This window comes from Exiguobacterium sp. RM11, from assembly GCF_059821525.1.
Map to the genome: position 1 here is coordinate 2,512,501 of NZ_CM187558.1, position 56,430 is coordinate 2,568,930.

60 protein-coding genes, 3 tRNA genes, 1 riboswitch and 1 other annotated feature are annotated in these 56,430 nt (G+C 47.8%); of the genes, 24 read left to right on the forward strand and 39 right to left on the reverse strand.

The window, feature by feature from the left end:
• Positions 1–2 precede the first annotated feature (2 nt).
• From AC5LIL_RS13105 to acpS, 11 genes are all read right to left on the reverse strand, one after another.
• Positions 3–77 (reverse strand) — tRNA-Glu (locus tag AC5LIL_RS13105).
• 29 nt (positions 78–106) lie between these two features.
• Positions 107–198: transfer RNA gene (locus AC5LIL_RS13110), tRNA-Ser, on the reverse strand.
• A gap of 9 nt (positions 199–207) precedes the next feature.
• Positions 208–282: transfer RNA gene (locus tag AC5LIL_RS13115), tRNA-Asn, on the reverse strand.
• A gap of 207 nt (positions 283–489) precedes the next feature.
• The gene (locus AC5LIL_RS13120; RefSeq protein WP_499824338.1) at positions 490–2,616 is read right to left on the reverse strand and encodes a Tex family protein; all 2,127 of its coding nucleotides are present in this window, start codon (positions 2,614–2,616) and stop codon (positions 490–492) included.
• 69 nt (positions 2,617–2,685) lie between these two features.
• On the reverse strand, positions 2,686–3,486 hold the full coding sequence (sigB, locus tag AC5LIL_RS13125) for an RNA polymerase sigma factor SigB (protein ID WP_015880560.1): 801 nt from the start codon (positions 3,484–3,486) through the stop codon (positions 2,686–2,688).
• Complete coding sequence (rsbW, locus tag AC5LIL_RS13130; RefSeq protein ID WP_224862830.1) at positions 3,452–3,931, reverse strand: anti-sigma B factor RsbW; 480 nt, start codon at positions 3,929–3,931, stop codon at positions 3,452–3,454. Before rsbW ends, sigB begins: the two co-directional genes overlap by 35 nt.
• Entirely contained in the window at positions 3,928–4,254 is a 327-nt protein-coding gene (locus AC5LIL_RS13135; RefSeq protein WP_214696023.1) for an STAS domain-containing protein, read from the reverse strand. The genes rsbW and AC5LIL_RS13135 overlap by 4 nt, the downstream gene beginning before the upstream one ends.
• 141 nt (positions 4,255–4,395) lie before the next feature.
• The gene (locus tag AC5LIL_RS13140; RefSeq protein ID WP_026824472.1) at positions 4,396–4,746 is read right to left on the reverse strand and encodes a type II toxin-antitoxin system PemK/MazF family toxin; all 351 of its coding nucleotides are present in this window, start codon (positions 4,744–4,746) and stop codon (positions 4,396–4,398) included.
• A gap of 5 nt (positions 4,747–4,751) precedes the next feature.
• Complete coding sequence (locus tag AC5LIL_RS13145) at positions 4,752–5,030, reverse strand: hypothetical protein (protein ID WP_026824473.1); 279 nt, start codon at positions 5,028–5,030, stop codon at positions 4,752–4,754.
• Between the two features lie 129 nt (positions 5,031–5,159).
• Entirely contained in the window at positions 5,160–6,236 is a 1,077-nt protein-coding gene (gene alr, locus AC5LIL_RS13150; RefSeq protein ID WP_499824339.1) for an alanine racemase, read from the reverse strand.
• Positions 6,223–6,591: a holo-ACP synthase gene (gene acpS / locus AC5LIL_RS13155; protein ID WP_224862834.1), complete on the reverse strand. Its 369-nt coding sequence runs from the start codon at positions 6,589–6,591 to the stop codon at positions 6,223–6,225. The genes alr and acpS overlap by 14 nt, the downstream gene beginning before the upstream one ends.
• Positions 6,592–6,654: 63 nt before the next feature.
• Here acpS and AC5LIL_RS13160 point away from each other — a divergent pair, with 63 nt between their 5' ends.
• Positions 6,655–7,380, forward strand: a complete 726-nt coding sequence (locus AC5LIL_RS13160; protein ID WP_499824340.1) for a rhomboid family intramembrane serine protease — start codon at positions 6,655–6,657, stop codon at positions 7,378–7,380.
• A gap of 50 nt (positions 7,381–7,430) precedes the next feature.
• On the opposite strand, the gene AC5LIL_RS13165 is transcribed toward AC5LIL_RS13160, so the two are convergent.
• From AC5LIL_RS13165 to AC5LIL_RS13175, 3 genes are read right to left on the reverse strand one after another with little or no spacing between them, the layout of a single operon-like run.
• Positions 7,431–7,748, reverse strand: a complete 318-nt coding sequence (locus tag AC5LIL_RS13165) for a hypothetical protein (RefSeq protein ID WP_499824341.1) — start codon at positions 7,746–7,748, stop codon at positions 7,431–7,433.
• Between the two features lie 33 nt (positions 7,749–7,781).
• A complete protein-coding gene (locus AC5LIL_RS13170; RefSeq protein WP_271305969.1) occupies positions 7,782–8,264 on the reverse strand; it encodes a hypothetical protein in 483 nt (160 codons plus the stop codon).
• On the reverse strand, positions 8,257–8,532 hold the full coding sequence (locus AC5LIL_RS13175; protein ID WP_015880543.1) for a 4a-hydroxytetrahydrobiopterin dehydratase: 276 nt from the start codon (positions 8,530–8,532) through the stop codon (positions 8,257–8,259). Before AC5LIL_RS13175 ends, AC5LIL_RS13170 begins: the two co-directional genes overlap by 8 nt.
• Positions 8,533–8,672: 140 nt before the next feature.
• On the opposite strand from AC5LIL_RS13175, the gene AC5LIL_RS13180 reads away from it, so the two are divergent.
• Both AC5LIL_RS13180 and AC5LIL_RS13185 read left to right on the forward strand, forming a co-directional pair.
• On the forward strand, positions 8,673–9,206 hold the full coding sequence (locus AC5LIL_RS13180; protein WP_074034315.1) for a cysteine hydrolase family protein: 534 nt from the start codon (positions 8,673–8,675) through the stop codon (positions 9,204–9,206).
• A 22-nt stretch (positions 9,207–9,228) separates the two neighbouring features.
• Positions 9,229–10,674 carry a nicotinate phosphoribosyltransferase gene (locus AC5LIL_RS13185; protein ID WP_499824342.1) on the forward strand — a complete coding sequence of 482 codons (1,446 nt, stop codon included), beginning with the start codon at positions 9,229–9,231 and terminating at the stop codon, positions 10,672–10,674.
• Between the two features lie 37 nt (positions 10,675–10,711).
• On the opposite strand, the gene AC5LIL_RS13190 is transcribed toward AC5LIL_RS13185, so the two are convergent.
• Entirely contained in the window at positions 10,712–11,014 is a 303-nt protein-coding gene (locus AC5LIL_RS13190; protein WP_214785634.1) for a 7TM diverse intracellular signaling domain-containing protein, read from the reverse strand.
• Between the two features lie 113 nt (positions 11,015–11,127).
• Between AC5LIL_RS13190 and AC5LIL_RS13195 the strand changes: the two genes are divergently transcribed.
• Positions 11,128–11,601, forward strand: a complete 474-nt coding sequence (locus AC5LIL_RS13195) for a YwpF-like family protein (RefSeq protein ID WP_499824343.1) — start codon at positions 11,128–11,130, stop codon at positions 11,599–11,601.
• Between the two features lie 75 nt (positions 11,602–11,676).
• On the opposite strand, the gene AC5LIL_RS13200 is transcribed toward AC5LIL_RS13195, so the two are convergent.
• The 3 genes from AC5LIL_RS13200 to AC5LIL_RS13210 form a co-directional block, all read right to left on the reverse strand.
• A complete protein-coding gene (locus AC5LIL_RS13200) occupies positions 11,677–12,153 on the reverse strand; it encodes a DUF456 domain-containing protein (protein ID WP_214696004.1) in 477 nt (158 codons plus the stop codon).
• 10 nt (positions 12,154–12,163) lie between these two features.
• Positions 12,164–12,763: a histidine phosphatase family protein gene (locus AC5LIL_RS13205; RefSeq protein ID WP_499824344.1), complete on the reverse strand. Its 600-nt coding sequence runs from the start codon at positions 12,761–12,763 to the stop codon at positions 12,164–12,166.
• A gap of 63 nt (positions 12,764–12,826) precedes the next feature.
• Positions 12,827–13,762 (reverse strand): alpha/beta hydrolase, encoded by a 936-nt coding sequence (locus AC5LIL_RS13210; protein WP_074034302.1) that lies wholly within the window; start codon positions 13,760–13,762, stop codon positions 12,827–12,829.
• A gap of 173 nt (positions 13,763–13,935) precedes the next feature.
• On the opposite strand from AC5LIL_RS13210, the gene AC5LIL_RS13215 reads away from it, so the two are divergent.
• Complete coding sequence (locus tag AC5LIL_RS13215; protein ID WP_499824345.1) at positions 13,936–14,940, forward strand: metal ABC transporter solute-binding protein, Zn/Mn family; 1,005 nt, start codon at positions 13,936–13,938, stop codon at positions 14,938–14,940.
• Positions 14,941–14,978: 38 nt separating this feature from the next.
• On the opposite strand, the gene AC5LIL_RS13220 is transcribed toward AC5LIL_RS13215, so the two are convergent.
• The 5 genes from AC5LIL_RS13220 to AC5LIL_RS13240 all read right to left on the reverse strand — a co-directional run bounded on the left by AC5LIL_RS13220 (position 14,979) and on the right by AC5LIL_RS13240 (position 20,433).
• Positions 14,979–15,425, reverse strand: a complete 447-nt coding sequence (locus AC5LIL_RS13220) for a hypothetical protein (protein ID WP_499824346.1) — start codon at positions 15,423–15,425, stop codon at positions 14,979–14,981.
• Between the two features lie 53 nt (positions 15,426–15,478).
• Positions 15,479–15,934 (reverse strand): hypothetical protein, encoded by a 456-nt coding sequence (locus tag AC5LIL_RS13225; RefSeq protein ID WP_214747053.1) that lies wholly within the window; start codon positions 15,932–15,934, stop codon positions 15,479–15,481.
• Between the two features lie 84 nt (positions 15,935–16,018).
• On the reverse strand, positions 16,019–17,464 hold the full coding sequence (locus AC5LIL_RS13230) for an alanine/glycine:cation symporter family protein (protein WP_499824347.1): 1,446 nt from the start codon (positions 17,462–17,464) through the stop codon (positions 16,019–16,021).
• A gap of 201 nt (positions 17,465–17,665) precedes the next feature.
• The gene (locus tag AC5LIL_RS13235) at positions 17,666–20,131 is read right to left on the reverse strand and encodes a CoA-disulfide reductase (protein WP_499824349.1); all 2,466 of its coding nucleotides are present in this window, start codon (positions 20,129–20,131) and stop codon (positions 17,666–17,668) included.
• Positions 20,128–20,433 carry a rhodanese-like domain-containing protein gene (locus AC5LIL_RS13240; protein WP_499824350.1) on the reverse strand — a complete coding sequence of 102 codons (306 nt, stop codon included), beginning with the start codon at positions 20,431–20,433 and terminating at the stop codon, positions 20,128–20,130. The genes AC5LIL_RS13235 and AC5LIL_RS13240 overlap by 4 nt, the downstream gene beginning before the upstream one ends.
• 278 nt (positions 20,434–20,711) lie before the next feature.
• Between AC5LIL_RS13240 and AC5LIL_RS13245 the strand changes: the two genes are divergently transcribed.
• The 3 genes from AC5LIL_RS13245 to AC5LIL_RS13255 all read left to right on the forward strand — a co-directional run bounded on the left by AC5LIL_RS13245 (position 20,712) and on the right by AC5LIL_RS13255 (position 22,511).
• Positions 20,712–20,978 carry a metal-sensitive transcriptional regulator gene (locus AC5LIL_RS13245; protein ID WP_214695974.1) on the forward strand — a complete coding sequence of 89 codons (267 nt, stop codon included), beginning with the start codon at positions 20,712–20,714 and terminating at the stop codon, positions 20,976–20,978.
• A 67-nt stretch (positions 20,979–21,045) separates the two neighbouring features.
• Positions 21,046–21,477 (forward strand): type III secretion system chaperone family protein, encoded by a 432-nt coding sequence (locus tag AC5LIL_RS13250; protein ID WP_015880528.1) that lies wholly within the window; start codon positions 21,046–21,048, stop codon positions 21,475–21,477.
• 89 nt (positions 21,478–21,566) lie between these two features.
• Complete coding sequence (locus AC5LIL_RS13255; RefSeq protein ID WP_499824351.1) at positions 21,567–22,511, forward strand: DUF4003 family protein; 945 nt, start codon at positions 21,567–21,569, stop codon at positions 22,509–22,511.
• Between the two features lie 10 nt (positions 22,512–22,521).
• On the opposite strand, the gene AC5LIL_RS13260 is transcribed toward AC5LIL_RS13255, so the two are convergent.
• From AC5LIL_RS13260 to AC5LIL_RS13275, 4 genes are all read right to left on the reverse strand, one after another.
• On the reverse strand, positions 22,522–23,244 hold the full coding sequence (locus AC5LIL_RS13260) for a YwiC-like family protein (protein WP_074034291.1): 723 nt from the start codon (positions 23,242–23,244) through the stop codon (positions 22,522–22,524).
• Positions 23,245–23,551: 307 nt separating this feature from the next.
• Entirely contained in the window at positions 23,552–24,184 is a 633-nt protein-coding gene (locus tag AC5LIL_RS13265; protein WP_214747032.1) for a YitT family protein, read from the reverse strand.
• Positions 24,185–24,432: 248 nt separating this feature from the next.
• The gene (locus tag AC5LIL_RS13270; protein WP_499824352.1) at positions 24,433–26,556 is read right to left on the reverse strand and encodes an MMPL family transporter; all 2,124 of its coding nucleotides are present in this window, start codon (positions 26,554–26,556) and stop codon (positions 24,433–24,435) included.
• Between the two features lie 91 nt (positions 26,557–26,647).
• Positions 26,648–27,448, reverse strand: a complete 801-nt coding sequence (locus AC5LIL_RS13275) for a hypothetical protein (RefSeq protein WP_499824353.1) — start codon at positions 27,446–27,448, stop codon at positions 26,648–26,650.
• A 130-nt stretch (positions 27,449–27,578) separates the two neighbouring features.
• Here AC5LIL_RS13275 and AC5LIL_RS13280 point away from each other — a divergent pair, with 130 nt between their 5' ends.
• Complete coding sequence (locus tag AC5LIL_RS13280) at positions 27,579–27,743, forward strand: YycC family protein (protein ID WP_074034284.1); 165 nt, start codon at positions 27,579–27,581, stop codon at positions 27,741–27,743.
• Positions 27,744–27,757: 14 nt separating this feature from the next.
• On the opposite strand, the gene pulA is transcribed toward AC5LIL_RS13280, so the two are convergent.
• The gene (pulA, locus tag AC5LIL_RS13285; RefSeq protein ID WP_499824354.1) at positions 27,758–29,752 is read right to left on the reverse strand and encodes a type I pullulanase; all 1,995 of its coding nucleotides are present in this window, start codon (positions 29,750–29,752) and stop codon (positions 27,758–27,760) included.
• Positions 29,753–29,820: 68 nt separating this feature from the next.
• On the opposite strand from pulA, the gene AC5LIL_RS13290 reads away from it, so the two are divergent.
• The 3 genes from AC5LIL_RS13290 to AC5LIL_RS13300 are packed head-to-tail and all read left to right on the forward strand — an operon-like array spanning position 29,821 to position 31,449.
• Entirely contained in the window at positions 29,821–30,312 is a 492-nt protein-coding gene (locus tag AC5LIL_RS13290) for a YajQ family cyclic di-GMP-binding protein (protein ID WP_015880519.1), read from the forward strand.
• The gene (locus AC5LIL_RS13295; protein WP_499824355.1) at positions 30,309–30,887 is read left to right on the forward strand and encodes a metallophosphoesterase family protein; all 579 of its coding nucleotides are present in this window, start codon (positions 30,309–30,311) and stop codon (positions 30,885–30,887) included. The genes AC5LIL_RS13290 and AC5LIL_RS13295 overlap by 4 nt, the downstream gene beginning before the upstream one ends.
• A gap of 34 nt (positions 30,888–30,921) precedes the next feature.
• The gene (locus AC5LIL_RS13300; RefSeq protein WP_499824356.1) at positions 30,922–31,449 is read left to right on the forward strand and encodes a hypothetical protein; all 528 of its coding nucleotides are present in this window, start codon (positions 30,922–30,924) and stop codon (positions 31,447–31,449) included.
• Between the two features lie 56 nt (positions 31,450–31,505).
• Here AC5LIL_RS13300 and argS read toward each other — a convergent pair whose 3' ends face one another.
• On the reverse strand, positions 31,506–33,188 hold the full coding sequence (gene argS, locus AC5LIL_RS13305) for an arginine--tRNA ligase (protein ID WP_499824357.1): 1,683 nt from the start codon (positions 33,186–33,188) through the stop codon (positions 31,506–31,508).
• Positions 33,189–33,246: 58 nt separating this feature from the next.
• Positions 33,247–33,458, reverse strand: a binding site (T-box leader).
• A 154-nt stretch (positions 33,459–33,612) separates the two neighbouring features.
• Between argS and AC5LIL_RS13310 the strand changes: the two genes are divergently transcribed.
• Both AC5LIL_RS13310 and AC5LIL_RS13315 read left to right on the forward strand, forming a co-directional pair.
• The gene (locus tag AC5LIL_RS13310) at positions 33,613–35,292 is read left to right on the forward strand and encodes a GGDEF domain-containing protein (protein ID WP_499824358.1); all 1,680 of its coding nucleotides are present in this window, start codon (positions 33,613–33,615) and stop codon (positions 35,290–35,292) included.
• 98 nt (positions 35,293–35,390) lie between these two features.
• A riboswitch (SAM riboswitch) is annotated at positions 35,391–35,485 on the forward strand.
• A gap of 69 nt (positions 35,486–35,554) precedes the next feature.
• Entirely contained in the window at positions 35,555–36,838 is a 1,284-nt protein-coding gene (locus tag AC5LIL_RS13315; protein WP_214785618.1) for a Na+/H+ antiporter NhaC family protein, read from the forward strand.
• Between the two features lie 18 nt (positions 36,839–36,856).
• Here AC5LIL_RS13315 and AC5LIL_RS13320 read toward each other — a convergent pair whose 3' ends face one another.
• On the reverse strand, positions 36,857–37,501 hold the full coding sequence (locus tag AC5LIL_RS13320) for a TVP38/TMEM64 family protein (RefSeq protein WP_214695949.1): 645 nt from the start codon (positions 37,499–37,501) through the stop codon (positions 36,857–36,859).
• A 228-nt stretch (positions 37,502–37,729) separates the two neighbouring features.
• Here AC5LIL_RS13320 and trhO point away from each other — a divergent pair, with 228 nt between their 5' ends.
• The 4 genes from trhO (at position 37,730) to ald (ending at position 41,792) form a co-directional block, all read left to right on the forward strand.
• Positions 37,730–38,671 carry an oxygen-dependent tRNA uridine(34) hydroxylase TrhO gene (trhO, locus tag AC5LIL_RS13325; RefSeq protein ID WP_214695947.1) on the forward strand — a complete coding sequence of 314 codons (942 nt, stop codon included), beginning with the start codon at positions 37,730–37,732 and terminating at the stop codon, positions 38,669–38,671.
• Positions 38,672–38,788: 117 nt separating this feature from the next.
• The gene (locus tag AC5LIL_RS13330; protein ID WP_214695945.1) at positions 38,789–39,214 is read left to right on the forward strand and encodes a divergent PAP2 family protein; all 426 of its coding nucleotides are present in this window, start codon (positions 38,789–38,791) and stop codon (positions 39,212–39,214) included.
• 91 nt (positions 39,215–39,305) lie between these two features.
• The gene (locus AC5LIL_RS13335) at positions 39,306–40,529 is read left to right on the forward strand and encodes a PucR family transcriptional regulator (RefSeq protein WP_214876352.1); all 1,224 of its coding nucleotides are present in this window, start codon (positions 39,306–39,308) and stop codon (positions 40,527–40,529) included.
• Positions 40,530–40,661: 132 nt separating this feature from the next.
• Positions 40,662–41,792: an alanine dehydrogenase gene (gene ald, locus AC5LIL_RS13340; RefSeq protein WP_499824359.1), complete on the forward strand. Its 1,131-nt coding sequence runs from the start codon at positions 40,662–40,664 to the stop codon at positions 41,790–41,792.
• An 87-nt stretch (positions 41,793–41,879) separates the two neighbouring features.
• Here ald and murB read toward each other — a convergent pair whose 3' ends face one another.
• Positions 41,880–42,800: a UDP-N-acetylmuramate dehydrogenase gene (gene murB, locus AC5LIL_RS13345; protein WP_499824360.1), complete on the reverse strand. Its 921-nt coding sequence runs from the start codon at positions 42,798–42,800 to the stop codon at positions 41,880–41,882.
• A gap of 152 nt (positions 42,801–42,952) precedes the next feature.
• Positions 42,953–43,603 carry a diacylglycerol/polyprenol kinase family protein gene (locus AC5LIL_RS13350; RefSeq protein WP_499824361.1) on the reverse strand — a complete coding sequence of 217 codons (651 nt, stop codon included), beginning with the start codon at positions 43,601–43,603 and terminating at the stop codon, positions 42,953–42,955.
• A gap of 151 nt (positions 43,604–43,754) precedes the next feature.
• Between AC5LIL_RS13350 and AC5LIL_RS13355 the strand changes: the two genes are divergently transcribed.
• Entirely contained in the window at positions 43,755–44,378 is a 624-nt protein-coding gene (locus tag AC5LIL_RS13355; protein ID WP_214695937.1) for a DUF1836 domain-containing protein, read from the forward strand.
• A 56-nt stretch (positions 44,379–44,434) separates the two neighbouring features.
• Here AC5LIL_RS13355 and AC5LIL_RS13360 read toward each other — a convergent pair whose 3' ends face one another.
• Together AC5LIL_RS13360 and AC5LIL_RS13365 are read right to left on the reverse strand one after the other, a co-directional pair.
• Complete coding sequence (locus tag AC5LIL_RS13360) at positions 44,435–44,917, reverse strand: LURP-one-related family protein (RefSeq protein WP_432232945.1); 483 nt, start codon at positions 44,915–44,917, stop codon at positions 44,435–44,437.
• 218 nt (positions 44,918–45,135) lie between these two features.
• Positions 45,136–45,630 carry a restriction endonuclease gene (locus AC5LIL_RS13365; protein WP_499824363.1) on the reverse strand — a complete coding sequence of 165 codons (495 nt, stop codon included), beginning with the start codon at positions 45,628–45,630 and terminating at the stop codon, positions 45,136–45,138.
• A 126-nt stretch (positions 45,631–45,756) separates the two neighbouring features.
• Here AC5LIL_RS13365 and AC5LIL_RS13370 point away from each other — a divergent pair, with 126 nt between their 5' ends.
• Positions 45,757–47,931 carry a PAS domain-containing sensor histidine kinase gene (locus tag AC5LIL_RS13370; protein WP_339962554.1) on the forward strand — a complete coding sequence of 725 codons (2,175 nt, stop codon included), beginning with the start codon at positions 45,757–45,759 and terminating at the stop codon, positions 47,929–47,931.
• Positions 47,928–48,998, forward strand: a complete 1,071-nt coding sequence (locus AC5LIL_RS13375; RefSeq protein WP_499824364.1) for an SDR family oxidoreductase — start codon at positions 47,928–47,930, stop codon at positions 48,996–48,998. Before AC5LIL_RS13370 ends, AC5LIL_RS13375 begins: the two co-directional genes overlap by 4 nt.
• Positions 48,999–49,019: 21 nt before the next feature.
• On the opposite strand, the gene AC5LIL_RS13380 is transcribed toward AC5LIL_RS13375, so the two are convergent.
• A complete protein-coding gene (locus tag AC5LIL_RS13380) occupies positions 49,020–50,399 on the reverse strand; it encodes a TrkH family potassium uptake protein (RefSeq protein ID WP_499824365.1) in 1,380 nt (459 codons plus the stop codon).
• Positions 50,400–50,599: 200 nt separating this feature from the next.
• Here AC5LIL_RS13380 and AC5LIL_RS13385 point away from each other — a divergent pair, with 200 nt between their 5' ends.
• From AC5LIL_RS13385 to AC5LIL_RS13395, 3 genes are all read left to right on the forward strand, one after another.
• Positions 50,600–50,791 carry a hypothetical protein gene (locus AC5LIL_RS13385; RefSeq protein ID WP_224862903.1) on the forward strand — a complete coding sequence of 64 codons (192 nt, stop codon included), beginning with the start codon at positions 50,600–50,602 and terminating at the stop codon, positions 50,789–50,791.
• Between the two features lie 86 nt (positions 50,792–50,877).
• Positions 50,878–51,660 carry a flagellar motor stator protein MotA gene (motA, locus tag AC5LIL_RS13390; RefSeq protein ID WP_499824366.1) on the forward strand — a complete coding sequence of 261 codons (783 nt, stop codon included), beginning with the start codon at positions 50,878–50,880 and terminating at the stop codon, positions 51,658–51,660.
• Entirely contained in the window at positions 51,638–52,417 is a 780-nt protein-coding gene (locus AC5LIL_RS13395) for a flagellar motor protein MotB (protein WP_214760777.1), read from the forward strand. Before motA ends, AC5LIL_RS13395 begins: the two co-directional genes overlap by 23 nt.
• A 32-nt stretch (positions 52,418–52,449) precedes the next feature.
• Here AC5LIL_RS13395 and AC5LIL_RS13400 read toward each other — a convergent pair whose 3' ends face one another.
• The 4 genes from AC5LIL_RS13400 to AC5LIL_RS13415 form a co-directional block, all read right to left on the reverse strand.
• A complete protein-coding gene (locus AC5LIL_RS13400) occupies positions 52,450–53,874 on the reverse strand; it encodes a dihydrolipoyl dehydrogenase family protein (RefSeq protein WP_214746981.1) in 1,425 nt (474 codons plus the stop codon).
• Complete coding sequence (locus AC5LIL_RS13405; RefSeq protein ID WP_214695922.1) at positions 53,871–54,236, reverse strand: DUF1499 domain-containing protein; 366 nt, start codon at positions 54,234–54,236, stop codon at positions 53,871–53,873. The genes AC5LIL_RS13400 and AC5LIL_RS13405 overlap by 4 nt, the downstream gene beginning before the upstream one ends.
• 66 nt (positions 54,237–54,302) lie before the next feature.
• Positions 54,303–55,682 (reverse strand): sensor histidine kinase, encoded by a 1,380-nt coding sequence (locus AC5LIL_RS13410; RefSeq protein ID WP_214695920.1) that lies wholly within the window; start codon positions 55,680–55,682, stop codon positions 54,303–54,305.
• On the reverse strand, positions 55,679–56,371 hold the full coding sequence (locus tag AC5LIL_RS13415; protein ID WP_026824524.1) for a response regulator transcription factor: 693 nt from the start codon (positions 56,369–56,371) through the stop codon (positions 55,679–55,681). Before AC5LIL_RS13415 ends, AC5LIL_RS13410 begins: the two co-directional genes overlap by 4 nt.
• Positions 56,372–56,430 lie beyond the last annotated feature (59 nt).

Consider the following 56,430-nt stretch of genomic DNA (forward strand, 5'->3'; position numbering starts at 1 on the left):
TATGGTGACCCGTACGGGATTCGAACCCGTGTTACCGCCGTGAAAGGGCGGTGTCTTAACCGCTTGACCAACGGGCCAGTGTATGTGTCTTCTAAGTAATTTTAAGTGGCGGAGACGGAGGGATTCGAACCCTCGCACCGGTTTCCCAGCCTACTCCCTTAGCAGGGGAGCCCCTTATAGCCTCTTGGGTACGTCTCCAAAATAAAATGGCTCCGCAAGTAGGATTTGAACCTACGACCTACCGGTTAACAGCCGGTTGCTCTACCACTGAGCTATTGCGGAACGTTGCTTGAAATTATCGAAGTAACGATTTATATTGTAACCGCAAACCAGAAACCTGTCAATCACTTTCTTAGAAAAACTTTTATTTCGCATGCCGTCTCTCGGCGACTTCTATAAGATATCACGGTACAAAAAGACCGTCAACACTTTTTCTAAAAAAAATCAGGTAAAATGAAAAACATTTTACCTGATTCGAGTTTCTTCTTATTAATTGTTCGGTTCAAGCATCGTCAAACTAATTCGTCCCCGGTTCACATCGACCTGTTCGATCCATACCGTAACGATATCACCGACCGCCACGACATCTAACGGATGCTTCACGTAGCGATTCGATAATTTCGAAATATGGACGAGCCCATCCTGTTTTACACCAATATCCACGAACGCACCAAAATCAATGACGTTTCGAACGGTGCCTTGGAATTCCATTCCGACTTGAAGGTCTTCAAGACTCATGACGTCCGTGCGCAGTAACGGCTTTTGAATATCTTCCCGTGGGTCACGTCCTGGTTTCGCTAACGATTTCAAGATATCCTCGACAGTTGGAAGTCCCGCATCTAATCGCTCACTTAATACATTCGCATCAACTTGTTGTAACCGTTCACGCAATGCAGCTGTTCCGACCTCAGCTTTCGAGGATCCGATTTCTTTTAAGATTGATAGTGCGAGGGAATAACTTTCCGGGTGAATCTCCGTCTGGTCGAGAACATCCTTCCCATTCATGATTCGCAAGAATCCAGCCGCTTGTTCGAACGCCTTCGCCCCAAGTCTTGGCACTTTCTTAATTTCCTTTCTCGTTTCAAAGCGTCCATTTTCTTCACGATATGCCACAATATTTTTGGCAGTCGTTTTGTTCAATCCCGATACGTAAGTCAATAAAGACTCCGAGGCACGGTTCACATCGATTCCGACCATGTTAACCACGCTCTCCACGACGAATTCTAAAGATGCCTTCAGTTTATTCTGACTCACATCATGCTGATATTGCCCGACACCGACCGACTGTGGGTCGACTTTGACGAGTTCCGCCATCGCATCCTGGATTCGGCGTGCGATCGAGACAGCTGACCGTTCCTCTACTTTTAAGTCCGGAAATTCACTACGTGCCACTTCCGATGCAGAATAGACACTCGCTCCCGCTTCGTTCACAATCGCGTAAGCAATTTCACGCTCTGCTTTCTTTAACCAATCCGCAACGAATTGTTCGGTCTCCCTTGATGCCGTACCGTTTCCGACAACAATAACGGAGATTGGATATTTCTTAGCGAGTCTCGTTAGTACTTTTTCAGCGCCAGCGATATCGTGCTTCGGTGCCGTCGGATAGAAGACACCAACCTCTTCGACTTTTCCGATTTCATTGACGACCGCCCATTTGCATCCTGTCCGATATGCCGGGTCGATCCCCAAGACGACGACCTCGCGAAGAGGCGGTTGCATGTAGAGTTGCTTTAAGTTTTTCGAGAATACATCGATCGCCTGCTCCTCTGCCTTATCGGTTAACTCGCTACGAATCTCTCGTTCAATGGCTGGGAAGACAGATTTTTTATAAGCCTCCGTCACAGCCGCCTCTACAACTTCACGCTTCTCTTTCGGAAGTCGCTCATATGTACGAAGGACTTGATCCATGAAGCGTGCCTCGTCAAAAATGACTTTCACTTGAAGGACATCAGTGCGCTCCCCACGGTTCAAGGCGAGTACGCGGTGTGGTACGATTCCTGCGATTTTCTCTTCGTATTCATAGTACTGCGCAAAAATCTCTTTTTCGTCTTCCGCTTGTTTTTTCTTCTTCGAACGCAACAACCCTTCTTTGCGAACGCGGTCACGAAGCATCTGCCTTAGTTTTGCTTCTTCTCCCCACTCTTCCCCGATGATGGCCTGTACGAGCGGAAGGGCTTCTTCTAGCGCTACATCCTTCGAGAGCTCTTCAACCATATCTGTTGAGTAAGGAGACTTATCTCGGAACCAGTCCGCAAGTGGTTGCAACCCTTTCTCCCGTCCCTGTTCCGCCTTCGTCCGCCGTTTCGGACGATATGGTAAGTAGATATCTTCCACTTGTTGAAGGGTTGTCGCTGCCTCTAACGCCTTCGTTAGTTCAGGTGTGTTCTTTTCCAGCTCTTCTAACTTAGCAAGAACATCCGTTTTCCGCTTCTGAAGACTTTCTTCATATTGAAGGGCGTCCAATATTGCTTTGATTTCGACTTCATCCAGGTTCCCCGTCATTTCTTTCCGGTAACGGGCCATGAACGGAATCGTCGCCCCTTCAGATGCGAGCTGTTGAACCGTCTCTACTTGGTTCACTTTCAAGTTTAACGCCTTAGCCACTTTCGTAATCACTTGAATCACTTCCTTTTATGATCTCTTCCAAAGTGTAGCAAACATTTAAACAAAAAAGCGATGACTCGATTAGTCATCGCTTGAGAATACTTCATTGAGTGGGACTTTGATGGCTTCACGCAGTTTTTCGAGTGCTCGCCGTTGCAAACGGGAGACATGCATCTGCGAGATCCCAAGAAGTTCTCCAGTCTCTTTTTGACTCATGTTCTTATAGTAGGCGCATTCTAAGATGGCGCGTTCACGTTCATTTAGGACGTTGAACGCTTTCTCTAGAATGAGCCGTTGGTCGACTGATTCATATCCACGCTCTTGGCTACCAACCAAGTCGAGTAACGTGACCGTACTACCTTCGTTATCGGCCTCAATTGAACTATCGACCGACAGCGCTTGATAACTCTTGCCCATCTCAAGCGTTTCGAGAATTTCTTCGTCTGATACGCCAAGATGATCGGCAATCTCATCGATTCGTGGTGAGCGTTGTAATTCAGTCGTCAACTCTTCAACCGTCTTCTTAATTTTCGGTCCGAGCTCTTTGATCCGACGCGGAACATGGACACTCCATGTTTTATCGCGGATGAATCGCTTGATTTCACCGATGATGGTCGGGACGGCAAACGATTCGAAGCTACGTCCGAATTCTGGATCAAATCGACGGAGTGCCGCCAATAATCCAATCATCCCAACTTGCACGAGATCATCGTGAATCGCTCGTCCACGCGAAAACTTACGGGCGAGTGCTTCAACGAGGTCCGAATAGCGATTGATGAGTAGCATTTGCACTTCTTCGTTTTGATCGTCTTGTTGGTAGCGTTCAATCCACTCTAGTACCTCGTCATCACTGTGATGGCGTTGTTGAGATTTTGCTGGCACTCTGATCCACCTCGTCCCTGTTGAGGAGTTTTGTCATCGTCACTTTGACACCATTGTCTTTATTGATCGAGACATCGTCCATTAACGCTTCGATAAGGAAGAGACCAAGTCCTCCTTCGTGAAGCGATTCAATTTCTGTCGTCTCTTCGACCGGAGCCGCCTGACGCTTCACATCGTCTGCGAACGTCTTGCCTGAATCTTGAATTGTGATTTCAAGACGATCTGCATATACGCCACAAGCGAGTTTGACTTCTCCATCTTGATGCTCTTCATACGCATGCTGGACTGCGTTGCCGCATGCTTCCGAGACCGCGATTTTAATATCCTCGATCTCGTCGTACGTATATCCCATACGGTTAGCGATTCCTGAAACGACTAATCGAACCACACCGACATATTCTGGTTTGGCCGGGAACGTCATGACCGTCTGTTCAACATTGTTCATTGCGTGCCACCTCTTACGTTCGAATTAATTGAAAGAAGTTTATGGAGACCCGTCAATTCGAACAAACGATTGACTCGCTCCGTGACCCCGACAAGTGACAACTCTTTTTCGTTACGCGTGGCAATTTTCAATGCGCCGACGAACACACCGAGACCTGTCGAATCCATATACTCCACTTCGTCTAAATGAACGACCACATCTTGCTCACTGATGGCCGGATGCAATACTTCTTTCAATTTTGGTGCAGTATATGTATCCACTTCTCCGGATACGTAAAGGTGTAATTGTTCTCCAATGACTTGCTCACGAATCGATAAATCCATCGTCTATTCCCTCCTAAATGTCCGTACAGATAAATTGAGTACGATTTACTTTAATTCCCCACTATCAAAATCTTAAACCACTTTTTTAAAAAATGTTTAAAAAAGACCGATACCTATGTACCAGTCTTGATCTATGTAAGGCTAGAGAGGGATCAATCCCATACTAATCTCTAGCGCTCGGTCAACTTTATGCATCGTCTCATCATCGAGATGAGTGACTTTATCCGTCAGACGACGCTTATCAATCGTTCGAATCTGCTCAAGTAAAATCACAGAGTCTCTCTCGAGTCCATGCTTCTCTTGATATACTTCCACATGAGTCGGCAGTTTTGCTTTTTGAATCTGAGCTGTAATCGCAGCGACAATGACGGTCGGGCTAAAGCGATTGCCGATGTCGTTCTGTACGATGAGAACGGGTCGAACGCCACCTTGCTCTGAGCCGACTACGGGCGACAGATTCGCATAAAATACGTCACCACGCTTTACGATCACTCTGCTCACACCCCACTTACTTGACGTAAGAGAGCGTGTTCGGCTTCGGCTTCAATCGTTAGCATCTCTTCTGCCATATTCAAGTTAAACGCGGCCATCTCTTGATAGCCTTTCGCCAATTCTTCACGCAGTGTTTGTTGTCGATCAGCAATTTCTTTAGACAAGTATGTCACTACATCGTTCAAGGACAGTGTTTCACGGTCTTTCATCGAAATCGGACCCCCTTGTTGCGAGAACCGATCTGGGACGGACGCTAGCGCACCCGCAGTTCGCTGCTTCAACATCTTACACCTCCAGAATCGTTTCATGGACTGGCGGAAAATCTCCCGCGTTCTTTATCAATATAACACGCGGGAATGGGAAAATATAGAGAAATCGAGAAAGAATTCAGATAATTTCACACGATTTGTGATTCACACATAGTGACGCGGTAATCGACTCGTGAACTGGCAAACGATCTCATAGTTAATCGTCCCTAGATATGACGCAAGTTCATCAATGGCGACGTTTCCACCAACAAGTGTCACATCCATACCGACCGGAAACTCTTTTGGAAGTCGGATCATGAAGCGATCCATGCAGACACGTCCCACAATCGGACAACGAACACCATTTACTTCAACTTCAAATCCGCTCGCCTTCCGTAACCAGCCGTCCGCATATCCGACTGGGACGGTACCAATCCATTCATCGGTCGATGTCGTATAGGTCGCTCCGTAACTGATCGTTTGACCTGCCTCGAGACGCTTCACCTGCATCAGCTGGCTCTTCAACGTAAAGGCCGGGCGGAGAAATGAATAGAATGTCTCCATCTCATGTGACGGATATAAACCATAGAGTGCGATCCCGACACGAACCAGATTATAAGGAACGTCTTGTCCTGCCATTCGGATGGCCCCTGCTGAATTGGACGTATGAATATAGCGGAACCGCTCATGTAGCCCATCCATCAAGCGTTCGAAACGTTCTTGTTGTGTATAGTACAAGTCGCTATCAAGTTCATCCGCTGTCGCAAAGTGGGTGTAGATGCCTTCAATGACAAATAAATCGTTCGCTTCTTCAAGCAACGCATCAAGCTGTTCTCGCGTACGAAGACCAAGACGTCCCATCCCTGTGTCGACTTTAATATGAACCGTCAACGGTTTTTCTTCTATATAAGCAGCAGCTTCTTGTAACCATTCGGCAGAAAAAACGGACAACGTGACGTCTCGTTCTGCTGCAATCCCTGCATATCGGGGAAATTGCGCTTCCATGACTAAAATCGGTGCCTCGATCCCTGCATCCCGAAGTTCGATTGCTTCTTCTAATAAAGCGACCCCAAGCATCGTCGCTCCGTTCTGAAGGGCAATATTCGCTACTTCAACAGCCCCATGACCGTAGGCATTCGCTTTGACGACCGCCATGATGTCTTGCGGGATACGTTGTGTTAACTCTTGTATGTTATGGGCGATGGCCGCCCGATCAATCTCGATTCGACTAGGACGAAACATGTTGCCCCTCCTCTTCTAAGATGACTTGTGCGACGGCATATGCACTGCTGTGACTGATGCTGACATGAATTCGTCCCGAAAACGGCGCAGTCATGACAGGTCGACCTGTCTCATCTGGTAAAATTTCAATATGGCGCCACGATAGACCGTGCGCGATTCCGGTGCCGATTGCCTTGGCATAAGCTTCTTTTGCGGCAAACCGACCCGAAACAAACTCGATTTGACGCGGCAGTGGGTATTGTTGAATAAGCTCATACTCTGCATCGGTGAGCAGGCGCTTTAAAAAACGCGGTTGTTTCATCGAGCGAGCCATCCGATCAAGCTCGACGATATCGACTCCGATTCCTACAATCACAGGACACTCGCTCCTTTCCTTTTTTCCCCGTTTCCCTATACAATTGGAGAAAGAGGTGATGTTATGTTTAGTCGTACGGAAAATGTACAAACGTTTGTACGGGCATATCCACTCGTAACGCTGTTCATTGTAATCCAACTCCTTGTGTTTGTCATCGATTCTTTCGCTCCTGGTTTACGAATCGTGTCAACAGGAGGGTCGTTTCATTTGGCACTCGCCGACGGACAATGGTATCGCTTAGTGACGGCCAACTTTATTCATTTAAGTCTCGGCCACTTGCTATTTAATTCGTTTGCGCTGATCATCTTCGGACCAGCGATGGAACGTATGGTCGGGCATGTGAAGTTTGCTCTATTTTATGTATTCGCCGGGGCACTTGCCAACTTGTTCACCTACTTCACCGTCAGTAACTTGTTTTATCTACAAGCTGGTGCGTCAGGTGCCATCTTGGCCATTCTCGGATTCTATGTGTTCATTGGTCGTTTCCGCCGCACGTTGATGCTTAGCCAAGATGCCCGCTTGGTCTATATCTTCGTCGCCATCAGTGCCGTCTTTACACTCATCGGTTCGAACGTTTCGCTTTGGGGTCACGTGTATGGCTTCTTGGCAGGATTTTTACTTGCCATTCCACTCTCACGGTATGCCGTCCCGTATACACGCCCGATGCGCTACGGGAAGTATAAGCAACGTTCGTACGCGCCCCCAATTATTCATTCCGGGGACGGAAAATGGTTCTTCTACATTATTATTGGACTGGCAATCTTTGGCTTATTGGCGCAGTTCTTATAAGTTAAGTAAGAAAACAAAAAACGACCAAGCGGATTCGCTTGGTCGTTTGATTAGATTTGATTTTTATGACGAGCCTCTTGAAGCGCATCGACTAAGTCTTTCACGTCTTCGACGAGGTTTTGAATCGTATCTTGGTTTTCTTCGTAGAGCGATTTCCATTCCATGACTCGGTCTTTCAAGTTACCTTTCGATGACGCTTGAAGACCGACTGCATGTGCCTCAGTCGACGTGCTCGATGACTTCAACTTCGACTTGATGCCTTTCAATTGTCTCACTTGTTGATCACGTGTTTCGCTATGGAGAAGTGATGCCGCTGCGCCGATTACTGCACCCGCAGCCATCCCCAACCAGAAATAATTCTTGTTCATAAAAATCCTCCCCTAACATGACGTTATCTTTTATTATAGATTATCTGACTCGGTGACGACATAGTGTTTTATGACAGGACCTGCACCTCGTTGTTCGACCGCCCGTTTCAGGCGATCTTCAAGCACCGCGTAGTCCGCTGTATCTCGGAAGTGTTTCCCACCAGATGTGAATTGGATGAATACAACCGCATGATTGTCGTCCGGGTCGACACCTAGACGGTACGCCGAAAATCCATCATGTCCAACTCCGAGCGGCGCCTTTTCCGTCAACAATTGATGAAACAGGAGTGAGCGGGCATTTTCATCCGTCGGCACGTTCGCATATAAGATATTTCCTTTTTTGACGAATTCACCGGACGTCTCTTCAATCTCAAACACTTTTCCACTCTTGAACGGAGACTTCTCTCCTTCTGCGAGCAAAATCGTTTCGTGACCATTTGCCGCGATGACACCCGGCTCTTTCCGGAGGCGCTCAGCCACACTACCCGACGCGAAGGTCATATATAGTTTAGACAAGCTCCTCACACCCTTTCGCGAGTGTGATGTCTTTCTCCGTGATGCCCCCTTCGTCATGGGTCGATACGGTCAATGTCACGTTCCGATACTCAATCAAGATATTCGGATGATGATCAAGCGATTCAGCTAAATCCGCGACGAGATGGACGAACTGGATGGCTTCCGGGAACGTCTCAAGCCGATATGTCTTCTGAATCTCTCCGTTCACTTCTTCCCAACCGTTTAACCGTGACAGTTCATCTGTCAATTCACTTTGTGATAATACCATCGTCACAATCCCCTTTCCCTATACGGTCTACTGTCTTAATCTACCCAAACCGGAGAAAAATAATCTTCCGCGCATGATGTATAATGATTTAGAATGAGATGGATAGCCATCATTTTGATTACGAGAGAGGAGCATCTCCCATGCGCGCATTGATTGTTATTGATTATACATTTGATTTTATCGCAGACAGTGGTCGTTTGACTTGTGGGAAACCCGGGCAAGAGATTGAAGAACGGATTGTCGAGTTAATCAAAACGTTCTCGACCGAGGATTATGTCGTCATCGCGAACGATGTCCATGATGCAGGCGACACGTTCCATCCTGAAACGACGTTGTTCCCGCCTCACAATATTCGTGGGACGGAAGGTCGTGAATTGTATGGTGCAGTGAAAGAAGCATCCAAAACAGCCGACCATTGGATCGACAAGACACGGTACAGTGCGTTTGCCGGAACAGACCTTGACCTTCGTCTTCGGGAACGTGGGATTACAGAAGTTCATCTTGTCGGTGTCTGCACAGACATTTGTGTGCTCCATACAGCCGTAGATGCCTACAACCTCGGTTATCAAATCGTCGTCCACGCCGATGCCGTCCAAAGCTTCAACCCGGTCGGTCATGAATGGGCGCTCGAACATTTCGTCACGACTCTCGGTGCGACCGTCGTCGGAAAGTGACGTAAAACAGAAAGGAAAACATATGTTACATCGCAATTTAGCACTTCACACAGACCTTTATCTCCCACGCTGGATGTATATCTACTGGAAGCAAGGTCGCCATAACGAAAAAGTCGTCTTTGACCTCTATTACCGCTCGAACCCGTTCAGCGGTGGCTATGTCGTCTTCGCCGGACTCGAAAACATTGTCCACTACTTGGAGAACGTCTCGTTCACAGAAGAAGACATCGCCTACTTGAAAGAACAACTCGGCTTCGAAGACGAATTCGAAGATGTATTACGAAACTTTAAGTTCACTGGTTCACTATATAGTGTCCGTGAAGGAGAGGTCATCTTCCCACACGAGCAAGTCGTCCGAATCGAATCGACCATCTTTGAAGCAAAACTGTTCCAAACGGCGCTACTCAATATCGCGAACCACGAATCACTCATCGCGACGAAGTATGCCCGAATTCGTCAGGCCGCTCCGAACGAGACACTGCTCGAAGGTGGAGCACGTCGCGCACAAGGCGTTGATGCCGCCTATTACGGGACACGCGCCGCTTATATCGCCGGTTTCGACGTGACGAGCCTTGTTTCTGCCGGACGTGATTTCGACGTGCCGACAGGAGGGACGATGGAACATGCGGACATTCAGTTCCATGATGATGAATTGAGTGCATTCCGTTCGTTCGCAGAGATGTATCCAGACAACACAAGTCTCCTGATTGATACGTATGACACACTCAAATCCGGTCTTCCGAACGCGATCACGGTCGCAAAAGAACTCGAGGCGAAAGGACACCGCCTCAAGTCTGTACGACTCGATTCGGGTGACCTCGCTTATCTGTCAAAACGCGCTCGGAAAGCATTGAATGAAGCCGGTCTCGACTATGTCAAAATCGTCGTATCTGGTGATTTAGATGAATACGTCATTCAAGACTTACGCATGCAAGGTGCAGAAGCCGATACGTTCCTCGTCGGGACGCGTGGAATCACGGCTTACGAACAGCCAGCGCTCGGCATGGTATATAAATTGGTCGCTCGTGAGGGTGAATCCGGAGAATTAAAACCGGTCATCAAAGTGTCTTCTTCTAAAGTGAAGACAACGACCCCTCATAAAAAAGAGTTGTACCGCATTATCGACAAGGAGACGAAAAAGTTCAAAGGGGACTATATCGCCCTTGCCGACGAACCTGTCGAATCGTATAGCGAAATCGACTTGATTGACGTCCGCGACCCCGCCTTCAAAATCAAGACGCGCAACTTTAATGTCAAACGGTTGTTGCAACCGATTTTCCTCGATGGAAAACGTGTATACGACCTTCCAAGCACGACCGAGATTCGCGCTTACCATCATGAACAGATGAACGGGCTCTGGGAGGAGTATAAGCGCCTCCGTTTACCGGAAGTGTACTCGGTGACGTTCAGTAAACTACTATGGGATTTAAAACTCGATATGATTCGCAAAACGCGAGTACCGAAATAAAAAAAACGGTTGTGGGTACATTCCCACAACCGTTTGCTTATACCATCGTCATCTCGCCTGCTTGGCTTTGATCTTCTTTTCTCCGAAAGTAAAGCGCCATCGACAAAGAGAGCAATATCAAGACAAAATAGACGGTTCGTTGCCAAAACGTCGCTTCGGTGTCCCCTCGGAACAGTGCAATGATATAATCGCTCCCACTGACTAAAAATAGTCCGGCAAGCAAAAGAAAGATTCGATAGCCGGCCCGACTCCGCTCCCGTTTCACTTTGAAGAAAAGGACACCATAGTAGACGATCGCGAGAATCGTCACATACCCGATTACGCCAACAACCCAACTCATCTTGATGCCTCCCTCACTCTCTAATTTTCTGTTTCTTCCCCGTTATCTTAACACATTCTATTCGTCAGACTATGTTAAGATGGTCTAAAGAAAACGCGGAAAGGAACGATCCTATGAAAACGTTTCGCCTCGTCCAAGTCCGTCTCGTTCAAGACGAGTACGGCAATGAACTCAATTTACCAATCGATTTGCTCGACGGGTTGATCATCTCGAAAGAACATGATTCAGAATGGTTGCTCGAGATGCTCGTGCCGACCGAATCGGCCGTCACCCTTCACCATTACTTAAACAAACGAATCCTCATCCTCGCTGAAGCCATCATCACATCTCCGACGAATGCGCCTGCCGCACTCGCCTTGACCTTCACGAGTGAACGAGCCTTGAGCGATCACCATACGTTCGTCGCCGAGGGACTCATGTTGAATCCAAAACAAGATGCGACGAAACAAGTGCTCGACTCTCTCATTCAAGAAGGGGTCGCCACGTCGAATTTGAAACCCGCCTTCTTCGAGAAGAAAGTGGAGATGCAACAATCGTTCAGTCGCTCTGCCTTCAATCAATTGGTCAAAACCGGGTCATTCGAGTAATCGAATGGCCTTGTTTTTTCTTTCCCCAAAATGATTCCCCTCTCAAACAAAAAAGACGGAGAAAGGACCCCCGCCTCACACATAGATAAAGAACAAGATGACCATCATCGTCATTCCAATCACTTTTAAAAGCGTGCTGCCGAGAAACGCGAGAACCGTTCCGACACCGATACTCCATGCTTCACGTGTCGTCTTTCCGAGTGTCAACTCCGCTAAAAATGCGAAGACAAATGGGAAGATGAGGACCCCGACGAGCGGGAAGATGAACGGTCCAGCAATCAAGCCAATGGTTGCGCCCCATTTCGCCCGTTCTGACCCCCCACGTTTATCCACTGTTGCTCTGGTGACAACATAGTCTACCACAAACAAGAAGATGAGGAAGACCGATTGCCACACCCAGAATGTCCAGGTCAACGGTTCAAATGAAAAACCAAATCCGTAAATCATGTATCCGATAAATAAGAACAGAACGCTTGGAATGACCGGGTAAATGAGTCCGGCAAAAGCAACCACAAATGATGCGATGATGAATACCCATAGTAAGGTCGTCATGACATTCTCCTCATTTCATGATGGCCGGATCGGTGATATGATCAGCAACATTAATCGCCTTCACCTCAAACTGGCCATGTTGATGGATGATATAGTTCGAGCAGGCGTTTCGCATCGCATGACGGAACGTATACGTGTCATCGATCGCCGAGAGCGCCGCTTTAATCGCATGCGAATGGCAGACGACAATGATCCGTTTCCCGGGATACATCTCTACCAAATGTTCCATTCCTTTTAGGACGCGAGCACGCATCTCATCCTCTGATTCGAGACCCGGAACGCGACGCTCGTCATCGGCCTGCACCGCTTCATAAATGCCCTTCACGGGTTGTCCGGACGCTGCTCCAAACTCGCGTTCAATAAATCGCTCGTCCAATCGAATCGCATCATGCTCAATTCCACAGGCTGTCGCAATTGCCTGTGCTGTATGGACCGCACGCGTTAATGGACTAGAAACGATGAGATCCCATGTTTCTTGACCCAAAAAAGCTGCACTCTCTTCTGCCTGTTGGCGTCCGAGTGCATTCAACGGATTGTCTTCACGACCTTGAATAATTTCTAAACGATTCCAATCGGTCTGACCGTGTCTCACTAAACATAACTCTGTCACTGCTTCCACTCCTTACTCTTTCAATCATCCCCCATCGTACCATCTTCCCTAAAAATCGCAACTTCAGACAAGGCATTCGTCAATGAAACGATTGATCCGTGCCATCAACTGCTCTTCTTTGATCGGGTTGTCCGATTGTAGGAAACTCGCCAGCGAATGTGTCCCATTCGGAAACGAGATGAGCTGAACGTTCGCGCCGACATCACTCGCATGTTCGACGAAGTGAAGCGCTTGACCGAACGGCACAATTGGGTCTTTCTTTCCGTGTAACAGTAAAATAGGTGGGGCATCGGCATATAAATGGGAGACTGGTGAGCATTTCACCATCAATTCACGCCATTCTTCACGGCTTCCCTCGTAAAACTTCAAATGAGCTAGCCATGTTTGGATGAATTTGAACAACAAGAAGTTCGTCGGTGGATATAAGGCGATGACTCCTTTGATTGTCGGAAGGTCATCCCCGAGTTCACCTACAAATTGTTTGTGACGATCGAGCGCAGTCGCGAGCATTAAAGCTGCTCCAGCAGAGTCGCCCCACACGAGTAACTGACTTGTATCGAGGGTGAGCAATGATTCATGCTGCTTTAAATAGCTAAGCGCGTCCGAAACATCGATGATATTGTCAGGGAAATATACGCCGTCTTCAAATAGACGGTAATCGATACTGACGACGGCGATCCCTTTCCCCAAAAAGTGATCGAGTAACGGATGGAACAGCGTGACCATGCTGCGGCTCCCTCTCACAAATGCTCCTCCATGTGCATAGACCGCTACCGGGAACGGTCCCTCCCCTGGTGGGAGATACAAATCAAATTGGAGCGGACGATCATTGACAATCTTATACGTATACGTGTGGCGCCGGCGTGTTGTCGGTCGAATTGGTAATTCGGGCTCTTGCCATCTGACAAGTGACCCATACTGACTCCACACGCTAGCCCCGGCTGCCGTCGCCGCAGCAAGTGCCGCGCCCCCGACAAACCAGGCAGTCTCCTTTCTCATACAATCCACTCCTCGTTCCTTTTTTTAATCATATTCCCGCTTTTTTCAAAAATCTATCCATCAGAAGTCGGACTTGACGTGCTCCAAAGGTCACACTATAATATTACTCGCAGTCATAAAACGTAACAGTTACGATTTAATATTCAGATAATTTGAAAGGTGGACGATGAAAGATGAAGAAGACTTGGCTAGGCGCTGTCGCAGCCGGCACGCTTTTGCTTGGCGCGTGTGGGAATACCGAAGGAGACAATGCATCCGAATCGACAGATGATCAACTGACCGTCTACGCTTCGACTTTTGCCTTAAAATCAATGGCAGAGGAAATCGGTGGTGACCGCGTCAATGTGGAAATGGTGATCCCACCTGGAGCAGACCCGCACACATATGAGCCGACTTCAAAGCAAATGACTCAAATTGCAGAAGCGGATCTCTTTTTGACAATCGGCCATGACCTTGAACCTTACGTCGAGTCCATGGAGAAGAGCTTGGAAGGGCAGAACGTCGCTTTCGTCAAAACGGCAGAGGACGTGACGTTGCTTGATTCAGCAGATACCGTCCATGTTCATGGCGAAGATGGACATTCTGAAGATGAACACGGTCATGAGGAAGACGGACATGCGAACGAAGAAGAAACACATGCCGAAGATGATCATGGTCACGGACAATATGACCCCCACGTTTGGCTTGACCCGATGAACGCCGTTTCAATGGCAGAAGCCGTAGAAGCAGCTTTCAGCGAAGAAGCGCCGGACTATAAAGACGAGTTCTCAGAACGGTTGAGTGTATTTAAAGACGAAGCGAATGCCCTCGATGCAGAGTTAAAAGCAGCCGTCGAGAACGGTTCGAAGTCAGAGTTGCTCGTCACACACGCAGCATACGGCTATTTGGCTGAACGATATGGTTTCGATCAATTGCCAATCGCCGGACTCACACCTTCTGAAGAACCATCACAACAAGCCCTCAAACGAATCATTGAAGAGGCTCGTCTCCACGATTTGAACTATATTGCCTTTGAAGACACAGTCACACCGAAAGTAGCTGAGGTCGTGAAGCAAGAAATCGGCGCAGAAAGCGTGACGATTTACAACTTGGAATCTGTCACAAAAGAACAGATGGATAAGAGCTATTTTGACTTGATGCGTGAAAACGTCAAGGCACTCGAAACAGCTTTGAAATAATCAAAATCCCGAAACGATTGAAGTCGCTTCGGGATTTTTTATACTTCAATCTGGCGATCTAGCGTCTTCATCGTGACGAAAAAAAGGAGCAGTAGTGACACGATCACACTCATCATCCATACGTCCCCATTCATGAAGGAGGACCACTCCCAGTTATCCGTGCTCAGTCCGAACCACACTTGACTGATGACGACTCCGCTTAGGCCCATCACACTAAAACGAAACCATGTCATATTTGGAACGAACCGTTTACTGACGAAGTAACTATTCAACACCAAAAGACTAACATAAGCGATGAACAGCAAACTCCACGCTGTGTCAAACAGGGTCGGTACTGTTACGCCCGCTACAGCATACCCCCACGTCACCAAGAATACGATGAACAAGATGAGTGTGATGCGATAAAGTGATCTGCGTTTCGTTTGATAGGCGAGAAACGGGTTGATGAGAATACCAAGCCAAATGAGTGTGCCGAACACGTCCATGATTGAATCCCCTTTTATCCATTTTTTTACACTATACCATGGTGGATTCATCTTTACTCATAATAAATGAGGACAAGTTCTTCTTGGGATGCGGCCGTCTCACAGAACTGTTGCAACTTTGTCCAATCTTCCCAAATCGTCTCAAACTCATCTTTCGGTACGAGCGCCATATCTTTCACATCATCCCGTCCGAACGCATGCAATGTGTCTTTGACGATGTGAAGCAGCTGTGGGGTCAAAATCCCGACCACGACCGCCTGTGCTTCATTCACAATCAACTCCTCGCCGACGAGCGCCATTTCCATATTGTATGTGTCAGCCCCATCGATATACACCTCGATTTGACTGAGCACGCGTTGAAACGATTCAACATTTGGGAGCGTTAACGTGTCGTCCCGATTACGGTATTGCTCATGCATATGAATCAACCAATCTAAAATCATCTCCGGATCTTGATTAAATGACACCCAAACTTCTGGGGAAACACGTACATAATGCGTCGTCTCCATACATGAACGCCCCCTTTTTATGACATTACCCGTCTTGTATACGTAAAAAAACCGCCTACGTGAATTCGTAGACGGTTCCATTCATTAAGAACGACTTGTTCCTGTTTTTTGTTCTTCTGTTTCGCTTTCCCAGGCTTCTACATACTCACGGCCTGGAAGATTTTCTACCGAGTCGACATAGAAGACCGGATCTTGTCCTGCTCGACGCTGTGACAAGTAGTCGTCAAGAACGGCTCGAGCCACTTTCGCCAAGCGGAAGATTGCGTACAAGTTGACGAGGGCCATGAGACCCATGAACACGTCAGCAATCGACCAGACGAGGCCAGCAGAGCGGACCGCACCAAACAAGACCATTCCAACGACACCAATGCGATAGAGCGTGACATAGATTTTTTTATCCGAGATGAACTGAATGTTCGTCTCGCCGTAGTAATAGTTACCAAGAATCGAGCTGAATGCGAACAAGAAGATCGCAATCGTCAAGAACGATGTCGCGACCGAACCGACCTCTGCTGTCAACGCCGCTTGCGTCAATTCGACACCGGCGAACGATTCTGAACCGGCAACACCTGAAATCAAAATGATCATCGCTGTCGACGTACAAACGAGCAATGTATCCACGAATACGCTGAACGATTGAATCAACCCTTGTTTAACAGGGTGTGAAACTTCCGCTGTCGCAGCGGCGTTCGGCGCAGAACCCATACCTGCTTCGTTCGAGAAGAGACCGCGACGGATCCCTTGGAGTACCATCGCACCGATTGCACCACCGAAGAGCTGCTCGATTCCAAGAACTCCTTCTGAGAAGATGAGGCTGAAGACGTCTGGTAAGAGGGATACGTTTGTCACCATAATCCAAATCGCGAGTAAAATATAGCCACCCGCCATGACTGGAACGATGATGCTCGACAAGAGCGCAATCGATTGAACCCCACCGAATACGACAATCGCTGTGACAATCGCGAGGACAACCCCGACGACTGTCGTGCTGATGCCGAATTGATTACTTACAGAAAGTGAAATCGTGTTCGACTGAACAGAGTTGAACGCGAATCCGAATGAGAACGTGATTAAAATCGCGAACAAGACACCGAGCCAACGTTGACCGAGAGCACGTTCCATATAGTAAGCCGGACCTCCACGCCACGTACGTCCGTCACGGATCTTATACACTTGTGCCAATGTACTTTCGACAAATGCAGAAGCTGCTCCAATCAAAGCAATGAGCCACATCCAAAAGACTGCCCCTGGGCCACCTAGCGCAATCGCTGTCGCCACACCGGCAATGTTTCCTGTTCCGACACGTGCTGCCGTCCCGATCGCGAACGCTTGGAACGAAGACACTTGACCTTTCTCACGAGCTGTTCCTTCTTTGAACAAAAGGCGGAACATCTCAGGAATCATGCGGAACTGAACGAAGCCCATCCGGACCGTGAAATAAAGACCTAATGCGACAAGTACGACGATGAGCACTTGTGACCATAACAAATCGTTCGCCTGCGAAACGAGGTTCTCTACAAATTTTTCCATACTAATCCTCCATCATTCTAAAAATCTCAACAGAAAAAGTCATGTCAACTTTTTTAACATGACTAGAATTATAGGTAAATTATACGAAAATTGCAATATTAATTCGTTTTCTTGCATATAAGGTCTTCTTTCAAATCGCGTCTCACCAACAAAAAAACGAATCAGATTGCCTTCGCAACCTGATTCGTTATACAGTTTCATTTAGATAAAGAGATTTAAGTTGCCACCTTCTGCTGCGCCGAGATACGCCGCAACCCCACCGAGGTCGACCCCATCAATCAACTCTTCTTCTTTGATGCCCATGACGTCCATTGACATCGTGCAAGCTACCATTTTCACCCCTGCCTCTTGAGCTGACTTGATCATTTCTTCGACAGAAGGAACATTTTTGTCGCTCATGACCTTCTTCATCATTTTTTGGCCGACACCACCGAAGTTCATGTTCGAGAGTGGAAGTTCGCCGGCATGTCCTGGCATCATCATGCCGAACATTTTCTCAAGACCTTGTTTCTTCACTTCCGGCGCGTCCGGTTTGCGGATGACATTGAGTCCCCAGAATGTGAAGAACATTGTTACTTCTTTCCCCATCGCTGCAGCACCTTGCGCAATAATGAGAGATGCGAGCGCACGGTCGAGGTCACCGCTGAAGACGACCATTGACGCGCCATCTCCTGTTGGAGCGCCCGCTTGTGGCGCAACTGGACCTTGTCCTTTTTGAAGGATGGCTTCGACGCGTCCGTTGACGAATTGTTTCGAGACGAGTTTGTTACCTGTCTTCTTCGCCCATGCCTCGATATCTGCGAAGAACCCTGGGTCACTTGCGAGGACACGAAGTGTTTCGCCTTCTCCGAGTTCTGCAACTTTTTTATTTACTTCTAAAATTGGTCCCGGGCATTGTAGACCACACGTGTCTAACATGATCGCTTCACCGATTGGTGCGTTCGTCATTTGTGTTGGCTCCTCTTCTACAACGGTAGCCGCTGTTTCATTTGATGTGCTCGCTTCTTCAAGCGCCTCGAAATCACGATTGATTTGTGACCATGTTTTATAGCCACCGCTCAAGTTTTTCACCTTGAAGCCGTTTTGACGCAAGATGCGTGATGCGAGATATCCACGAAGACCGACTTGGCACGTCACATAAATCGTTTCGTTTCGGTCATAGTTGTCTAAATTTTCACGTAATGAGTTGAGCGGGACGTTGATCGATCCTGGAATCTTCCCAAGTTCATGTTCTGATACGTCACGGACGTCAAGTAATGTCGCTCCGTTCTTCACGAGCTCATCGATTTCATCCCAATGCACGACTTCGTTATCACCGAGTACGACGTTAGAAGCGACATACCCAATCATGTTGACTGGATCTTTCGCAGAGCTGAACGGTGGTGCGTAACTGAGTTCGAGATCAGGAAGGTCGAGGACCGTCAAACCGCCTTTCATCGCTGTCGCAATGACGTCGATTCGCTTGTCGACTCCGTTGATACCGACACCTTGTGCACCGTAAATCTCACCTGTCGTTGGGTGGAATAAGAGTTTGAGTGACACCGGTGTCGACCCTGGATAGTATCCGGCATGCGAGCCTGGATGCACGTGAACGGCTTCATACGTCTTACCAGCCGCTTTTAAACGTTTCTCGTTCCAACCAGTCGATGCGACCGTCATATCAAACACTTTCGCGATTCCCGTTCCCATCGTTCCATTATATTTCACGTCACGGCCATTGATGATGTCAGCAACGAGACGACCTTGACGGTTCGCTGGCCATGCGAGTGGGACGACAGTCGGCTCTTGGAAGACATAGTCGAGTACTTCGACCGCATCCCCAATCGCGTAAATCGATGGATCAGATGTCATCATTTTTTCGTTTACACGAATCGCACCGCGCGTACCTGTTTCAAGTCCCGCTTCACGCGCAATCGTCGACTCTGGTGTGACCCCGATCGACATGATGACCATGTCTGTATCGATGACACGACCACTCGTCAAATGAACTTTCTTCCCTTTTTCAGAGAATGAAGAAACGCCATCTGACAATTGAAGTTCGACGCCGTGAAGACGTAAATGTTCATGAATCGGTGCGACCATTTCACGGTCGAGTGGTGTCATGACTTGGTCTGCCATCTCAACGAGTGTCACATCCACCCCACGCTCACGTAAGTTTTCTGCCATTTCGATGCCGATGAAGCCCCCACCGATCACCGTTGCATGTTTTGGGGCCTTCTCATCAACGTAGCCACGGATTTTATCTGTATCTGGAATGTTACGAAGTGTGAAGATGTCTTCTGCCTCGTCGATTCCAGGGATGTTTGGACGAATCGGCTTCGCTCCTGGTGAAAGGATGAGGACATCGTATGACTCATCGTACGTTTCGCCTGTTTGAACATGCTTCACCGTCACTGTTTTTTCGTCACGGTTGATCTTAACGACTTCCGTCAAATTACGGATATCGAGTTGGAAACGTTTGTTCATACCTTCAACCGTTTGGACGAGCAGTTTTTGACGATTTTGAATGACGTCCCCGATGTAATATGGAAGACCACAGTTAGCGAATGAAATGTATTCCCCACGGTCGAACATAACGATATGGTTTTCTTCATTTAAACGACGTAGTCGTGCAGCAGCAGATGCACCACCCGCTACCCCACCGACGATTACGATTTTTTTACTCATTGTCCATTTCCTCCTCTGACGACTTCTCCTGGCCAACTCATCAAGCCATCTTCTATATTGACCACTTTATAGCCTTTTGCCTCCATTTGCCAAGTTGCTTGCGTGCTACGTGCACCAGAGCGGCAAAGAACGACATATTCTTCAGCAGGGTCGAGTGTGTCGATCCATATTGTCATTTCTGATAACGGATAGTTTTTGGCACCTTCGATATGCGCTTCTTGAAACTCGTCGCGTTCACGAACGTCGACAATGTTTACAGGCACTTCAAAGTCCATTTGACGTTTTAAAGCAGATGCTTTCATCATTAATCTACCTCTCTATTTTCGATTCAATCTATACCATTCGGCTTGGTAGCTGGCGATCAATAAAGTTTGTGATTTATTGAACATTTCGCTTCCACGTCATTAATATACCCCCTCAGGTATTCAAATGCAAGAAATAAGTTTGACGAAATGTAGAATTTTTCATCACATCTTTATAAAGTAGTTGATGCTCGACACATACTCCCCCATGTATTAAGATGAGCCTACACAAGAAATAGTTGGGTAACTGAACAATTTTTACTATAGAGGTGAAGGACATGGAACAGTATCAATACGACCCGAAAGTATTGAATCGTATGAAACGGGTAGAAGGACAAATTCGCGCCATCATCCGCATGATGGAGGAAGGGAAAGAGTGTCGTGACGTCGTGACACAACTGAGCGCAGCACGTTCTGCACTCGACCGCGCCTCGACGATTATCGTGGCCAAGAACTTAGAACAGTGCATCATCACAGCGCAAGCAGATGGCGAAGATACGTCAGAAACGGTCGAAGAAGCCATTAAAATGTTGATGAAACGCTAGTTCCCCTTGCTTTCCCCGTCCAAATGGGGGAAAGTTAGAGTAACGACTTACTAAGGGGGATTTCCTTGTGAACTTCGAAGAAAAAGTAGAATCATTTAGAGCGCTCGCCGCTGAACGCAACATGACGTTCAAAGAGAGCGACACTGAAACGCACGTCACGTTTTTGACGCGTGAAACAACAAAATCCGGGGCTCAGCCCGTTATGATTATCGCTTTTAACAAAAAGACGACAGACGCTGAGTTATACGCTGCGACCGTCACGCACGTTCCAGACTACGTAGAAGACTTACCGATTCTAAATGCCTTGAACGAGTTCAACCAGGAATTCAAATACTTCCGTTGCGTACTCGACAGCGATCGTGATGTCACACTCGCATCAACACTCGACCTCGATCTCGGTTTCTCACCAGAGATCATCTTGCAACATTCATTCATGATGTTCCAAGCGGCAGACGAAGTGAACGAGTACATGCAAAAGCTGTACACACAAGTACAATAATGAAAAGCCGCCCGGAACATTTCCTGGCGGCTTTTTTTGAAACATTCTTTCGATTGATTTCGTACAAAGAGAAAAAGGGGGAATTGTTGATGTTGACGCGTTATACGAATTATCTCGACTCTCTCGACCCAATCCGAAAATCAACGAAATGGTTCACCGACGACTTTCGTCGCCTGATGGCCATTAATTATGCCATTCATGAAACCCCGTTCGATGCGGCGAGGTTCGAACACGCCCAAGCGGCTCTAAAACAAAAGACCGGTCTGTTCTCTAAATTCCGTGGCAGTAACAATTTCGTCTGGCTTTCTTTTCTTGATGCAAAGTATGAAGACATCGATTCAGCAATTGACGAGGCTCTCCGTCTCGATACGTTGCTCGATCGAAAACACTTCCGTTTCAGTATGCTGCGTCCTTTCATCGCGAGCCAACTGATTAATGTCGAGGAACCCAAACGTCGACTCGACGAGGCGAGTGCACTCTATCAGACGTTCAAACGAAACCACCCTTGGCTGACGAGCGAGGAGGACCTGTTGTCCGCACTTGTCCTCGTCCAGGCGTTCGACGACCACGAGGCATTGAATACGCGAATTGAAACATATTATGAAGCATTAAAAACCGAGCTTCCCCGTTCAAATGAATTGCAACTCGTCTCGCATCTACTCACATTTAGTGAGTTGTCAGCGGATGAGGTCGTCGCCCGCTTCCTTGATTGGCATGCGTGGTTGAAATCACAAGCCATCGCTGTTAAAGCGGAGCACTTACCTCCGCTCGCCCTTTTATCGATTGTCTCGGCACCGAACGAAAAGGACCGACGCGACGTGATTGAGATTACGAACGCTGAGAAGGAACGCAATCGTTGGTTCCATATACATGCATTGACGGTCGCCTTACAGCTTGTCGCTGCGGAAAACATCAAAAAGGATGCAAGTGATTTATTACTACATGGCACGTTTACCCATTTACTTGCGATGCAACAGGCTGCAACGGCCGCAACGACGGTGGCTATCATTTCGAGTAATGTGTCAAGCGATTAAAAACCTCTCCTTAGCGAAATAAATACCAACTGAGACAACCCAGCACAAATACCGAGTTAGCGATTTCCACAATCCCAATCTTCATGATTGGGATCTTTTTGCCGTAGAACCAAACAGCGCGTACCAGGCTTGGTGCATAAGCCAATGCGAGTAGAGGATAATCTAGTGTAATGAAAACGATGAGTAGTAACATATGATATCCCCACGAAAGGTTTCGATACGTGAGGCTCTGCTTTTCACGGATCATCGTCTTGACGAAAAAGATGCTTCCGAGGAAATAGAGGTATGGTAAAACGAATACCCATATAATCGTTTCATCAAAGACGTGTGTTCCGTGGTAATAACTCGCCATTCCTCCGATACAGAATGACGTGACGGCACTGACGTCGTTCCACACGTTTCGCTCATCTTTGATTTTGGCAAAGTAGGCGTTCACGAGACCGAATGGAATCATCGCAAAAGCGAACCAGATGAGACTCCATTGCATCCATAGGACTGGAATGATGGATAATGTAGCAATCATCAGATAGATCATCACTGTGCGTAAAAGCTCACGCGATTTCTTACGTTGTTTGATGTATTGGAACAAGAAGAATGTTCCCATATAAACAAATAGCCATGCGATGGCAAAAGGCACATGTGTCCACGCCCATCCTCCGACCGTTCCTCCAAGAACGAACGGCAAAATGAGCATCGACCATGCCCCATGTTGTGTTGGAATCATCCACTTCATCACCTATCACTCCTTCATCCACTAGTGTAATGGATGGTGATAGCATGCGCTGTGAGGTTTAGCACAAATAACGAAAAAGAAAAATAGGTAGCATCAGCCACCCATTTTATCACATTGCCTGTTTCTTACGTTTCATATAGTTTTTCGCGTACACAATTCCAATGACAGATAATGTTAAGATTGCAAAACTGTTCATTTCTCAGCTGGCAACGAGATGGCGTCGAATACGCAATCGACTACAGTGGACATCAACTTTCGAAGCAGGATCTATTTGATATCGCCGTTTCGATGAACTAAAAAAACGATCTCACGCGAGATCGTTTTTTGGTGTCCAATTTGGTACGACAGGTGTCGCTTTCGGCTCATCGACGACAAGCATCTTGGTGACGACCCGTCCGGCGATTGACACCGCGACGAGCGTATACAATGCGTTCGATAATGGTAAATAAATGAGTGAAATCCCAAGGACGATCACATCAAAGATAATTAAAATCGTACCGACTGACACGCCTGTCCATTTCGATAATCCGAGGGCGAATAAATCGTCGCCTCCGGTTGCCCCACCTGACTTCAAGACGAGGCCGAGACCATATCCGGTCACAATCCCACTTGCGATAGCAGCGAATAACGTCGCTGGCCATACTTGAATATCAAACGTGAGCAAATCGAGACGGTCCCACATCGCATAACTGAGCGAAAGGGACGAAGCGGCTAACACCGCCTGCCCAACAAAACGCCATCCCTTCCACCACAATGCGATGATAAAAAATGGGATGTCGAGCACGATCATCGAGATCGCCGGGTCGATATCAAATAGATAGCGACCGAGTAGCGATAACCCAACGAATCCACCTTCCGCCAAACCAAACTGTTCATTCAAATAATAATAACCGAACGCCATGATCAGCGTTCCGAGCACTATGGTAGCAACTCGTTTCATTCCGATTGTCCTCCCCGTTCTTGACGGAGAGGAGGATCCTCAGTCGTAGCTGCGGTTCCATCTGTTCCATCTCCGATCTTCCGTTTGTTGATTGATACACGTCATGGTGATCATTCAACGCTAGAAGTCCGGAAGTTGGAACAGAGGCCACGTCCTCTCGGTATCCATAAAGACCTTCCTTTCTCAAATTGCGCGTAATCTTGTACGTAGTTTACCACACATTTTGATTCAGTTCATGAATTTTACCTTTAGTGCATGTTACGTTTCGGTAAATCTTTCTTACCGAACCACCACCAGTTCCAATCCCCAAACAGTTTCATAAGAGATGGAACGAGCAGGATTCGGATGATCGTCGCATCGATAAAGATGGCGAGGGCGATTCCGACACCGAGCTGTTTAATCGGGCTGACACCCGTGAAGGCGAACGCGCCCGTCACGACAATCATGATGATGGCAGCCGAGGTAATGATCTTACTCGTTTTCGCCAGTCCCATCTCTGTCGCATAGTCGTTGTCACCTGTCTCCCGGTAATATTCCTCGATTCGTGAAACGAGAAACACCTCATAGTCCATCGACAATCCGAAGACGAGTGAGAAGATGAAGACCGGTGTCAAAATACTGATCGTCTCCGCGTCATATACATAACCGGATTCGAAGATGATGACGAGTAAGCCGAACGTTGCTCCGAGACCGAGTACATTCATGAGAATGGCTTTGATTGGAATCAAGATGGATCGGAATGCCCACATGAGGATGAAGAATGTCGCCAAAATGACGGTGATTACTGCATATGGGATGCTATCGTAAATCTCATCATAAATCTCTTCGTTGAAGGCAGCCGGTCCACCGACCTCGAATCCTTGGTCTCGCCAATCGCGCACGAACGCCTGCGCTTCCTTGTCACTCGGTGGTACATCGAAACTCACGTTGACGAGGGCGAGATCCGTATTCCCATCAAGTGTGACGAGTCGCTCAAGCGGAGCGAGTTGTTCCGGTGCCGCTTCAACGAGTTGGGTGAACGCTTCAGGCGTCAAACCAGACGTCGTCAAAAAGGTCGAGACGTTATCGACAATCTCTACTTCGTTTAACTCGTCCGTGAGCGTTGTCAGTTCTTCTAAAATCATCGGGTCCGTCAAATCATTCGCTTCGAACAAAATGACCGCATCGGTTGCGTTTTCACCGAACACTTCGTCAAATCGTTCAAGTGCCGCCCGTGATTCATACGAAGTCGGGAGCGCATCTGCGTCCGGAATGTTCAGTTCTAAGTCACGGACGAACCAAAGACTCGGTAACAGTAACAATAACGCGACGAGCGTCATCGTCACAGGGCGCTTCATGACGAAGCGAGCAAGCTTTTGCCAGCGTTTTTCTGACTTCGTTTCGTCAGACTTGATGATTTTCCCTTTATTCAAGGCATCCCCGACTAAATACAGAGATGACGGCAAGAGTGTCAGTGCGGACAAGACCGCCCCCGCGACGGCAATGAGCGCACCAAGTGCGACCGCCTGGAAGACATCGACCTGAATAAAGAGTAGACCGGCCAACCCGACAAAGACACATAATCCAGAGAAGAGGATTGAGCGTCCTGCCGTCGCCACCGTTCGGACGATGGCTTCTTCTCTTGATTGTCCACGCGTCAACTCTTCACGGTAACGGTTGACGAGGAGCAATGAGAAATCAATCCCGAGCGCAATGGCGATCATCGCCACGGCGTTCAAGACGAATATAGATAATTCCATGTTTTGCGCAAAAAAGAATAAAGAGCCTGCCGCTACGATGAACGTGATGAGTCCGACGAGCAACGGCATGAGTGCCGCGAGCGGCGTTCCGAAAACAAGTAACAATACGATGAGAGCAACCGGAATCCCGATCAACTCCGCCCGAATCAAGTCATTTTTCGACGCCTCGTTCAAGTCGTCTGCAAAGACTGGTTCCCCAGTCAACCGCACTTCTGTATCAGTGTCTGTGATCAGGGCGTCACGAACCGCCTCAATCGAAGATTCGGCTGCTTCATAGTCTTCAAATTCAAGCACAAAGTACGAGACGTCGCCTGAACGAGCATCTGGATTCTCTGACGGCGTAATGACACCATCAATCGACCGAATTTCCTCGAACCGTTGCTGTTGTTCGTCCATGACCGTTTCTATTTCTCCGCCTTCAAACAAGACGATCATCGAAGCACCTGCACGGTCGAACCGTTCATTCAACGTATCTTCTACTTGTTGGAAGCGCCCGTCTTGAATCGCGAAGCCGTTTCCTCTCAACTCACCCGGGAGCTGCAGCCCAAAATAGACCGACCCTGCAAGTAAGATCGTCCAAATGAGTAGTACTCCATATCGAAAGCGAACCAACTGCCTACCTAACCATTCCATCCTTGTCACTCCTCCCTGTCTAACCATCTACTTCCCGTTTCCCTCTTCATTCATCATCACTTCACAAAAAATTCCTGAACCTGTTTCGGGTTCAGGATTCTTGTCGTTCAAAAACTTGAAGCCAACTATGGCAAAATCGTGGTGGTGCGGATAAAACAACGAGTCGATCGCCTCGGTCATCTAACAGCATGACCTTCAGCAATTGATTGTCCGCGCACACAGTCGAACAAAACAATTCTTCTTCTCGACGAAACAGGTGGAACGCTTCGGTCGAAGTGATTGCCGTCGTTTCGCCGACTTGATCGAGGATGACCGTCTCACGGTCTCCTTCATACGGAATACGCCAGTGTTCATTCGTTTTCACATTCTCCACTAAAAAGTGATGCGTGTTTTCATCAAATAAGGTCACACATGTTTCAGGTGTGAATCGTTCAAAATCATACGTCCCTTGATACGCCAGCTCGATGATGTTCCCAAAGAGTGGGACTTCTTCGTAGCGACTATATCGAAACGTATGATCGTGGAGGTTCAAAGCCACGACATCCGATTCGGCTGAATATAAGAAGATGTCATCGCCTTGCCAATAGTGCAAATTGCTAAACCAGTCACCGTTAAAGCGTTGTGGAATCGCATGCGTCTCCATCTGTCCTTTTTGTAAATCAATGACTCCGTAAAGTCCTTTTTCTCGGAACCATGCTACGGCACGCGTCGCATTCGGTTCCACATATAGGGCGCACGGTGTCCAAGCCCAGTCAATCTCCCAGCGAATTTGGGACGACTCGTCAAAGAACAAAAATCCGGTTTGCGCCAAGTACAACATCCAACCTTCACCGACACGCTCTAACCATTCGATCGTTTGATGAAATTGAAAGTCTGCTGTTTGTTTGTACATTTGATCACTTCCTAATTTCAGCTTAGCAACGACCTAAGCGAAATTCGATTTTGAATGTGTTCGTTCAACACATTTTCGATTTTCCTGTATACTGTCGGTATAGATGAATGGTTCAGAAAGGAGTATACCGATGCGCCCATTACAATTATCACCAGAGACCGCGGTTGAGCTTGCGAAAAAGTTGAACGTCCCGCTCGAAGAATTGATGCATATGCCGAAGCATATTCTCGTTCAAAAAATGATGCAACTCGAGGCATCTCAAGCAGAGGAAGACACATCAAAGGAGACGGATTAACGTCTCCTTTTTAGTTACTGTTCTTTACGTTTTCGTTTTTTCGATACATACCAGAGACCAAGCACGGCGAGTGCGGCACCTCCGGCAACAGCATATTTGCTGTAATCCGGACGACGTTCCGTCACCACGAGCGTCGATAGTGGTGCGACTGTCAGATGACGGTCCTCGATTTGACGCGGAGCCTTCAGATTGACGGTATGGTCTTCCACGTTTACTTCAAACTTACCGGACGGAAGTTTAATTTCGACCGCCTCTTCTAGCGCGTTGTGATACACGACATGTCGTTCTACATAGCCTTCGACGTGGCGGCTCAACTCGAATGCGATCACGCCTTCTTCTTCATCGAAGAAGCGTAAGTGTTTCCGAATCTGCTCCGTGTTCTCAAGTCGGAAGAGCGGATACTGTTTCCGCAGGCGCAAGAGACCTTTCACATATTCCACACTCGGCGCTTCTTGTTCTGCACGTGTCCAATCGACACGGTTAATGACTTCGCCTGAGTTAAAGCTATTCTCGTCCCCATCTTTTGTGCGGAAGAACTCTTGCCCACTGTGGAGGAACGGAATCCCTTGTCCGAGAAGCACGATTGATGTCGCCAAACGATGGCGGCGACGGCGTGTCGTCTCATCATCTTCTGGATTTGTCACGGACAACTTGTCCCAAAGCGTCAAGTTATCGTGACATTCGACATAGTTGACGACCTGGTTCGGTTCATCGGCAAAACTTTGGCTCGTAATCCCGCCAGCGATTCCCCGTTTCACGTCAGCTGTCATGTCTGTGTTGCCGCTCACCCAGCCTGGTAAGTCCTCGATGAACACGTCTCCACGGACACCATCTCGAATCCCATCATTAAATTGCGCGATTCGTGGCATCTTATGCGCATTGTGTTGATTCGCTTTTTTACGGACCGGGAGTGGTGTGTCTAAATCCCAACCTTCTCCGATGACCAGGATGGATGGGTCGACGCGGTCAAGCGCCTTCCGAATTTGATTCATCGTCTTCACATCATGTAATCCCATCAAGTCGAAACGGAATCCGTCAATCATGAATTCCTTCGCCCAATATGTGACACACTCGACCATGAGCTTACGCATCATCGCACGCTCAGATGCCGTGTCATTCCCACATGCTGAACCGTCTGCGAGTGTTCCGTCCTCATTTAGTCGATAATAATAATCCGGGACGAATTGACCGAGCGGTGTCGTCAACGCATCGTACGTATGGTTGAAGACGACGTCCATGATGACACGGATGCCTCGATCGTGGAGGGCTTGAATCATTGCTTTTAGTTCAATAATTCGTGTCGCCGGATCGTCTGCTGACGAGGCGTACGATCCCTCGACCGCAAAGTAATGTACCGGGTCATATCCCCAGTTATAGTTATCTTCGCTCTCGCGTGATTCGTTCACCGAGCCATAGTCAAAGAATGGCATCAATTGAAGATGTGTGATACCGAGCGAGGTGATGTAGTCAAGACCGGTCGGGTATCCGCTTGTTGTCGTCGTACCCGTCTCGGTCATGCCTAAGAACTTCCCACGATGCGTGGCGCCACTTTCCGGATGACTCGTTAAATCACGGACGTGCGCCTCATAAATGACCGCCTCTTGTGAAGAATTGAATAGCGGACGTTCTTTGATCCAATGGTCCGGGTTCAAGGATGCCGGCTCAAGCAGGCATCCACGCTTCCCGTTCACTCCGACGACTTTTGCATAAGGGTCGAGTGATTCCACTTTTTTCCCATCAATCATTGCTTCAAATACATAAAATTGACCTTCGAACAGGGCGCGGTCGAGTTCAATGACCCAAGTCCCCTTCTCAGCCGGTTCGAGCTCGAGTCGTTCAAACTTACGTGCACGGGCTGTGCGATATAACTTGACCGACATTTGTTCCGCTACCGGAGACCAGACACGTAGTCGAATCTGTTCCCCTTTAAACGTCACCCCAAGGTCTTTCCCGTGATAGGCAACGTGATCTAAGTCTGCATGTGTATGTTGATCCATTGTACGTTCCATCTCTTCACTCCTTCACTGCTTCAAATCTGCTATCATTATAACAAAACCACACAAAGGATGGATGAAACATGGCAAAAGACAATTCTTTCGATATCGTGTCCGAAATGAATCTTGAAGAAGTGAAAAACGCAATCCAAATCGCGGAGAAGGAAATTTTGAACCGTTATGACTTTAAAGGGTCAAAAAGTGAGATGTCGCTCGACAACGGCGACCTCGTCCTTATCTCGGATGACGACTATAAACTTGAGCAGTTGAAAGACGTCTTAATCACGAAGTTGATCAAGCGCGGCGTTCCGACAAAAAACCTCGACTATCAAAAAGTAGAGAACGCACTCGGCGGCACGGTTCGTCAACGTGTGAAATTGAAGAGTGGCATCGACAAAGATGACGCGAAAAAAATCAACAACGCCATCAAAGAATCAAAACTTAAAGTCAAATCGCAAATTCAAGACGATCAAATCCGGGTGACCGGAAAATCGCGTGACGACCTTCAAGCTGTCATGCAGCTCGTTCGTGAGCTCGAGTTGTCTGTCGATGCCCAATTCACGAACTTCCGATGAAACTCGCGATCATCAGTGACCCACACGGTTCGTTTGATGATTTGAAGGCGGTTCTCGATGACGTCCGGCGGGAAACCGAGCATATTCTCTGTCTTGGCGACCTATATGAATGCCACATCGGGAAAAAACGACGTCACGAGCGCTTTCATCATGTGGAAGACGTCGTGACGTATGACCCGAACTATGAAGCATTGTTGACGTTCCCAAGTCTACGCGGTAATCAAGAGGAGCGAATCGACGAGGTACTCGTCATCGACCATCCCGTGAAAACACGGATTTCTTTATTGCCGGAACAGACGACTCTTGGCGAAGCACGCTTTTTACATGGGCATCAAGTCAAATGGAACGAAGACTGGGAACCGATTGTTGAGAAAGGGAAATATCCACTCGTTTTCATTGGACATAGTCACATTCCGGGGATTTACCGGAAAGGAAGATCCTTGCCGTGGGAAATCGGGACACCGTTCCATTTGAAGAAAAAGCGATATGTCATCAATGTCGGTGCCGTCATATTTGATCGGGAATGGTGTCTCTATGACACGGAAACCCGAACGGTGACGCGGATGAAAGTGTGAAGTAGTTTTAGCAATCAAAATTCAGGAGACTCCCATGAAAAAAGTCATGTGTTTGATTACAGTGGGCTTTATGGTTATTTCATTCGGATGGTGGGGGTGGAGAATGACAAACGATCCCACTCCGAGTAAATCGGAAGTTCAAAACCTTGTCCGTCATTTTGCTCTAGAAGAGTTTGGTGATGTAGAAGGGAATTATTTTGAGTCACCCAAAAACTACGCGTATTTCACCGATGATCATCTTTTTGTGGTCGATCGGCTCGAGAATCCGATTCAGTCTTATGTCGTCATCGACCGCGGTAAACCCATTTCACTTCTTGCGCAAGATGAAGTGCAACGAATACTTGACGATTATGCGACGGTAGCCCAAGAAGACATAGAAGTCACAACAACGCATCAGGTAACCGTATTTGTAGCTGGGTCTCCATCTTACACGGAACAGCTGATTAAAGTAATCGTCACATATGATGATGAAAAACATTTGTTGTTCATGTCGCCCGATCAGATGGATCGTTCTCGACTCAATTTCTTCAAAGACGGCTATGAAATGTTCTCTGACTTTTAATTTTAAAGTTGCTAAATCAAAAGGACCTCAGCGAATGAGGTCCTTTTTTGTATAGCTTACATTTCTTCCGGAGCTTCGACACCGAGTAAGCGGAGTCCTTCCGTCAATACGAGCGTCACTGCCTTCACGAGTGCGAGACGCGATTGTTTGCCTGCATCTTCTTCTAAGACGCGGACATGACCGTAATACTTGTTGAACGCTTGCGCGAGGTCAAGTACGTAGCGGCTGATGATGGATGGTTCGCGGCGTTCATGCGCACGTGTGATGACGTGCGGGAACGCGTTGAGCATCGTGACGACACTCCATGAGTAGTCATCATCTGCACCAGTGAACGGTGAGCCATCGTAGTTCCCTTTACGGAGGAGTGAGTTCGCACGAGCATTCGTGTATTGAACGTAAGGTCCTGTCTCCCCTTCAAACTTGAGCATGCTGTCGAGATCGAATTCGATGTTGTTGATGCGTTCGTTCTTCAAGTCGTGGAAGACGACCGCTCCGACACCGACCATGCGTGCGACGTCTTCTGCGTTCGCAAGGTCCGGATTCTTCTGTTCGATGTTCGCTTGTGCTTTTTCGATTGCTTCTTTCAACACTTCCTCAAGAAGAACGATGCGACCTTTGCGTGTCGACATCTTCTTCCCTTCTTGCAAGATCAAGCCGAACGGTACGTGATGCATGCCATCGACGAAGTCGTAGCCGAGCTTACGAAGAACCGAGAAGAGTTGTTTGAAGTGTAGCGCCTGTTCGCCACCGACGACATAGTTCGCTTGCACGAAGTTGTACGTCTCGTAGCGATAAATCGCTGCTGCCAAGTCGCGTGTCGCATACAATGTCGCGCCATCTTTCTTCTTGATTAGGCATGGTGGCAAATTCTCTTCTTCGAGCGAGACGACCATCGCGCCTTCACTTTCGACTAAGAGATTTTTTTCTTCGAGCATCTCGACGACGCGTCCCATCTTATCATTGTAGAATGCCTCACCATTGAAGCTCTCGAATTTCACACCGAGGAGGTCGTATACTTTTTGGAACTCTTTAAGTGACTCGTCACGGAACCATTGCCAAAGCTCTGTCGCTTCCGCATCGCCGTCTTCAAGCTTCTTGAACCAGGCACGACCCTCGTCTTCGAGTTCCGGCTGTGTCTTCGCTTCTTCGTGGAAGTGAACATATAATTTCAAGAGTTCTGCAATTGGATTGGCGCGTACCGCTTCCTCATCGCCCCACTTCTTGTAGGCAACCATCAATTTCCCGAACTGAGTACCCCAGTCTCCAAGGTGGTTGACGCCGACGACGTCATATCCGTTTTTGCGTGCGATTTGGTTGATCGCATTCCCAATCACCGTCGAACGTAAGTGACCCATCGAGAACGGCTTGGCAATGTTTGGTGACGAGAAGTCCGTCACAATCGTTTCATTACGTGTTGCATGTGTCGCGTACTCTGACTTCTCATCGAGTACCATGTTGATGATTTCTTTTGACACGACGTCACGGCTCAAGAAGACGTTGACGTAAGGTCCTGCCGCCTCGACTTTTGTGAACAGTTCATCATTCAAGTCGTTTGCGATATCTGTCGCAATCATGACAGGTGCTTTACGATAAGCTTTCGCCAATTGGAAACATGGGAACGCGAGGTCACCGTGTGCCTCGTGTTTTGGCTTCTCAATCAATGCTTCAATCTGGTCAATCGTGAGCTCGTCTCCGATGACACGTGCTAACGCTTCTGCGTACTTGCGTTCATAACTCATTTGTATGTCCTCCTTCTTCGTATCACAACTCATAAAAAAAACGCCCTTTGCATAGATGCAAAGAGACGGGAATTCCCGCGGTACCACTCTTCTTGCCTGCATGACGCAGACCGCTTTATGGTGATAACGGTTCCCTCCGGCTATGCCTACTCTCGTTTCGGATAGCATCTCAAAAGTGCGTTTCGCGACGTTTGTCAGCCTAGGCTCTCACCAATCCCCAGGTCGCTTTGTTGACCAAACTATCGTTACTCTCTTTTTCATCGACATTCGTCTATGCGGTTGAAAAGCAATTTCATTATAGAGGATATTCCGTGTATACTCAATGCTAGAATTCAAGCATCATGGAACAGAAGCAGGACTCACACGAAATCGTGACGAATCTTTACTATTAGATCTTGAAATGTCCCATGCTAGGAGGGAACGCATGAACCACTTTCGTAAGATGTCCGTGCTCGGTTGGAGTATATGGAGTGCTTTATTCATCTTCACCATCGCATTATTCGCATTGGATGTCCTACACGCCCCAACGATCGATCCGTTGTCGTTTATTTTAATTTCATTGCTTGTCATCATTTTTCAACTCGACTCGATCGAAGTCAAAGGTGTGTACTTCACATTTTCTGAAAGTATCGTCTTAATTTTATTTTTATTCTTTGGATTTGAAACAGCACTCATCGTCAACCAAATCGGGTTGTTCGTCTTTCAATTCGCCAATTTGAAACCGAAAGTCGCCATCCGTCGCTTCCGCTTCACGTATCCGTGGAATGCCATTACGGCGTACTTAGAGATTGTCATCCCGGCAGCGGTTTATCTCGCCCTCGGTGGGGAGACCGGTCTCGACTTTTATTCGCAAGATTCGTTCGTGCCGCTTGCCGGACTGTTCCTTGCCATCTTCTTAAACACGGTATTCCAAAAATATCAGGTGAAATGGTGGTTCCGCGTCGACATCGCTTTAAGCGACTTTATGAAGATTGCCTTCTACACGTACGTCGTCAGTTTGATTTTCATCTTAGCGGCAGCGTTTTTCCGAGAGACCAACTTACTCGTCGTCAGTAGCATCGCCGCTGCGTTGACATTCTTTATTAAACGTCTCCTCATTCAAAAAGAGCGACAAGATGCATTCAAATCTTTGATTGAGCAATACGATGAAGCGAAAGAGGCCGTTTCCTTGTCACAGAGCGAGGCGCAAGCCATCGAAGTATTTTTAAGTCAATGCGAACAGCTGAATCATTATGATGAAGGGTATGTCGAGTTTAAATTGTTTGAACGCACCCTGTACTTTGATTTAAAGACGCGACAGCCCATCGATCGACCCATCGTCTTTACGTTGCTTGACATGAGTCAGCCAATCGAGCAAGTCCTCGACTATGAGATGCGCTTTGAATGGGATACTTCCCTTTCTGATGCTTTCCACGACGATTACCACAGCTTCGTTTCTGTTCGTTCGGAGGAAATCGAAGAGATTCGCACCTGGATTGTTATGATGGGCGAACCTGTATACGGTTATCCGAAGATTATTCAGCACGAGATCATCAAATTGTTAAAATCGTTCAACCGGACCATTAGCCGTTGTCACGAACGGGACCGCCTCTATACCGAGAGTCGGACGGACAGTTTAACGCTTCTCGCCAATGCGCGTGCGTTTTATGAATATGGCATTCAACAAATATCCGATATGTCGGTATATCCGATATCGGTCGCCATGCTCGATATTGATTTTTTCAAAAAGATCAACGATACGTACGGTCATCAGGTCGGAGACCATGTGTTACAAGAGTTCGGACGACGAATCCGTCAGGTACTTCGTCCCGATGACTTTGCTGCACGTTATGGCGGCGAAGAATTTATTTTGTTGCTCAATCATTGTGACATGAACCAAGCGATCGAAATCACAGAGCGCATCCGCCATCAAATCGAAGCGAAACCGTTTCTTGTCGACCACCATGAGATTTCTGTCACCGCGTCTATCGGGGTCGATACAATCGAAGCGTTCGGGAACAAGCGTCTCGATGATACGATTCGAAATGCGGACCGTGCCCTGTATGTTGGTGGAAAATATGCAGGACGTAACCGCGTGGCGCACTTCAACAATTTAACGACGTAAACTCCCCTTTCTCACATCGAATTGGGGAGTTTTTAGGTTGACAACTAGATTTGAAACAGGTACGTTAGGGAACGTGTTTGATAATAGGATAACTTAACTTTTTATCGAGAGAGACGGAGGGACTGGCCCTATGAAGTCTCGGCAGCGGGGAACCTGTGCCAAATCCAGCGGACATACGTCCGAAAGATGAAAAGGGTATTTCACACGAAGGACCTTTTTCTCAAGAAAAAGGTCCTTTTTATTTTTTAGTGAGGTGATTATTTTGGAACAACCAACAGCAAACAAGTGGGCACTTCTGCCGTTACTCGTCTTCTTGCTCTTTTTCATCGGGGCGGGTGTCTACTATGGGGACTTTTATAAGTTTCCAGTCCTCGTCGCAGCCATGATCGCATTGATGGTTGCAGCGTTCATGACAAAAGGAAGCGCCACACAAACCGTGGAACGCATCGCACAAGGTGCCGGAAATCCGGGAATCATCATTATGATTTTTATTTTCTTACTGGCTGGTGCCTTTTCAACGGTAGCTGAATCAATCGGTGCCATCGACGCGACGGTTAACGCCGCGTTGACGCTCTTACCCCCATCGCTTCTCTTAAGTGGACTATTCGTCATCGCTGCTTTTATTTCAATGGCAATGGGTACATCGACCGGAACGATTGCGGCACTTGCGCCGATTGCCCTCGGTATCCATGAAGAGAGTGGTGTGAACGTCGCAATCGCTGCCGCGGCAGTTGTCGGCGGAGCCATGTTCGGAGACAATCTCTCATTCATCTCGGACACGACCATTGCTGCCGTCAGGACACAACGGACGAACATGCGCGATAAGTTCCGAACGAACTTCTGGATCGTGCTACCAGCTGCCATCATCACGACGATTTTACTCGCGGTCTTGTCGAACGGTGAATCGACGGTCGATGTCGCCGCATTCGAATGGTATAAACTGATTCCTTATCTCGCGGTCATCGGACTGGCGTTAACGGGACTGAACGTCATTCTCGTCCTGTTGGGCGGAATCACGCTAACCGGAATCATCGGTCTTCTCGACGGAAGCTTATCCGTCACAGCATTTGTGACCGCTATCGCCGATGGCATGGTCGGTATGGCCGAAATCTCGTTCTTGACGTTACTCATGGGCGGCCTCGTCGGACTTATTTCGCACAACGGCGGACTCACGTATTTGCGTGATGCGTTGACATCACGGATTCAAAAACGTGCTGGTGCCGAGTGGAGTATCGCGGGTCTCGTCAGTGCGACGAACGTAGCGACGGCGAACAATACGATTTCCATTCTCGTAGCCGGACCACTCGCCGCGAACATTGCGGACGAATACGACATCGAACGGAAAAAATCAGCGAGTGTGCTCGATATCTTCTCATGTGGTGTACAAGGGATTCTCCCATACGGAGCGCAACTTCTCATCGCCGCAGAGTTGACGAAGACCGCTTCGCCTGACCTCGTCCCGTTCATGTTTTATCCGTTCCTCCTCTTTATTTGTGGAGGAATTGCGATTGCATTCAACTTCCCGCGTTTTAAAAAGCAGTCTTAAACGACAAACACCCCTTGTTCAAAGGGGTGTTTGTCGTTTAGTGATCATCTCTTGCTTCAATTGCTCGTTGCGTTTTTTGAAAGCGCGTCGTTTGAGCACTTCTTCTAGTCCTCGACTGATGGCCCACAATGCGACCAAAAGCAGACCGAGCATCGATAAGCGAAACGGGCTTTGGATAAATTCTTCCCATTGATCCCCGATGACCGAGAAAATGACGACGACGAGTAGTTTCCCGAATCCCGCCGCCAAAATGAACGTACGGAGCGGCATCTGAATGAGCGCCAGCAAATAGGTGATCAAACTGACCGGGATGAACGGGAGCGAATACAAGAACCCGAGTGAGATCGGACTCATATGGTTGATTCGTTCTAACCAATAGACCGCCGCTTTATGTTTCTCGAGCCAGCGCGTCATCGGTTTACGAAACACATATCGGACCGCCACGAAGACGACAATCGTTCCGAGTAAGTTCCCGATCCATGATAAAAGGACCCCTAACAAAAAACCATATGTTGCCGCATTCGCTGAAATGATTAAAACGAGTGGCAAAAACGGAAAGATCGCTTCTAAAAACGGAGCGCCGAGTCCGGCCCAAGGACCGCCAGGCAAACTTTGAAGCCATTCGATTAATTGGATGATGTACTGTTGGAGAGAAGTGAGCATAGTCGTTCCACCTTCAACTTTCGTTACTACTACTCTAATACCCGAATTCGATTTTCAAGACGCATCTCCCTGCATTCGTCAAAAAAAATTAAAAACCATTTGCGAAAATTCGTCGTGATATTTATCATATAATAATGGACTTGTGGTTGCAGGCAAGTCTATTCGTCGAACGACACAACCCAACGTTCGTTTTCCTGCAAAAAACTGAACACAGGGGAGCAACACAACATGGAAACAAAACCAATGCGGGTCTTGCTGTACTATAAGTACGTCAACATCGAAGACCCAGAAACACTCACGCAAGAACATTTGAAGTATTGTAAAGACCTTGGCATCAAAGGACGCATCTTGATTTCCTCCGAAGGAATCAACGGGACGTGCTCTGGTACTTGGGAACAGACTGAGCAATACATGAACGACTTGAAAGCAAACCCACTCTTCAGCGATATCGAGTTCAAAATCGATGAAGTCGAAGAGCATGCGTTCAAGAAAATTTTTGTCCGCCACAAGAAAGAGCTCGTGACGTGGCGCTTTGATGGTGAGTTTGATGTACCGAAACAACACGGTGCATACCTCGAACCAGCAGAATGGAAAGAGATGATGAATCGTGATGATGTCGTCATCCTCGACGTTCGTAACAACTATGAGTACGAACTTGGTCACTTTAAAAACGCGATCAAAATCGATGTAGAGGCTTCACGTTACATGCCAGAATGGCTCGAAGAGAACAAAGACCTCTACGAAGGGAAAACACTGCTCACGTACTGTACTGGTGGCGTCCGTTGCGAGAAATTTACAGCATATATGCGTGACCAAGGTCACGACAACATCTTCCACTTAAAAGGTGGCGTCGCAATGTATGGAAAAGACGAAGCGACGAAAGGTGAAAACTGGGATGGTGAGCTTTACGTCTTTGACGAGCGTATCAACGTCCCTGTTAACTCTGTGAACCCGACTGTTGTTTCACACTGCATGCACTGTGGAACTGAGACGGTTCGTTACGTTAATTGTGCAAACCCGGAGTGCAATGTACAGCATTTCTGTTGTGAAGAGTGTGAACCGAAACAAATGCGTTCATGCTCGAAAGAGTGTCAAGAACACCCACGCAACCGTTATATCATCGACAACATTGCAGAGAAACTTCAGGAAACTGAAGGAGTAGTCGGGTAACAAAAATCGACCAAAAGGTGTCATGGACAAGCCGTCCGTGACACTTTTTTTGACGAAATCTTAACGTCTAGTCTGCCCCGCTTTCGGGTATAGTGAAGTTACTATGTCAGACAGGAAGTGAATAGATGCATGTTTAACGAACCTTTACTCGCTGCGATTCTTGCTTGGTTTATCGCCCAAGCAGCCAAGCTCGTAACCGAACTCATTAAAACAAGGGATTTTGAAATTGAAATCATGTTCGCTTCAGGCGGCATGCCGAGTTCACACTCGTCTACGGTCGTCGCACTCGCTACGGCAATCGGACGGATGGAAGGCATCGACTCGAGCATGTTTGCCCTCGCTGTCGTCTTCGCCACCATCGTCATGTACGATGCAACCGGCGTCCGTCAAGCAGTCGGTTTTCAGGCCCGACTATTGAACGATTATTTCAAAGGGATCAAACACGAGACTCCACTATTAAATGAACTTGTCGGGCACACGCCGTTCCAAGTCATCGTCGGGGCGTTACTCGGTCTCGTTGTCGGATTGTTTTTCCCGATGTAATCCACTAAAGGTATGTCATTTCTCACACTCTCGATTCTTTTTGTGAAGTTTCACAAAGAAGAAGTTATACTCAGAGAGAGGAGGAATCGACATGCCTTTTTTGCAGAAATCTTATGAGTCTCTCGATACACTCGCCGAAGCAATCGGTCAAGCGATTCGAGCACCCATCACGATTGAAAATCGCCACCACCAGTTGCTGGCGTATAGCACCCATCCTGATTCGACCGACCCGGCCAGGATCGCCACGATCATCGGTCGTCGTGTTCCGGAAGCCGTCATTGAAGACTTATGGGAAAGTGGAATTTTACGAGAAGTCATCGACCAAGATGAGCCTGTCGTCATTCCGGCACGGCTCGCTGTCGGGCTCGGCGAACGTGCTGCCATCGTGATCAAGCAACATGACGAAGTACTCGGTTATATTTGGAGCTTGGCTCGAACGAACCCGTTCACCACTCAAGAATTAGCCATCTTGCAGGAAGGAGCGACCATTGCCAAGAAGTTGCTCATGACAATCGCGATGCACGAACGACGCATTAGCGCAGAGCTCGAGCGTTTCTTGTTAGATGTACTCGCTTCCCCGACACTTTCCGATGCCAATCGCGAACGATTGAACGAACTCGCGCCCATCGCCGTCGCCAGTCGATTGACGATTATTGAATGCGCTCAACCGATCACCCCGCAACTCGCTGAACGTCTGCATTATGTGCTCGCGACTCAAGAAGCGATCGAAGTGGTCTTACATGCCATCGATGGACAGCAATTACTCGTCTGGCATTATATGAAATCCGAACTTTCCGATGAAGAAGTGGAATTGCTCGCTTGGGCGGAACGGTTCGAGCAGTTGCTTCAAGACAAGTTCACTGAATCTGAGCCACGACTCGGAATCAGTCGGCGTTTTTTCGAAAGTGACATGCTGTACGCCGCAGCGGAAGAGGCACGTCGTGTCACAACACTTCGTCGTAAGTTCCCTCTTGAGCTCGCGACTTCTCGCGCCTTCGAACAGATCGGGATTTATCAACTCGTCCCGGAACTAGCACGTCGCATCGGACTTCGACTGGAAACCCATCCGACCGTCGAGCGGTTGCAACAATATGACTCATCCCATCAGACCGAACTCGTGAAGACGCTCGAATGGTATTTTTATTTCGATGGGAATGTAAAGCGGGTCGCCGCCCACCTTCATATCCATCCGAATACCGTCTTGTATCGGATTCGACGTATCGAAGAGTTGACGAATATCACGCAAGTTTCCTTACCCGAACGGTCCATGATTTATTTGGCGATTAAAGCCGGTCAATATCGATTAGAAGACTAGACGTTCGCTTTGTGTTTTTTCACAAAGTGAGCGTCTTCGTTTTTAGAATCCATGATAAAGACAGCGTTTTCGAATGGGTCTATACTAGGGGTGTGAACAATTTGTGTCAACGGAATGAAAGGGGAATGTTCCATGAAAATCGGGGTATTAAAAGAGATTAAAAACAATGAAAATCGGGTGGCTTTGACACCGATGGGTGCATTTATGTTAACGGAACTTGGTCATGACGTCTTCGTCGAAACAAATGCCGGTCTCGGCAGTGGTTTCACAAATATGGAATATATCGATGCCGGTGCAACAATCGTCGAAACGGCGAAAGAAGTATGGGAAGGCGTCGAACTTGCGCTCAAAGTGAAAGAGCCGCAGCCGTCTGAATATCAATACTTCCGTCCTGATCTGACGCTCTTCACGTATTTGCACTTAGCGGCAGAACCAGAATTAACGAAAGCACTCGTCGAATCAGGCATCACTGCTATCGCGTATGAGACGGTCGAAGTCGATCGGACGTTACCGCTTCTCACACCGATGAGTGAAGTCGCAGGTCGTATGGCCGCTCAAATCGGGGCACAAATTCTCGAAAAACCGCACGGTGGAAAAGGAATCCTCATGTCAGGTCTTCCGGGCGTACCTCGTGCGAACGTCACGGTCATCGGGGGCGGTGTCGTCGGAACGAACGCAGCGCGTATCGCCATCGGTCTCGGGGCAAGCGTTACTTTGATGGACATCAGCCCAGCTCGTCTTCGTCAAATCGACGACTTGTTCGGAAACACAATCAACACATTAATCTCGAACAAATACAATATCGCCAAACAAGTAGCTGAGAGTGATCTCGTCATCGGTGCTGTTTTGATTCCTGGAGCAAAAGCACCGAAACTTGTCACAGAAGAAATGGTACAACGCATGTCCCCAGGATCGGTGATTGTCGATGTTGCCATTGACCAAGGTGGAATTTGTGAAACGATTGATCATATCACAACGCATGATGCGCCAACGTATGAACGTTACGGTGTGCAACATTACGCCGTCGCTAACATGCCAGGTGCCGTGCCACGCACATCGACAATGGGGCTTACGAACGCAACGATGCCATACATTATCGAATGTGCACAAAAAGGCGTATTCCCAGCACTCCTCGGAAACGATGCCCTTCTCAAAGGCTTAAACGTCATCAACGGGACGGTCACATACGAAGCGGTCGCTCGCGATTTAGAGTATCCGTTCGTCCCTGCCTATGAGGCAGTTGCAAAACAAACACAAGCGTAATCGAAAGACGACGAGATGCCCGTTCTCGTCGTCTTTTTCGTACAAAAAATAAGGGACTGAACATAATCGCTCAGTCCCTTCTTCTCATTATGCGTTTTCGACAGCGATATCTTCCCCGATGATTTTCACTTCCGGTTCTAATTCCACTTCGAACTTCTCTTTAACGGTCGCTTGCACGTGACGGATCAACGAAATATATTCCGTCGCAGTCGCCTCCGCAATGTTGACGATGAACCCTGCGTGCTTGAGCGATACTTCCGCCCCTCCGATTCGTTTGCCCTGAAGACCAGAGTCTTGAATCAACTTGCCGGCAAAGTAGCCTGGCGGACGTTTGAAGACACTTCCGCACGAAGGATATTCGAGCGGTTGCTTCGACTCACGTTTATACGTCAAATCGTCCATGACTTCTTTGATCAATTCGTAGTTTTTCGGTTTGAGCTCGAACGTTGCTTCTAACACGATGAACCCTTCTTTTGATACACGGCTCGTACGATAGTCGAGTTCTAATTCGTCTTTTGACAAATGAAGCACTTGTCCGTCCGACGTCAATACTGTCGCAGACGTGATGACGTCTTTCGTTTCTCCACCATATGCACCCGCGTTCATATAGACGGCGCCACCGACCGTTCCAGGGATACCACAGGCGAACTCAAGACCGGATAAACCTTCCGCAAGCGCTTGACGTGAGACATCGATAATCGCTGCCCCAGCCTGTGCCACGATTTGGTTCCCTTCGCGACGAATCGTATTTAGTTCATTCAAGTTTAAAACGACTCCGCGAATTCCCCCGTCGCGGACAATCAAGTTTGAACCGAACCCGAGAATCATGAACGGCATTGCTTCCTGATGGGCTAGTTCTAAGACGGCTTGGACTTCTTCGTACGTGTGTGGGGCTACGAAGTAATCTGCTTTCCCGCCTAGTTTTGTATACGTGTGTGCCGACAGCGGCTCGTCTTGGAGGACGCGCTCGGCCGGAATAATACTCTGGAGTTGCTGTAAAAAGCTCATGCGTTCACTCAATCCTTTACGTTCTATTTAAGTGTCTCGATCACATCTTCTTCGTACCGAGCACGTCACTGAATGGTTTCAGTACGAAACACAGTATACAAATGATTGTCGGACGTGACAAGCAACGTTTTTCTTACAATGTCATGATTAGTTTATAACAATAGCGATGTCGCTACAGCCACTACAATCGGAATTGTAAAGTTATCCCAATCTCGGTATGAAATCGCTTCAGTTAGTGTGGCGATGATGGAAATGATAAATCCATATGTTACCACTTGCCACATGACGACATCATTCCACAAAAACAATAAAAATAAGACCCCATACGAGCTTAAGAACATGGCGACGCTCCCTTGGAAGGAACGCTTTTGACCGTACAAATCATAGATGACTGTCCCATACTTCCGTCCAATCAATGCAGCCATTCCATCCCCCCAGGCGAGGACGAGTGATCCCGCTAAAAATGCAATCGGTTCCGACTCAAAGAAGAAGTATAAAATGATGAGTAAAGCGATTGGATAATAGACCGTTCCGAAAGACTTCCGTTCCGTCTGATGTACCGGTGATGGGCTTTTATATAACAAGGCCGCGTTCGCGAAGGTGAAGAAGATGAGCGGGACTGCCGCGACGTACCAAGAATCCATTAACCAGACCGCTAGTAGCGACCAATGTCCGACTGCGATATGTACACTTTTTCGAATCGTTTCGTCTGTCCACCCAAGACGCTTTCCAACTTGTTCGAGACCGACGAGAAATACAAGGACAATCACGATGGAAAGAATCGAACTAATCCATTCATTCATTGCTTGACCACCTCTATGTATAGGATGTGTATAATACCGTCATTATACCTTAATCAGTGCCCATCCTAGCTTACTTTTCAAACATTTGGTAGAATGAGGTCAAATGACTGTATAGCCAACGTACGATGTTGGTGATAGAAAGGGTGGCCGTATGCGCGACGCAACTTCAATTCAAACTTTGGCAGATTGCCTTCACTTCATGCAGGTCGGAGAAATCGAGCGAGCCATCGCCCTCTTCCCTGAAGACGTGCGTGAACATTTTCCAAAAGAGCTTCGAAAAATCCACTTGTTTCATATTGAAAAGAACGGCTTGTCCATCAATCAAATCGTTGCCCTTGCGAACGCATTGACCGGAGAACATCTCTCGGCGACAACGATTCAAAACTGGACGAAGCGTGAAGTCCGTAAAATCATCGGTGTCCCACGAATCGGTAAAAAGTATTCCTTGCATCAAGCAGCCATCATCTACCTTCTTGATGACTTGAAACACCTTTTCTCACTTGAAGAGACAAGTTCCTTATTGGCACTTATCTTCAACAACCCTGACCGGGACGAAGACGACTTCATCACTCCGATTGATTTTTATCGATTATACGCAGAGTATGCGAAGTCGACGAGCCCAATCGACCTGCTCGATACGCGTGCCAAGCGTTCTCTCGAAAAAACGAAATACACACATCCGAATATCATTCATGTCCTAAAGCTCTGTTTGTACGCACACCGTGTGACGACACTCGAGCTCGAGGCCAAGCAGTATTTGAACCGTTTCATTTGATGGAACGGTTTTTTTTGCATCAAAAAACACCGGTCAAGGACCGGTGCTCGTCATCGTTATGAGACAGATGCTGCGAGCGGCATCCGCGATTTAACCGTTAACGTTTTTAAGACAGAAAGGAGTTCGAACATCGATAGCTGATCTGCTTCTTTCGTTAAGCAGAACGTGTCGTTCTCTTGTTTCCGTAGCTCCGCGACAAGTTTCCCTGCTTTGTCACGGACGCTGAACTTATGACGTTCCACATCGTATTGAATCGTGAAGAGTCCGCGTTCATAGACGTTGTACTCACACTTTTTCCCGAATAACGAGAACTTGTCTTTCAATTGACCAATCGCCTGTCCGTCATGGTTCATCACGACCCATTTTTGGCAGTTCGGGATATACTTCCCGTGAGCGATCTGTCGTCCAGACAAATTGTGCACTTGGACACTGCCTTCCGCGTCGCGGTGAACAGATCCGATCGCATCATTTGTCTCATCATAAATGGTCGCCTCGCCTTGCGTAAAGACGCAACCTTTTACATAAATTAATTTGCGCACCGCTTTTTCCTCCTAGCACGTTCCAACCGTGATTGTTTGTATGTGTACGGTCGGGCATTTCTTGAAACCCCAATCGTTTCTCTGTGTAGTTTTTATCTCGTTTCAACTACTACATATTTCATATGACGAAGATGATTATTGCATCGATTAAAGAAAAAGACAAGCCCTTTTTTTCGACATCATTTTGGATTCTGTCGAACTTGTGAACATGCCTATTCTTATCGCTTATATCCCGCTTCTTTTAAGAGTTCTTCAAGCTCCATTCTTGCAATCAGACGAACTTGATTTGGCGCCGCCAATTCATACGCACTGTCCGTAAATGTCGAGTTCGTCACGACCCATCCTTCGTGTGCCTGATAGTACGGAACGGCAGCCGCAATTTGTTGAACCGCTTCAAGACCGACTACCTTTTCATACCGTTTCGCTTGTACCGCAATCGACCATCCATCGGGTGTCTCGAGCAACAAGTCTGCCCCGAAGTCACGCGAGGCTGGTGTCACGGTAACCGTGTATCCGAGCGCAGTGAACACATTCTCTAAGAACAGTTCGAATTCTCGGCCATCCATCCGATCGATTCGGTCAATCGTCGACAGTCGGGCTCTCCAGACGAACCACACGATTCCGAACACGATTAGTAAGATACTGCTCCAAAGTGGTGCTCCGAACCACCATAGACCAATAGCACCGACCATACTAATAAGTAATCCAATCATCCCCATCGTTCCTTTCCACGTCCTCTCTCCCACTTTACCGTTTCGAGGGCAGGAAATGAAAGGGGGATCTGTCGAATGTTATAGAAGATATGCTCGTCTGACACCACGAAGGAGGGATGATCGTTCATGGAGAATCGCACCAATCTCCACAGTGAGTTATTACATGCATTACCTTACGGGGTTGCTTTAATAGAAAAAGACGGAACAATCGTTCAGGCAAACCGGCCGTTCCTAGAAAAGTTTCCAGAGAATCTACAGACTCGTACGAACCTCTTTCATATGGTCAACCAGTCTCCGATGACGATGGAATTATCTCGCCGAATGGAGCAAGGACTTCCATGGATGTATGAACTGCCGATGATGCGCGTGCATGCCATCCCTTGGGAAAAGCACTACATTCTTTCCATCGAACCACTCCCTCTCGATACACGCGTGACGATTCAACACAATGCGTTTGAAGCAATGATGAACACCGAGCTCGACATGGCGATGATCATGACGGATGCCAATATGTTGATCACTCGATTTAACCAGGGAGCGACGGAACTATTCGGCTACGCCCCTCATGAAGTGTTATATGAGATGACCCCGTTCGCTTTGTTCGAGTCAAGGGAGCTGAGCGAAAAGCGTTCTGCCTATCAAGATGAGACAGAACGGTTGCTTTCGTTCGAACAAATGTTACGCCTCGCGCTCGACAAAGGAGACCGTGAGTGGAAATTTCAATGTAAAGACCGGACACATTTTATCGGAAAACTCTTTATGCACCCGGTATATGAACAAGAGCAACTCATCGGATTCTTTTTCTTCGTATTTGATGTGAGTCCTGAGATTGAACTAAAACGAGAACTCCGTTATAAGGAACAACGCTATCGGATGTTTGCCGAATCTGTCATCGAGGCTGTCCTATTCCACGAAGACGGGATGATTCTTGATGCGAACAAAGCAGCGGAATCCATCTTCAAAATTCCAGCTGAGCAAATGGTCGGTCGGCAAACGGTTGAATTTATTGCCGAAGGATATCGGGCAGATGTGTTGCGACGAATCCGCAACCATATCCAAACACCATATGAAGTGATTGGACGACGAGCGGACGGCACGTTTCTAGAGATGGAGGTCTACCCGAAAGAAGTGACGTATCTAGGCCAAACATTACGAGTCGCCGTCATGCGTGACATTAGCGATCGTAAAAAAATAGAACGCATGCTCGAACGAGAGAAAAATGCGATTGCCCGCCAACGAGACATCATTCAATCGATTTTACAGGCGTCAAACGAAGCATTCGTCTTGACCGAGTCGAACGGGAGCGTCTTGTTCATGAACGTCCATGCGCGACGCCTCATGGACTTACCCGGGATCGCCCCGAATAAAATACAAGAGCGGATCCCCCTTCTCTCCACGTTTCGTCCACGTGACCGAAGCGAGATGCTACGTAAGATGGATCAACTGTTAGACGGAACGGCTCGGGAAGTGTCCATGCGTTTCTCCATCCCACAACCGAACGACCGAGATGAGGAATATTACGAGATGTACGGCACGACGATGGATACGAAACGACAAATCGGAATGGACAGCGGTTTCTTATTCGTATTCCGTAACCGAACGGAAGAAGAGCGGATGGACCAGATTAAAAACGAACTAGTGAGCACGGTCTCGCATGAACTACGGACACCTCTTTCTTCATTATCTGGCTACATCGAGTTGATGCTCGCTCGCGATTTGACGCCTGATAAGCGAGAACGTTTCTTGAAGACGATGTCACGAGAAGCGTCACGGTTAACGGCGTTACTCAATGACTTCTTAGACATTCAACGCATGGAGGGTGGTCATCAGGAATACAAGCAAGATCAGTTCTCATTGAATGAACTCGTCTTAGAGGTGGTTGAACGCTTCCGTGAAACGAATGACCATGCCATTCATTTTGATAACGCTGATGAAGATCTACGCTTGATTGCTGACCGGGACCGCATTGAACAAGTACTCGTAAACTTAATTTCGAATGCAATCAAGTATTCGCCGAACGAACAAGAAATTGAAGTACGGGTCCGGCACGACCACAATCAGGCCCACGTCTCTATTCGTGACTTCGGAATCGGTATTCCTGAACACGCCTTCGAGAAACTTTTTACAAAGTTTTATCGAGTCGATAACTCCGATACACGTAAAATTGGTGGGACCGGTCTTGGCTTGTCCATCTGTAAAGAAATCATCGAATCCCATGGCGGCAGCATCGAAGTGGAATCGACTGTCGGAAAAGGATCGACGTTTACATTCACACTAGACTTAGCGGAGGAACTATCATGAACGATTATGCCTTTACCGGATTCCCTGGATTTTTAGCTGGAAAGTTAATCGAACATCTTGCGTCGTTGCCTCATCAAATCGGAACTATCTATGCGCTTCATCTCCCTAACCAACAGCTTGAAGCGGAAGAACTACGAGACACGTTGCTGTCTACGACATCCCTCGAGCCTCGCCAGCTCGTCTTAGTGGAGGCGGACATCACGTTACCGGAAGTGATTCTCGATCCGATTATGCGCTCTGTCATCGAGCGTGACGTGCATTACGTCTTTCATCTAGCTGCGGCCTATGACTTGAGCATTCCGTATGACACGGGGTATCGAATCAATATCCTCGGTACGAAACACGTCACGGCGTTCGCCAAACGGTCGAAACAGTTAAAGCGGTACGTCTATTTCAGTACGGCCTATATTGCCGGTCGCAGGCAAGGGACCGTCTATGAGAACGAACTCTGGCATCGGGCTCGATTTAAAAATCATTATGAAGCGACTAAATATGAAGCGGAAGCACTCGTCTCCCGCGAGATGAGAGCGATGCCAATCACTATCATTCGTCCTGGTATTGTGATTGGACATAGTCGAACAGGTGAAACGAAGAAGTTTGACGGTGTCTATTTTGTATTGAAATTGATGGCGCAACTTCAACAGATGCGACCGCTCCCTTATATCGGGCGTGCGAACGTCGAAGTGAATTTAGTTCCTTATGATTATGTCGTGGAAGCGACCGCCTTCCTAGCACACTCGCCAGTCGGGTCGAAACGGACGTTTCATTTGACGGATCCTTTCCCGCATGGTGCGCGTGAAGTGTATCGCATGCTACATGAGACGATGTTCCACCGTCCTCCTCGCGGCACGGTTCCCCATGCTGTTGCAGATGTCGCATTCACGACTTGGAAAAACGCCGCACAACTGGATGTTCCGCACGAACTGCTAGACTATTTCAAACATCCTGTCCATTTCGATACGACGCAAACGATTCGTGCGCTCGATGGGACTGGAATCGTCTGTCCGGATCTTCAAGATTACCTACCGGAGGTCGTCCAATATTTCATGACACACGAAAAGCCCTGAATGCGTTCAGGGCTTTTTGGATTAACCAATCAAAATCTTCTCTTTCGGATAGCGAATCTTCCGGTCGGCTTGTCGTGCGACCGTGAAGAGAATCGTCAACGATCCGACACGTCCAAGGAGCATCATGAACATGATGAACCCTTTACCGGCAGCATTCAAATCAGCAGTAATGCCCAATGATAACCCGACCGTCCCGAACGCCGACACCGTCTCAAACAAAATGGCGCTTGCTGGAATATGACCGTTCGTCAAAATGACGAGTGTCGTGATAATCAAGATGAAGAAGAAGCTCGAGATGGCGACAACGTATGCCTTTTTGATTTGAAACGCATCAATCGTCCGCTCCATAATGACCGTTTCTTTCTTACCTGCAATGAACGCCCACATGTCCGCGAAGATGACCGCTAGCGTCGTCACTTTAATCCCTGACCCTGTCGAAGCTGCACCGGCCCCGATATACATCAAAATTAAAATCAAGCCGATTGAGGCAGGTGCCATCGTTGCGATATCAATCGTATTAAAACCGGCCGTACGTGTCGTCACGGCTTGGAAAAACGTCACGTGTAGCGCCTCACCGATGGACCGCCCATAGAGAGAGCCTTCATTTGATACCCACTCAAACATCATGAGCACGAACCATGCTACCCCATTGATGACCAAAAGGGACAGAATCATGATTTTCGAATGAAGGGCGAGACGTTTCCATCCTCTTACTTCTGTCGCATCGGCAATCGTCGTGAACCCGAGACCCCCAATCATGATCATGAGGGCAATCGTCATGACAATCGCCGTGTTTTGTTCAAATGACATCAGACTGTCCGGAAATAACGCGAAGCCCGCATTGTTAAAGGCGGAGACTGCATGGAAAAAACCATAGTAGAGTGCCGCACCGAAAGAATAGCTCTCTGTACTATATAGCTCGAATGTCAAAAACAGCATCCCGATAAATTGAACGATGACCGTCGTGAAGACGATATTTCGCACGAGACGAACCGTTCCACCGGGTCCGGCTAAGTTTAGCGATTCTTGCAAGAGAATCCGTTGTTTCAATCCAATTTTCTTCCCTAATACACTGAGGAGCATCAACGCGATTGTCATGAACCCGAGACCCCCGATTTGAATGAGGGCGACAATCACCAATTCTCCGAACAAGTTGAACGACGAACCGATGTCGACTGTCGACAACCCGGTCACGGTACCCGCGGAAGTTGCGATAAATAGACAATCAATCCAAGAGACTGGTTCTTCTTGAGCAAATGGCATATATAAGAGTGTTGCCCCGATAAAAATCGCAAGTAAAAATCCTCCCGCGATAAAACGGGCAGGTTTTTCAAACACGACTCGATAAAATACCTCGATTCGCTTCAAGCGCATTTCACGCGCTGACAGTCTATGTCGCATCACGACATCCCCTTCACTTCTGTTATTCTAAGCCTCATGTTACTCCTCGCCTTTCTAAATGCCAACAAGAAAATGTATCTCTAACGCTTTCCTCAAATTTTTGGTATTATGGGAGATAGACTTTAAGAATGTTGAGGAGGTTGAATGAAACCGTGGACCCTAGTACGGTAGATCATTCGATAGAGGATGTCTCGCGAAGGTTGGAGCGCCAATCACAATGTATGCCCGCTCACCTTTATTTTCAGCTAGAAGAGTTACTCAATTGGTCACTTGAGCAAGAAGTCGTGAATCAATTGTACGCATTGTTAAAAAAATACGACGTATTAACCGATATAGAGCGTGAAGAACGAAACATCAGCATTCAAATGCTGATTGATGAAAACGGCGCTTAATCATCGGGAACGCATGTTGCGGGAGACGAGTAGCGTCTCTCGCTTTTTTTGTCCTGATTTATTTCGGAAAGGTGGAAAACAAAGACATGGATGTCGTCACGTTAGTCGGGCTCATACTCGGGTTCCTCACCCTCGTTGGTGGAATGTTATTAAAAGGAGCGGGTATCGCACCGCTGATCAACCCTGCCGCAATCGTTATCATTTTCGTCGGTACAGCTGCTGCGGTCAGTATCGCCGTATCGAAAGAACAGCTTCAAAATGTACCGAAGTTATTTAAAATCTTGTTTAAAAAGCAAGAACTCTCAAGTAAATCTGGATTGCTTACACAATTCGTCGACTTATCGACGCAAGCTCGGAAAGAGGGACTATTATCCCTAGAAACAGCACTTGAACAAGTTGAAGAACCATTTTTACGCCAAGGCATGATGATGGTCATCGATGGTCAACCTTCTGAATACATTGCAGAAGTCATGTCACGTGATATCGAAAACATGGAACAGCGTCATAAGGCGAACGCCGACATCTTCACCCAAGCCGGGACATATGCTCCGACGCTCGGGGTACTCGGAGCCGTAATCGGATTGATTGCTGCCCTGAAAGATTTGTCGGATATTGAAAAACTCGGACACGCCATTTCGGCAGCCTTCGTCGCAACACTATTCGGGATTTTCACCGGGTACGTGCTTTGGTTCCCGTTTGCCAATAAATTAAAGCAGTATTCGAAGAGCGAAGTCGTCATCAAAGAAATGATGATTGAAGGGATTTTATCGATTCAAAGCGGTGAATCTCCAAAAACGTTAGAAGATAAGCTGTCTGTGTATTTGTCTCCAAAGGAGCGAGCTGACTATGAAACGCAAAAAGAAGCATGATCATGAAGAACATATTCCAGAAGGTTGGCTCATTCCTTACGCCGACTTATTGACACTCTTGCTCGCGCTCTTCATCGTATTGTTCGCATCGAGTAACATCGACCAAACGAAGCTCGAGAAAATGTCGCGCTCGTTCAACCAAGTATTCTCTGGGGGCGTCAGTGTCTTCCAAGCTTCGACCGCCTCAAACAGCGACATCAGTCGGACGGATAAAACGAATACGACCGCCAATCCGCGCACGTACGAACTCGCTCAGCTCGATGAGTTAAAAGAAGATGTGAACCAATATATTAAGAAGAATGGGTTAGAGAGCCAAATTAAAGCGACGATTAACTCAAGTGGTCTCGTCTTAACGATTCAAGATCGCGCCCTCTTCAACTTAGGAGAAGCAACACTTGATGCCGATGCTCAAAATGTGGCTCAAAACATCAGTCAAATCTTAGAGAAGGCTGGAAAGCGAGAAATTGTCGTCTCTGGTCATACGGATAACATCCCCATCAACACGACCCGCTTCCCATCGAACTGGGAGCTCAGTTCAGCACGTGCGACGGCATTCATGCGTGGATTATTAACGAATGATGCATTGAACCCGGCTCAGTTTACACTCGCAAGTTACGGGGAATTCAAACCAATCGCCACGAACGATACAGAAGAAGGTCGTTCGAAAAACCGACGCGTCGAAGTGTTGATTAAACCGCTCGTCGACTTATCGGAGGGCGAACCGAAAATGATTGAAACAATCACCTTACCGAACTAAAATCACCCACTCAAACGAGTGGGTGATTTGTGTCATTGCGTCAATTTGAAGTAACGTCTCGCAAGTTCTGTGAGCGGACTTTCAAACAAGCGTTTCCGCCAGTAGAGATCCGTCACTTTCTTCACCGCTTCACTGCGCGATGGATAAGGGTAAATCATGCGTGACAACTTGCCGATCTTATCGCCGCGTTGCATTGCATAGACGACGATTTGCATCCAGTCGCCAGCTGATTCACCAACCGCATGTGCCCCGATAATCTTTCCATTTTTCTTCGTGATGACTTTGACAAAGCCCGCCTCTTGGCGTTCGGCGATGAAACGGTCCACTTCCGACAGTTTCGCTTCATATGTCTCGATGTCATCCCCGTAACGCTCACGCGCTTCTTTCTCCGTCATCCCAACGTGAAATACTTCGGGATCTGTGAACGTGATCCAAGGAAGCTTACTGTAATCTACCTTGTTCCATAGTCCAAACAGTGCGTTCGCAACAACGGCTTTCCCTTCTTCGCCAGCCGCGTGTGTGAACGGTAACGTCTTGATCGTATCGCCAATCGCAAAGATATGCGGCTGTGACGTCCGATACGAAGAGGAGACATCGATGTATCCTTTCGTCACTTGAACGTTTGCACGATCGAGACGAAGCGCGTCGATGCGTGGCACACGCCCTGTCGCCATGAGCAGTTTATCTGCTTCATATTCGACTGTCTCGCCGTCCACCTCTGTCGTGACACGAATGCGACCGTCGACTTCATCGACCCGGTTGACCTTCACGCCGATTTTTAAGCGCATCGCCATCTCGAGTTGAGATTTTAGGTAAGTTGAGACGTCTTCGTCTTCTTTTGGCAAGAACGCATCCTGTGCCTCGAGTACCGTAACTTGCGAGCCGAGTCGAACAAACGATTGTGCTAGCTCGAGGCCGACTGTCCCGGCACCGATGACAATGAGGCTTTCCGGAAGCGTCTCTTCTTCAAAAACCGTCTCGTTCGTTAAGTATGGGACTTGATCCAATCCGTCGATTGGAGGGACTGTCGGTTTTGAGCCGGTTGAGATGACGAATTTTTTCCCAATCAATAAATCGTCCCCGACTTTCAATTCTGTCGGGCTTTGGAAAGAAGCCTCTCCGATGTAAACGTCGACCCCGATCTTTTCAAAACGTTCTGTCCCATCATGGTCTTGGATAATAGCCCGCGCCTTGTCGACTCGTGCTTTCGACATTTGATAATGCTCGCCTCCATTGAATTCTGTTCCGAGAACACGCGCTGCGCGCATCATCGCATTCGCTTCTTTCGAGGCGGCAATCAATGCTTTCGACGGGACACATCCGACGTGCAGACAGTCGCCACCTAAATGTTTGTTCTTTTCAACAAGCGCGACTTTCGCGCCTAAGTTCGCTGCTCCTGCTGCTACCGTCATCCCAGCGGCACCACCGCCGATGACAATCAACTGATAGTCCTTCATCGAATCAACCTCCGATATCGTTCACTCACATCTTCCATCCGCTTCCGATTCACGCCAAAGTCTGAATAGCCGACACGTGACGCAGACCGAAACTCGACTTGTTGAGTGGAATCATCAAATAGAAAATTCACATCATCTTTAAAACGCATCACTTTCGAGGTCACCACATAATGAAGGCCCTCATCTGTTTCTTTGATCAGTTCGGCCCGTGGCAATTGGTTCATTGCCATCTTGATCGCTTCAATTGATTGGCCGCGACTACCCGCATATGGGAGCGGAGACATGCGTAACTCTTCAATCGAGGTTTGCGTCGAGACGGCATTTGGACTTCCTTTTAACGGCTTCAATGACTGATTGGCCATAACAAAAACCTCCCTCATTCTACATACATCTATATATGTAGCCTGAATTCGGGAGGTTTAACCCTATTAATGTAGTTCGCTCGGGTCGAGAGGTAATAAAACCGTCACGGTCGTCCCGTGTCCGACCTCACTCTCGATGACGAGTTTTCCTTCATGTGCCTCAATCAACTCTTTGGAGATGGCGAGTCCGAGACCGCTACTCCCTTCCGTCACATGGGCCTGATAGAACATTTCGGTGATACGCTGCAAATGCTCACGTGAGATACCAGGACCTTCATCGATGATCGAGATGAAGGCGACACGTTCTGATTGAACGAAACGGATGGTCAATGTCCCGCCATCCGGTGAAAAGCGAATCGCATTCTCAAGAATGTTCAGGAACACTTGTTTCAATCGATTCTCATCAAATAGCCCGACTGACTTTTGAGGATAACGTTCGATGAGTGTAATGCCTTTGTCTTCGAGCGACTGCTTTAACTGCAATGTCACTTTTCGCAACAAGGAGACTAAATCGAGTTCCTGACGATACAAGACCAATCGACTCTCTTCAATCTTCGTGTAATCGAGAAGCTGCTCTACAAGACCAATCATACGCTCTGTTTCCGAATGAATGATACTCAGACCAAGCTCCGTTTCTTCAGACAACTTCTCATCGCCACCTCGAATTGTCTCCGTCCATCCTTTAATCGATGTGAGCGGTGTCCGCAATTCATGGGAGACGCTCGAGAGAAACTCATTACGTGTCGACTGGTGCTGCTGTACTTTCGCACCTAAATACGTAAGTGTCCGAGCCAATGCCCCAAGCTCATGTTTCTCATTCGACTCCACAGCGACGTCGAAATCACCTTGAGCCATCTCATCCGCCGTTTCGATGATTTGACGAATCGGACGGACGAAACGATCAGCAATGCGAATGACCGTATAGAGTGCGAGTAACCAGATGAGGACACCAATCATGACGACGGTCATCCAAATCTCACGAATCAGCGTATCTAGGTCTTCGAGCGGGCGTGTAAAACTAATCGCGAACTCTGACGTATCGTTCGTCATAATCGGACTGGTGACCGATAAGTAATGCTCGTCACCGACGTCATAGTCCTGAACGACCGACTCACCTCGTGATAGCTCTTGCAATTGTTCTTGTGAAAAAGATGCCTGCCTCGTCCGTTGACCGGTCGTCTTGACGATTGAACCGCTCTGGTCGACAATCGTCAAATCGGTTCCGGGATATCCGAATGTCCGGACGAGAACGGAAAAGGCACTCGGCGTCTCAAACCCGACTTGGGCTTGAGGATATAAATATGCACTCGTAGTCGCATGACTGAGTAACGCTTCCGACTCATACTCGTAATAGTATCGATATGTCCCGTAAGACAAGACACTGACGAGTAAAAGCAAGACGATCGTCACGACAATCATCATGCGAATGACTAACTGTTGTTTCATGCTTCATGTCTCCGCCATTTATATCCGTGACCCCATAATGTTTCAATATAAATCGGATGACTCGGGTCATCTTCGATTTTTTGACGCAATCGACGAATGTTGACGTCGACGGTCTTGCGGTCACCGAAGTAGTTGACGCCCCATACGGCATCGAGTAGCGCATCACGCGATAAGACAATTTCCTCGTTTTGAACGAGATGACAAATCAAATCATACTCCGTCGGCGTCAAATCGATCGATTGACCATACTTCGTCACTTGCTTCGCCGCAAGATCAATCGCGAACGGTCCTGACTTCAACCGCTTCGAGTCTTTTCGTTTCACTTTTTCCACACGTCGCAGCAACGCTTGAATGCGTGCTACCAATTCGCCTGGACTGAACGGTTTGGCGATATAATCGTCCGCCCCTTTTCCGAGTCCTTCGATTTTATCTTCTTCGAGCGTCCGTGCCGTCAACATGATAATCCCGACGTTTTCATCGATATCTCGAATGGCCGCACATGCCTCGAACCCGTCCATCTCCGGCATCATAACGTCTAATAAGACGACATCGAACGGTTCACGGTCAAATGCGGTGACCGCCTCTCGTCCATTCGTCGCCTCAAACACATCGAAACCGGCTCGTTTTAAATTCACAATAATGAAGCTGCGAATCGCATGCTCGTCCTCAGCTACTAAAATTCGATTCATATTTACACCTCTTCTAGAGTTCACTTCTCTACATTATAGTTACGTTTTTGCGACAAGGT

Coding starts and splice junctions, on each gene's coding strand:
- rsbW (WP_224862830.1), bottom strand. CDS start 3,931: ATGAACAATGTTGAACAGACGGTCATGACGTTCCCGGCCAAACCAGAA.
- AC5LIL_RS13135 (WP_214696023.1), bottom strand. CDS start 4,254: ATGGATTTATCGATTCGTGAGCAAGTCATTGGAGAACAATTACACCTT.
- AC5LIL_RS13145 (WP_026824473.1), bottom strand. CDS start 5,030: ATGTTGAAGCAGCGAACTGCGGGTGCGCTAGCGTCCGTCCCAGATCGG.
- alr (WP_499824339.1), bottom strand. CDS start 6,236: ATGTTTCGTCCTAGTCGAATCGAGATTGATCGGGCGGCCATCGCCCAT.
- AC5LIL_RS13160 (WP_499824340.1), top strand. CDS start 6,655: ATGTTTAGTCGTACGGAAAATGTACAAACGTTTGTACGGGCATATCCA.
- AC5LIL_RS13165 (WP_499824341.1), bottom strand. CDS start 7,748: ATGAACAAGAATTATTTCTGGTTGGGGATGGCTGCGGGTGCAGTAATC.
- AC5LIL_RS13175 (WP_015880543.1), bottom strand. CDS start 8,532: ATGGTATTATCACAAAGTGAATTGACAGATGAACTGTCACGGTTAAAC.
- AC5LIL_RS13180 (WP_074034315.1), top strand. CDS start 8,673: ATGCGCGCATTGATTGTTATTGATTATACATTTGATTTTATCGCAGAC.
- AC5LIL_RS13185 (WP_499824342.1), top strand. CDS start 9,229: ATGTTACATCGCAATTTAGCACTTCACACAGACCTTTATCTCCCACGC.
- AC5LIL_RS13190 (WP_214785634.1), bottom strand. CDS start 11,014: ATGAGTTGGGTTGTTGGCGTAATCGGGTATGTGACGATTCTCGCGATC.
- AC5LIL_RS13195 (WP_499824343.1), top strand. CDS start 11,128: ATGAAAACGTTTCGCCTCGTCCAAGTCCGTCTCGTTCAAGACGAGTAC.
- AC5LIL_RS13200 (WP_214696004.1), bottom strand. CDS start 12,153: ATGACGACCTTACTATGGGTATTCATCATCGCATCATTTGTGGTTGCT.
- AC5LIL_RS13210 (WP_074034302.1), bottom strand. CDS start 13,762: ATGAGAAAGGAGACTGCCTGGTTTGTCGGGGGCGCGGCACTTGCTGCG.
- AC5LIL_RS13215 (WP_499824345.1), top strand. CDS start 13,936: ATGAAGAAGACTTGGCTAGGCGCTGTCGCAGCCGGCACGCTTTTGCTT.
- AC5LIL_RS13220 (WP_499824346.1), bottom strand. CDS start 15,425: ATGGACGTGTTCGGCACACTCATTTGGCTTGGTATTCTCATCAACCCG.
- AC5LIL_RS13225 (WP_214747053.1), bottom strand. CDS start 15,934: ATGGAGACGACGCATTATGTACGTGTTTCCCCAGAAGTTTGGGTGTCA.
- AC5LIL_RS13230 (WP_499824347.1), bottom strand. CDS start 17,464: ATGGAAAAATTTGTAGAGAACCTCGTTTCGCAGGCGAACGATTTGTTA.
- AC5LIL_RS13235 (WP_499824349.1), bottom strand. CDS start 20,131: ATGAGTAAAAAAATCGTAATCGTCGGTGGGGTAGCGGGTGGTGCATCT.
- AC5LIL_RS13240 (WP_499824350.1), bottom strand. CDS start 20,433: ATGAAAGCATCTGCTTTAAAACGTCAAATGGACTTTGAAGTGCCTGTA.
- AC5LIL_RS13245 (WP_214695974.1), top strand. CDS start 20,712: ATGGAACAGTATCAATACGACCCGAAAGTATTGAATCGTATGAAACGG.
- AC5LIL_RS13255 (WP_499824351.1), top strand. CDS start 21,567: ATGTTGACGCGTTATACGAATTATCTCGACTCTCTCGACCCAATCCGA.
- AC5LIL_RS13260 (WP_074034291.1), bottom strand. CDS start 23,244: ATGAAGTGGATGATTCCAACACAACATGGGGCATGGTCGATGCTCATT.
- AC5LIL_RS13265 (WP_214747032.1), bottom strand. CDS start 24,184: ATGAAACGAGTTGCTACCATAGTGCTCGGAACGCTGATCATGGCGTTC.
- AC5LIL_RS13270 (WP_499824352.1), bottom strand. CDS start 26,556: ATGGAATGGTTAGGTAGGCAGTTGGTTCGCTTTCGATATGGAGTACTA.
- AC5LIL_RS13275 (WP_499824353.1), bottom strand. CDS start 27,448: ATGTACAAACAAACAGCAGACTTTCAATTTCATCAAACGATCGAATGG.
- AC5LIL_RS13280 (WP_074034284.1), top strand. CDS start 27,579: ATGCGCCCATTACAATTATCACCAGAGACCGCGGTTGAGCTTGCGAAA.
- pulA (WP_499824354.1), bottom strand. CDS start 29,752: ATGGAACGTACAATGGATCAACATACACATGCAGACTTAGATCACGTT.
- AC5LIL_RS13290 (WP_015880519.1), top strand. CDS start 29,821: ATGGCAAAAGACAATTCTTTCGATATCGTGTCCGAAATGAATCTTGAA.
- AC5LIL_RS13295 (WP_499824355.1), top strand. CDS start 30,309: ATGAAACTCGCGATCATCAGTGACCCACACGGTTCGTTTGATGATTTG.
- AC5LIL_RS13300 (WP_499824356.1), top strand. CDS start 30,922: ATGAAAAAAGTCATGTGTTTGATTACAGTGGGCTTTATGGTTATTTCA.
- argS (WP_499824357.1), bottom strand. CDS start 33,188: ATGAGTTATGAACGCAAGTACGCAGAAGCGTTAGCACGTGTCATCGGA.
- AC5LIL_RS13310 (WP_499824358.1), top strand. CDS start 33,613: ATGAACCACTTTCGTAAGATGTCCGTGCTCGGTTGGAGTATATGGAGT.
- AC5LIL_RS13320 (WP_214695949.1), bottom strand. CDS start 37,501: ATGCTCACTTCTCTCCAACAGTACATCATCCAATTAATCGAATGGCTT.
- trhO (WP_214695947.1), top strand. CDS start 37,730: ATGGAAACAAAACCAATGCGGGTCTTGCTGTACTATAAGTACGTCAAC.
- AC5LIL_RS13335 (WP_214876352.1), top strand. CDS start 39,306: ATGCCTTTTTTGCAGAAATCTTATGAGTCTCTCGATACACTCGCCGAA.
- ald (WP_499824359.1), top strand. CDS start 40,662: ATGAAAATCGGGGTATTAAAAGAGATTAAAAACAATGAAAATCGGGTG.
- murB (WP_499824360.1), bottom strand. CDS start 42,800: ATGAGCTTTTTACAGCAACTCCAGAGTATTATTCCGGCCGAGCGCGTC.
- AC5LIL_RS13350 (WP_499824361.1), bottom strand. CDS start 43,603: ATGAATGAATGGATTAGTTCGATTCTTTCCATCGTGATTGTCCTTGTA.
- AC5LIL_RS13355 (WP_214695937.1), top strand. CDS start 43,755: ATGCGCGACGCAACTTCAATTCAAACTTTGGCAGATTGCCTTCACTTC.
- AC5LIL_RS13365 (WP_499824363.1), bottom strand. CDS start 45,630: ATGATTGGATTACTTATTAGTATGGTCGGTGCTATTGGTCTATGGTGG.
- AC5LIL_RS13370 (WP_339962554.1), top strand. CDS start 45,757: ATGGAGAATCGCACCAATCTCCACAGTGAGTTATTACATGCATTACCT.
- AC5LIL_RS13375 (WP_499824364.1), top strand. CDS start 47,928: ATGAACGATTATGCCTTTACCGGATTCCCTGGATTTTTAGCTGGAAAG.
- AC5LIL_RS13380 (WP_499824365.1), bottom strand. CDS start 50,399: ATGCGACATAGACTGTCAGCGCGTGAAATGCGCTTGAAGCGAATCGAG.
- motA (WP_499824366.1), top strand. CDS start 50,878: ATGGATGTCGTCACGTTAGTCGGGCTCATACTCGGGTTCCTCACCCTC.
- AC5LIL_RS13395 (WP_214760777.1), top strand. CDS start 51,638: ATGAAACGCAAAAAGAAGCATGATCATGAAGAACATATTCCAGAAGGT.
- AC5LIL_RS13400 (WP_214746981.1), bottom strand. CDS start 53,874: ATGAAGGACTATCAGTTGATTGTCATCGGCGGTGGTGCCGCTGGGATG.
- AC5LIL_RS13405 (WP_214695922.1), bottom strand. CDS start 54,236: ATGGCCAATCAGTCATTGAAGCCGTTAAAAGGAAGTCCAAATGCCGTC.
- AC5LIL_RS13410 (WP_214695920.1), bottom strand. CDS start 55,682: ATGAAACAACAGTTAGTCATTCGCATGATGATTGTCGTGACGATCGTC.
- AC5LIL_RS13415 (WP_026824524.1), bottom strand. CDS start 56,371: ATGAATCGAATTTTAGTAGCTGAGGACGAGCATGCGATTCGCAGCTTC.